The following is a 56,908-nucleotide window of genomic DNA, read 5'->3' on the forward strand; positions in this document are numbered from 1 at the left end:
CCACAGGGCTACGGCATGACCGCGATCATCGGTCTGGAGTTGTCCACAGTGGAAAGTTTGTTGGCGCAGGTCCACAGCCTCGATGCGCCGGTTTACCTGGCCAACATCAACGCCGATAACCAGGTGGTGATTGCCGGCAGCGACGAGGCCATGAAAGCGGTGGCGGCGATGGCGAAAGGTCACGGTGCAGGCTTGGCCAAACGGCTGGCGGTCAGCGTGCCTTCGCACTGCCCGTTGCTGGAGGGTCCGGCAAAAATTCTGGCGGAAGCATTCGCCAAGGTGTCACTGAAAACGCCGACTTTGGGTTACCTGAGCGGCAGCCGCGCCCGCCTCATCATCAATGCCGACGCCTTGCGCGATGACCTCGCGTTCAACATGTGCCGCATCGTTGACTGGCGCGGCACGGTGCAAAGCGCTTATGAGCGCGGCGTAAGACTTCAGATTGAACTGCCGCCCGGTGCGGTGTTGACCGGGCTGGCGCGCCGGGTATTCGAGCAGGGCACCGTGATTGCATTCGACGGTGCGCGGCTCGACACCTTGCAGGCGCTGTTGCGTGAGGAGGGAAGCCGCCAACTCTAGACCCGGACTCAGGCCTTCGAACAACAAAAACAACATTCGACGATGCACTTTGAGGACTACAACAATGATTATTTACGGTGTGGCGCTGTTGGCGATCTGTACGCTGGCAGGGGTGATCATGGGCGATGCGCTTGGCGTGTTGCTGGGCGTCAAATCCAACGTCGGCGGGGTCGGGATCGCGATGATCCTGCTGATTTGCGCGCGGTTGTGGATGCAAAAACGCGGCGGCATGACCAAGGATTGCGAGATGGGCGTCGGCTTCTGGGGCGCCATGTACATTCCGGTGGTGGTCGCAATGGCCGCGCAACAGAACGTCGTCACCGCACTGCACGGCGGCCCGGTGGCGGTGCTCGCGGCGATTGGTTCAGTGGTGATCTGCGGCTGCACGATTGCCTTGATCAGCCGGACCCACAAAGGCGAACCCTTGCCCGATGAACCGGTGGAAGTCACCCCGGTCGGCACACCGGTAGGAGGTCGCTGATATGTGGGAACTCATTGATAAAGGCTTGACCGCTAATGGCCTGGTCACCGCGTTCGCGTTCGTTGGCGTGATCATGTGGGTGTCGGTGGTGTTGTCCAAGCGCCTGACCTACGGGCGGATTCACGGCTCGGCGATTGCCATCGTCATTGGCCTGGTATTGGCCTGGGTCGGCGGCACCATGACTGGCGGGCAGAAAGGCCTGGCGGACCTGACATTATTCTCGGGCATCGGTTTGATGGGCGGCGCGATGCTGCGGGACTTTGCCATCGTTGCCACGGCATTCGAAGTGCAAGCCACGGAAGCGAAAAAGGCCGGGCTGATTGGCGTGATCGCGTTGCTGCTGGGCACGATCCTGCCGTTCATTGTCGGCGCGAGCATGGCCTGGGCGTTTGGTTACCGCGATGCGATCAGCATGACCACGATTGGCGCGGGCGCGGTGACGTACATCGTCGGGCCGGTGACCGGGGCGGCGATTGGTGCCAGTTCCGATGTGGTGGCGCTGTCGATTGCCACCGGGTTGATCAAGGCGATTCTGGTGATGGTCGGCACGCCAATGGCGGCGCGCTGGATGGGCCTGGATAACCCGCGTTCGGCGATGGTGTTCGGCGGGTTGGCCGGGACGGTCAGCGGCGTGACTGCCGGGCTGGCGGCGACGGATCGGCGATTGGTGCCTTATGGCGCGTTGACGGCGACGTTTCACACCGGGCTTGGGTGCTTGCTGGGGCCTTCGCTGCTGTACTTCATTGTTCGCGGGATTGTGGGCTAGACCGCGGGATCCTGGCTGACTGTACCGACGTCATCGCGGGCAAGCCACGCTCCCACAGGGACAGCGCAGTTCCTGTGGGAGCGTGGCTTGCCCGCGATGCAGGCGACGCGGTCTTAAGCCTGGCGATTGGCGTACATCCGGCACTCAGCCAGCAGCGCCAGCAAATTCGGATCACGCTCTTTGGCCTTCAGGAACACCACGCCAATGTGCTGCTGCAACCGATAGCGCTCCTGCAACGGAATCAGCTTCACCCGGTTCTCATACACCGCCGCAATCCTTCCTGGCAGTAAGGCATAACCCACCCCTGAGCTGACCATGCTCAGCAGGGTGAAGATGTCGTTGACTTGCATCGCCACCTTCGGCTCGAACCCCGCCTGCTTGAACACCCGATTACCGTCCTGGTGCGTGGCAAAGCCTTGGGTCAGGGTAATGAACGTCTCGTCGCGCACTTCAGCCAGGTCGACCTCCGTGCGTTGGGCAAACTTCGAATCCGCTGGCGTCGCAAGAAAGATGTCGTCGGAAAACAGCGGGATCTGCTCGCAGTCCGGGTCGTTGACGCTCTCGTCCAGCGACACCAGGATCGCGTCGACTTCCATGTTCTTCAGCTTGTACAGCAAGTCGAAATTGGAACCGAGGATCAAATCGATATTGAGTTCGCTGCGGCGGATCTTCAGGCCCATGATCAACTGCGGCACGGTCTTCACCGTCAGTGAATACAGTGAGCCCAGCTTGAAGCGTTCCGCAGAAAAACCGGCGGCTTCGCGGGTCAGACGCACGGTTTCGACCACGTCCTGAATCAGCTTCTGCGCCCGTTCTTCAAGTACGTAAGCGCTCTCCAGCGGTGTGAGGTTGCGGCCCTCATGTTTGAACAACGGGCAACGCAAGGCGCTTTCCAGGGAGTGGATGGCGCGGTGCACGCTGACGTTGCTGGTCTGCAACTCGGCGGCGGCGCGGGCCAGGTTGCCGGTGCGCATGAAGGCCAGGAACACCTCGAGTTTTTTCAGGGTCAATTCTTCGTCGATCAGCATGGCCCGGACTCTTATTCGAATGGCTCGATTGTGCACGCATGCGACCTTTTGTAGCAGCCGCCGAGTGAAACGAGGCTGCGTTTTTTTTTAGATCAAAAGGTCACTGAGGTAGTCTTGCGCGATGTTGCAACGAATGTTGAGGTGAGCGACGCATGTATCACGGGGAACGATTGAACGCCTGGACGCATTTGGTCGGGGCGGTGGCGGCAATGGTCGGGGTGGTGTGGATGCTGGTGATCGCCAGCATGGACGGCAGCCCATGGAAGATCGTCAGCGTAGCGATTTACGGTTTCACCTTGATGGTGTTGTACAGCGCCTCGACCGTTTACCACAGCGTGCGCGGGCGCAAGAAAGCGATCATGCAGAAGGTGGATCACTTTTCGATCTATCTGCTGATTGCCGGCAGCTACACGCCGTTCTGCCTGGTGACCCTGCGCGGGCCGTGGGGCTGGACGCTGTTCGGGATTGTCTGGGGACTGGCACTGATCGGCATCCTGCAAGAGATCAAGCCGCGTTCGGAAGCGCGGATTCTGTCGATTGTGATTTACGCGGTGATGGGCTGGATCGTGCTGGTCGCGGTCAAACCGCTACTGGCGGCGTTGGGCACTGCGGGGTTTGCGTGGCTGGCGGCGGGCGGGATTTTGTACACCGTGGGGATTATCTTTTTCGCCCTCGATCATCGGCTGCGCCATGCCCACGGAATCTGGCATTTGTTCGTGATTGCCGGGAGCTTGCTGCACTTCGTCGCAATTTTCTTCTACGTCCTTTAAACCACCCCAATCCCCTGTAGGAGTGAGCGGGCTCACTCCTACATTTAAGGTTGCGCAGGGATCAAGCGATCCAGTTGTTCCTGGGCCCTGCGACTGAACACCTGCAACAAGTCATTCAACGTGTGGGGCGGCGGTTCGGTGGCGCGGGTTACCGCGTACAGCGTGATGGGCAGGGGCGGGGTCAACGGGCGAATCGCCGTCGCGGCGGGGGAGGCACCGAGGGCCGTGAACGGGTCGATCACCGCCAGCCCAGCGCCGGATTCCACCATCGCCCGGGCCAGTGAATAGGTCTGCACCGCGATGCGCACCCGAGGCGGAGGCTCCACCGCTTCGAGGTAACTGTCGAGTCGGGCGGCCAACGGGTCGGCGCTGGACAAACCAATCAGCGGGGCATCTGCCAGCGCCATCAACGGCAACGGTGTGCCGACCTCTGCCGCCGACCAGTAACCGGTGGGCGCCAGCGCCACCAGCACGCCGGACGCCAGCGCCTGGGCCTTGAGCCCAGGATGATCCGGGCGTTGCAGGGTCAGGGCGACATCCACTTCACGCATCAGCAGGTTCTGCACCAGTTCGCGGCTATGGGCGCTGGACAGTTCGCAAGCGATGTCCGGGTAGCGCTCGGTCCACTCGTGAATGGCCGGCGGCAGCAATGACAGGGCTAGCGCCGGAGTGGCGCCAATGCGCAGGCTATGGCCGGGCTCGCGGCGCAAGCTCTGGGCCAGGCGCCGCACCCCTTGCAGGCTTTCGGTGACCTTGTCGACTTCACGCTCCAGTTCCAGCGCTTCCGGCGTTGCCTGCAATTTGCCGCGCACTCGCAGGAACAATGGAAAACCCAATTGCTGTTCGGCGTGCTGTAACACCTTGGTCACCGCCGGCTGGGAGACGTGGAGCAATTGCGCGGCCGCACTGATCGAACCGGTCTGGCGAATGGCCTGGAATATCTCGATATGACGAAGACGCATGGCAAGTCCATAACCTTTGTTTATGGGTTCGGCATCTTTATTCATTGTTCGCCGCCTGTCACCTGGCTCTAACCTCGGCCTCGCCTTCACAACGGTTTTAGGGACGGACATGGTTCAGCGTGTGTGCATCATCGGCGGTGGCGTGATTGGCCTGGCAACGGCGTATGCGCTGGTGCGCGACGGCATTGAGGTGACGGTGGTCGAGGCCCGGAATTCGCTGGGCAGCGAAACCAGTTTCGCCAACGGCGGCCAGTTGTCCTATCGCTACGTGGCGCCACTGGCGGACGCCGGTGTGCCGTTGCAGGCCATTGGCTGGATGTTGCGCGGCGACTCGCCGTTGAAGCTGCGTCCGCGTCTCGATCCGGTGCAATGGCGCTGGATGGCGTCGTTCCTCGCCGCGTGCCGCCGCTCGGTCAACCGTGAAAACGCCGCGCACCTGCTGCGCCTGGCGCTGTTCAGCCAGAGCACACTGAAAGCCTGGCGCGAAGTCGATGGGCTGAACGATTTCCAATGGCGGCGCAACGGCAAACTGGTGACCTTCCGCAACCCGGCCAGCTTCGGGAAAGCGCGCCAAGGCCTGGCCGATCCGCAGCAACAGCAGGTGTTGTCTGCCGCCGAGTGCATGCGGCTGGAACCAGCGCTGGCGGGTGCGCCTTTTGTCGGCGCGATCTATACGCCGGACGAAGAGGTCGGCGATTGTCATGGTTTTTGCCAGCAACTGGTGGCGCGACTGAAGGCGTCCGGCCGTTGTGAATTTCGCCTCGGCCACGCGGTAACCGCGATTCAACACAGCAATGGCACGGTCACCGGCATTGAGTTGGGCGCAGAGGCATTGCCCGTCGAGCAACTGGTGATCGCCGCCGGCCATCGCAGTCCGTTGCTGGCGCTGCCCCGTCTGCGGCTGCCGCTCTATCCCCTGAAGGGTTACAGCCTGACGCTGCCGATTGGTGTCGAACACCGGGCGCCTGAGCTGAGCATCACCGACTACGACCGCAAGATCGTGTACGCGCGCATCGGCGAGCAATTGCGCGTGGCGGCGATGGTCGACATTGTCGGCTTTGACCCGGCCGTCGATCCAGAACGCTTGAACCTGATCAAGCGCCAGGCCCGCGACACGTTTCCGAATGCCGGCGATTACGACGCCGCCGTGGAGTGGGCCGGCATGCGTCCGGCGACCCCCAGCGGTGTGCCGCTGCTGGGCGCTACGGCCTACCGCAATCTGTGGCTGAACCTCGGTCATGGTGCGCTGGGTTTTACCCTGGCCTGTGGCAGTGGCCAGTTGCTCAGTGAGTTGATCAGTCAGCGCCAGACGTCCATTGACCTGCTGGGTTTCAGCCACCCTGACGCTTGAATTTCCCTCTTGGAAAAGGACCCCGTCATGACCATTAAACGTTTTCACAGCAACCCACGCCTGTCAGGCGCCGTGACCTTCGGCGATCTGGTGTTTCTCTCCGGTCAGGTGCCGGGCGATGCCCTGGATGCGGGTGGTCAGACCCGGGAAGTGCTGGCGAAAATCGACGCTCTGCTGGCCGAGGCCGGCAGCGACAAAGATCATGTGCTCAGCGCGACGATTTATCTGAAAGACATCAATGCCGATTTCGCGGCAATGAATGAAGTCTGGTCAGCCTGGCTGTCACCGGGGCAAGCGCCGAGCCGCACCACGGTGCAGGCCGATCTGGCGCGGCCGCAGGTGCTGGTGGAAATCACCGTCACCGCCGCCCGCATCTGAACCCATCAGGACCCAATACCCACAACGGAGAATAACAATGCAAAAAATCACGTTGCTCGGCTGCACCCTCGGGCTGTTACTGGGCGGTCAGGTTCACGCCAACGAAGCGCCGCTGACCGGCACACTGGACAAGGTTGCCAATGCCAAGAGCATCACGCTGGGCTACCGCGATGCGTCGGTGCCGTTTTCCTACGTGGGTGATCACACGGGTCAGCCGATGGGTTATTCCGTGGATCTGGCGAGCAAGATAGTCGAGCGCATCCGTCAGCAATTGAAGCTGCCTGAGCTGAAAGTGAAATACACCCTGGTGACCTCGCAGACGCGGATTCCACTGGTGCAGAACGGCACCGTCGACCTCGAATGCGGCTCCACTGGAGTAACCGCCGAACGACAGAAGCAAGTGGCGTTTTCCTACGGCTTCATCTACGTCAAAGGCCAGTTGCTGACCGCCAGGGACAGCGGGATCAAGAGCTTCGCCGATCTGCGTGGCAAGAACGTGGTGACCACCGCCGGCACCACCAACGAACGCTTTCTGAAGAGCTACAACGTCGACAACAAGATCGACATGTTCGTGATCAGCGCCAAGGACCACGGCGAAGCGTTCCAGATGCTGCAGTCAGGTCGGGCGGCGGCGTTCTACATGGATGACGCACTGCTCTATGGCGAACGCGCCAAGGCGCATGACCCGCATAAATGGGTGGTGGTCGGGGAGGAGCAATCGCGGGAAATCTACAGCTGCATGGTGCGCAAGGATGATCCGCAATTCCTTGCCCTGGTGAATGGCGCGTTGGCCGATCTGTACAGCTCGGGCGAGATCAACGGCATCTACCAGCGCTGGTTTGAACAGCCGATCCCGCCGAAAGGGTTGAACCTTGAGTTCCCGATGACCAGCGAACTCAAGGCCATCATCGCCCACCCGGTGAGCGATCCGGTTCAGTAGCCGCCAGATCGGTCGCTAGACTGTGTCGCGGCCATTCGCGAGCAGGCTCGCTCCCACCTTGGAATGCATTTCCTGTGGGAGCGAGCCTGCTCGCGAAAGGGCCCTAGAAGTCACCCCATAATTGCTGGGCAACCGCCAACGCCACCACCGGCGCAGTCTCTGTGCGCAGCACGCGCGGGCCGAGGCGGGCGGCGTGGAAACCGGCGGCTTTGGCCTGCTCGACTTCAGCGTCGCAGAGCCCGCCTTCCGGGCCGATCAGGAATGCCAGGCTTGAAGGTTTGGCGTGACTGACCAACGGCTCGGCCACCGGGTGCAGCACCAACTTCAGCTCGGCTTCAGTCTGCTTCAACCAATCCGCCAATAGCAGCGGCGGATGAATCACCGGTACCCGCGAACGCCCGCATTGTTCACAGGCGCTGATCGCCACTTGGCGCCAATGCATCAGGCGTTTGTCGGCGCGCTCGTCCTTGAGGCGAACTTCGCAGCGGTCGCTGAAGATCGGGGTGATTTCGGTGACGCCCAGTTCGGTGGCTTTCTGAATCGCCCAATCCATGCGCTCGCCACGGGACAGGCCCTGACCGAGATGGATCGCCAGCGGCGACTCGACTTGCCCGGCAAAGCTTTCATCGATCTGCACCACGACGCGCTTCTTCCCAACCTCCACCAGCGTGGCGCGAAACTCGTGGCCCGAGCCGTCGAACAGCTGCAACGCATCGCCCTCGGCCATGCGCAGCACGCGGCTGATGTAATGGGCCTGGGCTTCGGGCAACTCGTGTTCGCCGGTGCTCAGGGGGGCGTCGATAAAGAAGCGGGACAGTCTCATGCGGGTTCTCTTTAATTTGATCGTTCCCACGCTCTGCGTGGGAATGCCTCATCGGACGCTCCGCGTCCGCTTTTGGGACGCGGAGCGTCCCCGGCTGCATTCCCACGCAGAGCGTGGGGACGAGCAGTGCTAGCCCGGATCACGGAAACCGGGGTGGAAGTCCTTCGGCACCGCCACGCTGACGCTGTTACGCGTCGCGATGTCGATCCCTTCGCTGGCCACTTCGGCCAGAAAGTCGATCTGCTCCGGCGTGATCACGTACGGCGGCAGGAAATACACCACGCTGCCCAACGGACGAAGTAAAGCACCCCGGTCCAGTGCGTGCTGGAACACCTTCAAGCCGCGACGTTCCTGCCACGGATAGGCTTCCTTGCTGGCCTTGTCCTTGACCATCTCGATGGCCAGCACCATGCCGGTCTGGCGTACTTCCGAGACGTTCGGATGGTCAGCCAGGTGCGCAGTAGAGGACGCCATGCGCTCGGCCAGGGCCTTGTTGTTCTCGATGACGTTGTCTTCTTCGAAGATATCCAGTGTTGCCAATGCCGCCGCGCACGCCAGCGGGTTGCCGGTGTAGCTGTGCGAATGCAGGAAGGCGCGCAGGGTCGGGTAGTCGTCGTAGAAGGCGCTGTAGACGTCTTCGGTCGTCACACAAGCCGCCAGCGGCAGGTAACCGCCGGTCAGGGCCTTGGACAGGCAGAGGAAGTCCGGGCGGATGCCGGCCTGTTCGCAGGCGAACATCGTGCCGGTGCGGCCGAAGCCGACGGCGATTTCGTCGTGGATAAGGTGCACGCCATAACGGTCGCAGGCATCGCGCAGCAGTTTGAGGTACACCGGGTGGTACATGCGCATGCCGCCAGCACCCTGGATCAGCGGCTCGACGATGACTGCCGCGACAGTGTCATGATGCTCTGCCAGGGTCTGTTCCATGGCCGCGAACATGTTGCGCGAATGTTCTTCCCAGCTCATGCCATCCGGGCGCAGGTAGCAATCCGGGCTCGGCACCTTGATGGTGTCCAGCAGCAGGGCCTTGTAGGTTTCGGTGAACAGCGGCACGTCGCCGACCGACATCGCCGCCATGGTTTCGCCGTGGTAGCTGTTGGTCAGGGTGACAAAGCGCTTCTTGTTCGGCTGGCCGCGGTTGAGCCAGTAGTGAAAGCTCATTTTCAGCGCGACTTCGATGCAGGATGAACCGTTATCGGCGTAGAAGCACCGGGTCAAGCCTTCCGGGGTCATCTTCACCAGGCGCTCGGACAGCTCGATCACCGGCTGGTGGCTGAAACCGGCGAGGATCACGTGCTCCAGCTGATCGACCTGGTCCTTGATGCGCTGGTTGATGCGCGGGTTGGCATGGCCAAACACGTTGACCCACCAGGAGCTGACAGCGTCGAGGTAGCGCTTGCCTTCGAAGTCTTCCAGCCACACGCCTTCACCACGCTTGATCGGGATCAGCGGCAGTTGTTCGTGATCTTTCATCTGGGTGCAGGGATGCCATAACACCGCGAGATCGCGTTCCATCCACTGTTTATTCAGGCCCATTTTATGTCTCCTCGAGGCTACCCGTGACGTAGGCGGGTAAACAATCGCGCAAGCCTATGCAATGCGTCGCGCCGGGACAACCCATTGTGACGATTGAGCTACTTTGTATGGGGCGATAGACGTTGCTGGCGGGCGTCTGAAGCCTGACGTATCCTTCGCGGTTCCTGGAGTCGCCTGACTCGTAAAAACTGCTATTTCCTCATGTATTTCCGGAGTTCGCTGAATGTCTGTCGGTTGGCTGCGCGCCTGTGCGCTGGTGATGTTGGGGCTGTTCAGCGTGTCTGCGCTGGCCAAGGATAAAACCGCGATCGTGATCGGCGGCGGGCTGTCTGGCCTGACGGCGGCTTACGAGCTGCAGAACAAAGGCTGGCAGGTCACCCTGCTGGAAGCCAAACCGAGCCTGGGCGGTCGCTCCGGCATGGCCACCAGTGAGTGGATCGGCAACGACAAGACCCAGCCGGTGCTGAACAAATACGTATCGACCTTCAAGCTGAGCACTGCGCCGGCCCCGGAATTCGTGCGTACCCCAAGTTATCTGATCGACGGTGAGTACTTCTCCGCGGCAGATCTGGCGACCAAGCAACCGGCCACCGCCGACGCGCTCAAGCGCTTCGAAAAAACCCAGGATGATCTGGCGCGCTCGATTGACGATCCGCAGAACCCGCTCGCCACCAGCACTTTGCAAACGCTGGATCAGATCAACGTATCCAACTGGCTCGACAAGCAGAACCTGCCTGCCACTGCGCGTCAGCTGATCAACCAGCAGATTCGTACCCGCTACGACGAACCTTCGCGCCTGTCGCTGCTGTATTACGCGCAGCAAAGCCGTGTTTACCGTGGCACATCCGATCGTGACCTGCGTGCTTCGCGACTGGTGGGCGGCAGTACAGTGCTGGCCCAGGCGTTTGTTAAACAGCTGAAAACCATCAAGACCAACTCCCCGGTCTCGTCGATTACCCAGGACAAGGACGGCGTGACCGTCAAAGTCGGCTCGGTCGGTTATCAGGCAGACTACGTAGTGTTGGCGGTGCCGCTGCGCGCACTGAACAAGATCCAGATGATCCCGTCGCTGGATGCCCAGCACATGGGCGCTATCAAAGGCACCAACTACGGTTGGCGCGACCAGATCATGCTGAAGTTCAAGACGCCGGTATGGGAACCCAAGGCGCGCATGTCCGGCGAGATTTTCAGCAACACCGGCCTCGGCATGTTGTGGATCGAGCCGGCGTTGAAGGGTGGCGCCAATGTGGTGATCAACCTGTCCGGCGACAATGCTCGTGTGATGCAGGCGTTCGGCGACAAGCAGATGGTCGATCAGGTGCTGATTCGCCTGCACGCCTTTTATCCACAGGCGCGCGGTTCGTTCACCGGTTATGAAATCCGCCGCTATAGCACCGATCCTTCGATGGGCGGCGCCTACCTGGCCTTCGGCCCGGGCCAGATCAGCAAGTACTGGCGCCTGTGGGAACGCCCGATCCAGCGCGTAGCCTTTGCTGGCGAACACACCGATACCTTGTACCCAGGCACTCTGGAAGGCGCATTGCGCACCGGCCAGCGTGCGGCCAGTCAGGTAGAAGACCTGTCGGCGGGCAAGTCGTTTGAACCGGCGAAAGTGGTGCCGGCAGCAGCGGCCGGTGCAGTGGCGGCGAAGAAAGGTAACTTCTTCAGCAACCTGTTCGGTGGTTCGGATGACGACAAGAAGGCAGAGCCGGTCAAGGCTCCTGCGCCTTACACGCCACCGGCGCCGGATCCAGCCCCGGTTGTTGCACCAGCGCCGGTCGAAGCACCGAAGCCTGCAACACCAGTGAAAGCCGAGCCTGCCAAAAAGGCACCGGCTAAAAAGCCTGCCGCCAAAACCGATACCAAAAAGGCTCCAGCCAAGGCCCCGGTGAAGAAAACCGAACCGGCGAAAAAACCAGCCGCCAAACCGGCTGCAACCCCGGCAACGGAGACCAAGGCGCAGTAAGCGTCTGGACTAAAAAACGCGGCAGAGATGCCGCGTTTTTTTATGCCTGAAGAAAAGCCGGTACTAAGAATCGAATAAAACCAGGGGCGAGGGTGTTCTTTAGTTGGGCTTCATCTTTTCTTACGCATGGGTCTTTAATCTTTCCTTAACACGCCTATTTCAAGCTCTTGATCGTATTTCTCGATATTTCAAAGCGAAATTTTCCGCTTTAATTCGATAGATAACTCGATAGTCTTGGGCCAGCACTTACAGGGACTCGGCAATGCAACTACGAAACTCTACCTCTCGCTACGGCTGGGTCAGCATCTTCATGCACTGGGGCGTAGCGCTGGCAGTGTTCGGTTTGTTCGGTCTGGGTCTGTGGATGGTCGGTCTCGGCTACTACGACCCTTGGCGCAAGGCAGGACCTGACCTGCACAAGAGCATCGGTCTGATCCTGCTGGCTGTCATGGTGTTACGCGTGGTGTGGCGCTTCATCAGCCCACCGCCGCCAACGCTGACCAGCTACAGCCGCATGACGCGTCTTGGCGCCAAGTTCGGGCATGCTTTTCTGTATCTCTGTTTGTTCGCTGTGATGATTGCCGGTTACCTGATTTCCACCGCAGAGGGTGTCGGGATTCCGGTGTTTGACTGGTTTGAAGTGCCTGCACTGGTTTCCGGGCTACCGGACCAGGCAGATAACGCAGGTGCGATTCATCTCTACCTGGCATGGGCATTGGTAATTTTTTCCGGTCTCCATGCGTTGGCAGCATTGAAGCACCACTTTATCGACCGTGATGTGACCCTGAAACGAATGCTGGGTCGCAAAGCCTGACGTTCAACTTAGCCCTCAAGGAATACAAGACATGTTGAAAAAGACTCTCGCCGCTCTGGCAATCGGTTCTGCCCTGTTGTCCGCCAACGTAATGGCTGCTGACTACGTCGTCGACAAAACTGGCCAGCACGCCTTCGTCGACTTCAAGATCAGCCACCTGGGTTACAGCTACATCACCGGCACTTTCAAGGACATCGACGGCAAGTTCAGCTTTGATGCTGCCAAGCCAGAAGACAGCAAGATCGAGTTCAACGTGAACACGGCGAGCGTTTTCACCAACAACGCTGAGCGTGACAAGCACATCTCCAGCAAAGACTTCCTGAAAGTGGCTGATTTCCCTAAAGCCACCTTCGTGTCCACCAGCGTTAAAACCACCGGCAAAAACGCCGACGGTAAAGTCACTGCCGACGTGGCCGGCGACCTGACCATTGCGGGTGTCACCAAACCAGTTGTGGTCAAGGCCACTTTCCTGGGTGAAGGCAAGGATCCATGGGGCGGCTACCGTGCCGGCTTCGAAGGCACCACCAGCATCAAGCGTTCTGATTTCGGCAAGATGATGGACCTGGGTCCACAGTCCGACGCGGTTGATCTGTACGTCACCTTTGAAGGTGTGAAAGCGAAGTAATTTTCGCCGCAGACACAAGAACGCCCCCGGCCTCACGGTCGGGGGCGTTTTTTATTGCCCACCAAAACCTGTTCAGACAATGCGAAACATTGTGGGAGCGGGCTTGCCCGCGATTACGGTGGATCAGGCAACATAGGTGTTGGCTGGACTGACGCCATCGCGGGCAAGCCCGCTCTCACAGGGTTTTTCATCAGGCTAAAAAAATGCCCCGGATCGTGAGATCAGGGGCATTTTTCATTGCGGCGATAACTTAGCGATTGCGGGTCAGCAACGCTGGTTTTTCGCCACGCGGACGGCCTGGCAGTTGATCAAGTTGCTCGGGAGTCGGGAAACGATCGGTTTTCGACTCCTTGTGAATGATCTTCGGCGCCGGACCGCGCGGGTTTTGCACGGCCGGTTCCGAACGCGGCTGATCGTCACGGGCCGGGCGACGGTTGCGGCCTTCTTCGCGACGGGCCTGACCGTCACGTGGAGCGCCACTGCGTGGACCGCTGCGCTTGGCCGGCGGCGTGCCGGTGGTGGCGCCGTCGCTGCTGCGCGGACCGCTTTGGCGACCCTGAGGCTTGCCGCCGGTGCGCGGAGCACCTGCACCAGCCGTCGTGCCTTGTGCCGGAGCACCCGGACGGCGACCACGGCCCTGAGCCGGTTTGGCTTGAGGGACGTAATCAACGCGGTTACCGAAGTTATCGATATCGTCGTCCAGGAACTCGTCTGGAGCACGGTCAGCCGCGGCAGCGCGTGGCGCCGGACGCTGTTGCTCGCGCGCCGGAGTGCCTTCGCGTGGCTTGTGTTCACGGGCCGGGCGATCGCCACGGCCAGTGGCGGCAGGTTTTTCCTTGCCGCCCTTGTCCTTGCCTTTGTCCTTGCGACCGCCACCACCACCGGTGCCGTTCGGGCCGTCGCCACGCGGGCCACGTGGGTTGCGCGGGTTACGCACATCCGGACGCTCGCGAACTTCAGGTTTCTCGGCTTCTACGGCGCTGGAGTCGAAGCCCATCAGGTTGCCGTCGGCAATCTTCTGCTTGGTCATGCGTTCGATGCTTTTCAGCAGCTTCTCTTCGTCCGGAGCGACCAGCGAGATCGCCTCGCCCGAACGACCGGCACGGCCAGTACGGCCGATACGGTGCACGTAGTCTTCGTCGACGTTCGGCAGTTCGAAGTTGACCACGTGTGGCAACTGGTCGATGTCCAGGCCGCGAGCGGCGATGTCGGTGGCGACCAGGATGCGCACTTCACCGGCCTTGAAGTCGGCCAGGGCTTTGGTGCGGGCGTTCTGGCTCTTGTTGCCGTGGATCGCAACGGCGCTGAGGCCATGTTTGTCCAGGTACTCGGCCAGGCGGTTGGCGCCGTGCTTGGTGCGGGTGAACACCAGCACCTGTTCCCAGGCGCCTGCGGTGATCAGGTGGGCCAGCAGCGAACGCTTGTGGTTGGCTGGCAGGCGGAATACGCGCTGTTCGATACGCTCGACCGTGGTGTTCGGCGGCGTGACTTCGATGCGTTCCGGGTTGTGCAGCAGCTTGCCGGCGAGGTCGGTGATGTCCTTGGAGAACGTCGCCGAGAACAGCAGGTTCTGCCGTTTGGCCGGCAGTCGGGCCAGGACCTTCTTCACGTCATGGACAAAGCCCATGTCGAGCATGCGGTCGGCTTCGTCCAGCACGAGGATTTCCACGTGGGACAAATCGACGCTGCCTTGGCCGGCGAGGTCGAGCAGGCGGCCAGGGCAGGCCACCAGCACGTCAACACCACGGGACATGGCCTGAACCTGCGGGTTCATGCCGACGCCGCCGAAGATGCAGGCGCTGACGAACTTCAGGTCACGGGCATAGACCTTGAAGCTCTCGTGGACTTGAGCCGCGAGTTCGCGAGTAGGGGTCAGGACCAGGACGCGCGGTTGGCGCGGGCCGTGACGCTGGGATTTGTCCGGGTGACCGTTAGGGAACAGCCGTTCCAGGATCGGAAGGGCGAAGCCACCGGTTTTACCAGTACCTGTCTGAGCCGCAACCATCAGGTCGCGACCTTGCAACACGGCGGGAATGGCCCGCTGTTGCACCGGAGTAGGCTCGGTATAGCCCGCTGCCTCGATGGCGCGGACTAAAGCCTCGGAGAGACCGAGGGAAGCAAAGGACATGAGTAATCCTGTTTTAGTTAGGGCTTGGCCCAATGGGAGTCTTGCCTGGCGCGAATGGCGTTTAAGAGGAACGCAATCCCGTCCGGTCCTGCTGGGCCTTGAAAGCTCGTCTGGAGCGCTCGCGCGGGCTGAAAAGCTGCGCTGTAGCGGGATCGAGATGCCTTGAACAAGTCCGAGCGTCCGGGCGTGAGCCTGGCGGGAAGGCCGGAGTATAACAGAGCAATCACTGCGCGCCGCTTTCCTGCTGCTCAACGGTTTTTATGGTGGCCGAAGTGGCGGTGGCGGCTTTCACATCGGGGCCCGGGTCGGTGCCATAACGGGCGCTCAACTCCGCGTAGGCGGGTTCGCGCTTGAAACGCTTGAGTTCGGCACCGAAACGCTGCACCAGCAGGTCCATGCCGGCATTTTTGCGTACTGCCAGAAACTGGCTCTGGTGGCTGATAACGGTCGGGTTTTCAGTGATGCTGCCGCGGATACCCAATTCATCGAGCAAATGCTGGCCAACCCGGCGATCAGTGATTAACAGGTCGATCCGTCCACGTACCAGCTTGCCGAAGTTGGCTTCATGGGTCGGCGCCGGCTCGCGGATGAACAGTGTTGAGTCGCTGAAATCCTTGCTATAGAGATAGCCCGGCGAGGTGCCGATGGTCAGGCCTTTCAGGTCGTCGAGGGTACGAAACGGATGGGGCCGGTCATTGGCGTAGAACATCACGAATTCGACTTCCGAGAGCGGTTCCCCGGGGTAGAGCAGCGTCGCGTCACGCTCATCGCTGTGGAAAATGTCCAGCGCGCCGTCTGCCTGACCGGTTTCGAGCATCGACAGGCAGCGTTTCCACGGCAGGAACTGCCAGTCCACTTCGATCCCCAGGCGTTTAAAGACGATGGCGGTGGTTTCGTAATCCAGTCCCAGGGCTTTGCCGTCTTCCTCGTAGACGTAAGGCGCCCACGGTTCGGTGACAATGCGCAGCTTCTCGCCCCGGGCGGCGAAGCTCAGGCAAGTAAAAAGCAGCACGGTCAGACATCGCGAAATCAGGGGCATGGCTTGAGATTACGACGAGAAATCATAAAGAGCCAGAAACTGGATCCAGAAGCTCTGGCGCAAGGCATCTTCCATAAAAAAGGCCCTGGATTTCGCCAGAGCCTTTTCGGGGTTTTGCACTGTTTCAGCGCGGCAACTTCAGGTTGTTCCACACCGCCAGACTCGCTTCAGCCTGATTCAGTGTGTAGAAGTGCAGGCCCGGTGCACCACCTTGCAGCAGGCGTTCGCACATTTCGGTGATGACTTGCTCACCAAAGCCTTGAATGCTTTGGGTGTCGTCGCCGTAGGCTTCCAGCTGTTTACGGATCCAGCGCGGGATTTCTGCGCCACAGGCGTCAGAGAAGCGCGCCAGTTTGCTGTAGTTGGTGATCGGCATGATCCCCGGGACGATCGGGATGTTCACGCCCGCTGCCCGTACACGCTCGACGAAGTAGAAGTAGCTGTCGGCGTTGAAGAAGTACTGGGTGATCGCGCTGTTCGCGCCAGCGTTGGCCTTGCGCACGAAGTTGGCGATATCGTCTTCGAAATTGCGCGCTTGCGGGTGCATTTCCGGGTAAGCGGCGACTTCGATGTGGAAATGATCGCCGGTCTCTTCACGAATGAATTCGACCAGGTCATTGGCGTGGCGCATTTCGCCGCTGGCCATGCCCATGCCCGAAGGCAGGTCACCGCGCAGGGCAACGATACGCTTGATGCCGGCTGCTTTGTATTGAGCCAGCAGGCCGCGCAAGTCGTCCTTGCTGTCGCCGACGCAAGACAGGTGCGGTGCGGCAGGGACTTTGACTTCGCTTTCGAGCTGCAACACGGTGTTGAGGGTGCGATCACGGGTCGAACCGCCAGCGCCATAGGTGCAGGAGAAGAAATCGGGGTTATACGTGGCCAGCTGACGAGCAGTGGCAAGCAGCTTTTCATGCCCAGCGTCGGTCTTCGTAGGGAAGAACTCGAAGCTGTAGCGACGGTCTTGGGACATGGAGGGCACCTCCAGCTACAAGCTGCAAGCTGTGAGCTGCAAGAGAAGCGGAGGTGCGCTGATCTCTTGTGCCTGGAGCCTGCTGCCTGAAACTGTTTTGGAATAGGGGCAGAGCTCTCGAGCTTCGCGCGGCAAGTTCGGCTTTTGACCTTGCTTGCCGCTTGAAGCTTAAAGCTCGCAGCTGCTGTGTCTTAGTAGCGGTAAGCGTGCGGCTTGAACGGACCTTCGACGGTCACGCCGATGTAGTCGGCCTGGGTCTTGGTCAGTTGAGTCACAACGCCGCCGAAACCGCGGACCATTTCCAGGGCCACTTCTTCGTCGAGTTTCTTCGGCAGTACTTCAACCGTCAGGCGCTCGGCTTTCTGGGCTGGCGACAGGTCGGCGTACTTCTGGCCGAACAGGAAGATCTGCGCCAGCACCTGGTTGGCGAACGAACCGTCCATGATGCGGCTTGGGTGACCGGTAGCGTTACCCAGGTTAACCAGACGGCCTTCGGCCAGCAGGATCAGGTAGTCATCGTTCTGAGCGTCGAAAGCGCCCGGGCCGGTGCGGTGGATTTTGTGAACCTGTGGCTTCACTTCTTCCCACGCCCAGTTTTTGCGCATGAAAGCGGTGTCGATTTCGTTGTCGAAGTGACCGATGTTGCAGACAACAGCACGCTTCTTCAGGGCTTTGAGCATGTTCGAGTCGCAAACATTGACGTTACCGGTGGTGGTCACGATCAGGTCGATCTTGCCCAGCAGCGCTTTGTCGATGCTTGCTTCGGTGCTGTCGTTGATGCCGTCGATGAACGGCGAAACCAGCTCGTAGCCATCCATGCAGGCTTGCATGGCGCAGATCGGGTCAACTTCGGAGACTTTAACGATCATGCCTTCCTGACGCAGGGACTGAGCGGAGCCCTTGCCCACGTCACCGTAACCGATGACCAGCGCTTGCTTGCCGGACAGCAGGTGGTCTGTACCGCGCTTGATCGCGTCGTTCAGGCTGTGACGGCAGCCGTACTTGTTGTCGTTCTTGGACTTGGTTACCGAGTCGTTGACGTTGATGGCCGGGATTTTCAGCTCGCCCTTGGCCAGCATGTCCAGCAGGCGGTGAACGCCGGTGGTGGTTTCTTCGGTCACGCCGTGGACGCGGTCCAGAACCTGTGGGTACTTGTCGTGCAGCAGTTGAGTCAGGTCGCCGCCGTCGTCGAGGATCATGTTGGCATCCCAAGGCGCGCCATCTTTGAGGATGGTTTGCTCCAGGCACCACTCGTACTCTTCTTCAGTCTCGCCTTTCCAGGCGAAAACCGGGATACCGGCAGCAGCGATAGCGGCAGCGGCCTGGTCTTGAGTCGAGAAAATGTTGCAGGACGACCAACGTACTTCGGCACCCAGGGCAACCAGGGTTTCGATCAGCACGGCAGTCTGAATGGTCATGTGGATGCAGCCGAGGATTTTCGCGCCTTTGAGTGGCTGCTCACCGACGTATTTACGGCGCAGACCCATCAGGGCAGGCATTTCGGATTCGGCGATGATGGTTTCGCGACGGCCCCAGGCAGCCAGGGACATGTCGGCCACTTTGTAATCGTTAAAATCTGCAGGCGTGATAACAGCGCTCATGATGAGCCTCCATTCGTAATGTATGCGAATGGGCGCCGTTGTGCGTTTAGTGTCTGGTCGATAACGACCAAGCAACGCCCCATCCGAGCCTGACAGGTCGAACCTGCTGCAGCGCCCCTCGGACAGGTGGCGGGAAAACGGCAGTAGCCGTTCTAAATCGGTGGCGATTATAGCTTTCTTTGTCCGGCTAGTGGCAAGTGACAAGCTACAAGCGGCAAGTAACAGCGAATCTGCTTTTACTTGCAGCTTGTCGCTTAAAACTTGAAGCTGGGGGCAGAACCCTAGCGCTCAAACGCCTCAAACCCGGAGCCCCCTATGAATTTCCACACCCGCAAATGGGTTAAACCTGAAGACCTCAACCCCAACGGCACGCTGTTTGGCGGCAGCCTGTTGCGCTGGATCGACGAAGAAGCGGCGATCTATGCCATCGTTCAGCTGGGCAACCAGCGCGTCGTCACCAAGTACATTTCCGAAATCAATTTTGTCAGCGCCTCTCGCCAGGGCGACATCATCGAGCTGGGCATTACCGCCACCGAGTTCGGTCGCACCTCCATCACGCTGACCTGCGAAGTGCGCAACAAAATCACTCGCAAAAGCATCCTGACAGTAGAGAGGATGGTGTTCGTCAACCTGGGGGAAGACGGCTTGCCTGCACCGCACGGGCGTACCGAGATCAAGTACGTCAAAGATCAGTTTCAGGATGATGTGGCGAGCGAGTAATGCGAGCCCTGTAGGAGCCGAGCTTGCTCGCGATCGATTCACGTCGGTTTCGGCGGTGATGCGAATGACGCCATCGCGAGCAAGCTCGGCTCCTGCGGAAATGGCTTCGTTTATTCGAACACTGAACAGCGCCGAATCGCGCGTGTCGTACCTACATGACACGCCACCGGTTCAGGAACGCTATGGACACCCCAAAAGACGGCAAGACCCCGAACCTCTCGGCTGAAGAACAGCACGACGTCGACAAAAACCAGCCGCCCCGTGCGGCGGTACTGCACGAAATCATTCGGACACAGGGCGACCAGGAGCTCGAGCGTAGCATCGCTGCGTTGTGGTGGTCGGCGCTGGCCGCCGGCCTGACCATGGGCCTGTCGCTGATGGCCATGGGGTTGCTCAACTCACGGCTGCCGGACGGCGAGCACTTCAAGGTGATCGCCAGTTTCGGCTACTGCGCCGGTTTTCTTGCGGTGATCCTCGCCCGCCAGCAGTTATTCACCGAAAACACCCTGACCGCCGTGTTGCCGGTCATGACCCAACCCACACTGAACAACTTCGGCCGATTACTGCGCCTGTGGACGGTAGTGCTGGGAGGCAACCTGTGCGGCACGTTGCTGGTGGCCTACGTGATGCTGAACCTGCCGATTTTCGACAGCAAAACCGACCTGGCCTTCCTCGAAATCGGCCGCAAAGTCATGGAAAACCACGCCAGCCAGATGTTCGCCAAGGGCATCGTTTCGGGCTGGATGATCGCCACCATGGTCTGGATGATTCCGTCCATGGAGAGCGCGAAGATGTGGATCATCATCCTCATCACCTACCTCATGGCGCTGGGTGACTTCACCCACATCGTGGTCGGTTCGGCCGAGGTGTCGTACCTGGTGTTTGCCGGCGAGTTGCCGTGGAAGGATTTCTGGCTGGTGTTCGCCGGGCCGACGCTGGCGGGGAATATCATCGGCGGCAGCTGCATCTTTGCGCTGATCAGTCATGCGCAGATTCGCAGCGAGAGTGGGCCGCCAAAGAAGGGTGCCGATCAGGCGCCGGATTCACGCGGACGCGAAGAGAAGTAAAGACAGGTGTACCGCGTCAACTTCATCGCGAGCAGGCTCACTTCTAAAGGGAAGGACGCGGTCCCTGTAGGCGTGAGCCTGCTCGCGATAGCCGTGTGCGAAGCGATGCAGCTATTCAGCCGGACACATTCACCGCAGCCGCACTCCGACGCTGCAGGTAAATAAAGAACAACGCCGTCAGCACCGTCAAACCGCTGACCAGCGCGCCGGTCCACGGCAAGTCCGCCAGGTCGGCGCCACTGGCAACTACCAGCCCACCAATCCACGCGCCCGCTGCGTTACCGAGGTTGAACGCGCTCTGATTCAGCGTCGAGCCGAGGTTGGGCGCTTCGTGTGCCTGATCGATGATCAGCAGCTGCAGAATCGGGCACAGGGCGAACGCAAAAATGCCCCACAGCACCAGCGTGATTGCCGCAGGAATCACCGAATGGCTGGTCTGCGTGAATGCCGCCAGCACCACCAGCACAGCGAGCGCCATGCCCACCAGCGAAGGCAGTAAGCGACTGTCCGCCAGTCGACCGCCGAGCATGCTGCCAGCGGTCAGGCCGACGCCAAACAACAGCAACATGATGGTCACGCCATGCGGGCTGACGCCCGTGATGTCTTGCAGGATTGGCGCGATGTAAGTGAACACGCTGAACAGACTGGTCGACGCCAGCACGCTCATGCCCAGCGCCAGCAACACATTGACCTTGCCCAGCACCTTGAACTCGCTGGCCAGATTGGCCTTGTCCATGGCGATGTGTTTCGGCAGCCAGAGCCATTGTGCGATGGCGGCAATCACACCAATCACCGAGACCGCCCAGAAGGTCGAGCGCCAGCCGGCGTACTGCCCAAGCGCGGTGCCCAAGGGCACGCCCAGCACATTGGCCAGCGTCAGGCCGGTGAACATCATCGCAATGGCTTGCGCCCGTTTGTTCGGTGCGACCAGACCGGCCGCGACCACCGAACCGATGCCGAAGAACGCACCGTGGCACAACGCAGTGACCACGCGAGCCGCCATCAAGGTGGCGTAGTTCGGCGCCAGGGCACACAGGACGTTGCCGAGGATGAACATCAGCGTCATCCCCAGCAATGTTGCCTTGCGCGGCATGTTGGCCGTGCCGACCGCAAGGATCGGCGCGCCGAACACCACGCCCAGGGCGTAGCCGGTGATCAGCAGGCCGGCGTGTGGAATGCTGACGGCGAGGTCGCGAGCGACGTCGGGCAGCAGGCCCATGATGACGAATTCAGTGGTGCCGATGCCGAACGCGGCAACAGCGAGGGCAAGCAAGGCGAGTGGCATGCGCAAGGTCTCTGTCGGTAGTCTTGACGCTTTGATCAGGCATACGCATGCCGATGACCGTTCTCGGTGAGAGCGGGCATGGGCAGAAATTTTTGGAATTAGTCTGTGCGCAACTGAGTGCGGCGTGGTCGCTTGCAGTATAAACAGCTGCTGACATATCGCGAATCAATTATCCGGGCGCGTCCCGCCGGAAATAAAAACAAATGAAGGAGTAGGCCGTGCTTGCAACAGCACTGGTGTTAGTCGCGGCACTGTTGCATGCGGCGTGGAATACCCTGATCAAATTCAGTGCCGAACGTTTGTTGGTGGTGGCCTGCATGGACAGCGTGGCGATGTTGTTTGTCGCCGTGATGCTGCCGTTTGTGAACGTGCCGCCCATCGACATCTGGCCGTGGATTCTAGCCTCGGCGGCGTTCGAATTGCTGTATCGCTATCTGCTGATTCAGGCCTATCGGGTCGGTGATCTGGGGCTGGTCTATCCTTTGATGCGCGGGCTGTCGCCGTTGGTGGTGCTGGCCTTGACACTGATCTTTGCCGGGGAAGTGCTGACGAATCAGCAGATCTTCGGAATCCTGCTGATCCCGTTCGGCATGCTGTGCCTGCTGTGGCAGGGCGGTGGCGGCGCACGTTTGCCGTGGTCGATGCTGCCGGTGGTGGCGCTGATCGGTCTGTGCATCGGCTGCTACACGTTCATTGACGGCCAGGCGTTGCGGCGCTGGTCACACCCGCTGGATTACCTGGTCTGGGTCACGTTGCTGAGTGCCTGGCCATTTCCGTTGCTGGCGCTGGTGCGCAAGCGGCCGGCGTTCATGCTGTTCTGGCGGGAGCAATGGCGGCTGGGGCTGGCGGTCGGGTTTTGCGTGTTGTTCAGTTACGCTTTGGTGCTGTGGGCCATGCAGCTGGGCTCGATTGCCGAAGCGGCGGCGTTGCGTGAGATCAGCGTAATACTGGTGGTGCTGTTCGGCATGCGCTACCTGAAAGAACCTTTCGGCCGGCCACGGCTCTTAGCCTGTGGGCTGGTGCTGATCGGCATCCTGGTGATGAAGTTTTAACCGAAACCCGAATTTCCAAACTGAAGAAAGGACTGCTTTATGACGGTTGCGCTGTGGTGCATTTTGATCGCGATTTTCCTGCCTTATGTCTGCACGGCGATTGCCAAGGCCGGTGGTCGGTATGGGCTGAGAGACAACCATGATCCCCGGGACTTTCTCGAGTCACTCAATGGTTTGGCTCGACGCGCGCATGCTGCGCAACTGAACAGTTTTGAAGTGACCCCGGCGTTCGCGGCAGCGGTGATCGTGGCGCACCTGGCTGGCAATGCCGAGCTGGTGACGATCAATGTGCTGTCGGTGTTGTTCATCACCAGCCGGTTGCTGTACATCATTTGCTACCTGGCGGACTGGGCGGTATTGCGGTCGTTGGTGTGGTTTGTGGGGATGGGGTTGATTGTGAGTTTCTTTGTGGTGTCTGTTTAAAAGTCGGTGATTTTGCTGGCCTCATCGCGAGCAGGCTCACGCCTACAAGGTTTGTGATCACTGAAGATCAATTGTAGGAGTGAGCCTGCTCGCGATAGCTATCTAATTGCCCATGCACATCTCAGGGTTTGGTGTTCGCCGCATCAGCTACCTGAGGCACCTGTGGCAACGCCGCACCTTTAGGCCACAACATCCAGATCTGCCCCTGCTGCTTCATGTCCCCGGCCAATTGCCCGGCCGCCTCGCCTGTGCCCCAGAACAGATCCGCACGTACTTCGCCGGCAATCGCGCCGCCGGTATCCTGAGCCGCCACCGGGCGAACCAGTGCAGTGCCATCCGGTTTGGTGGTGGATAACCACAACAGACTGCCCAGCGGAATGACCTTGCGGTCCACCGCCGCGCTAAAGCCGGCAGTGAGCGGCACATTCAACGAGCCGCGCGGTCCTTCGTTACTGTCCGGGTTGCGGGTGAAAAACACATAGCTGGGGTTGCTGCCGAGCAGTTCGGGAATGCGCGTCGGGTTGGCCTTGGCCCAATGGCTGATCGCGCCCATGGTCACGTCTTCTTTCTTCAGCTCGCCTTGCTCCACCAGCCAGCGGCCGATGGGACGGTACGGATGGCCGTTCTGGTCGGCGTAAGCGATGCGCAGCTGGCGACCGTCATCGAGCTGAATACGCCCCGAGCCCTGGATTTGCAGGAATTGCAGGTTCATCGGATCGGTCAGCCAGGCCACCACCGGGGCCTTGACCCCTTTGGTCTCAATAGTTGCCGCATCGTCATAAGGCTTGAGCACTCGCCCTTCCAGTCGACCGCGCAGGCGCTTGCCCTTGAGTTCCGGGTAGAGGCTGTCCAACGAGACAATGATCATGTCTTCGGGTACGCCATACACCGGGATATTTGCTGCTGCGGTTTGGGTCAAGCTGCCGGGGTAGACCGGTTCGTAGTAGCCGGTGATCAAGCCGTTGGGGTTGTCATTGGCGGCACGCAGGCCATAGACGTCCAGATTCTGTTTGAGGAAATCGCGAATATCGGTGGCGGTTTGCGGCACGTTGGCGGAGGCGGAGCAGGTTGCACCCCAGACCGGGTCGGCCTTGAGCCGGGTGCACGCGCTGCGCCACGAACCGAAGCCGGCGACCAGATCGCTGTCGGACACCGCCGGCAGCGCTTCCCAGGTGGCACTGGAATAGGTAGCGAGTGCATGGGTTTTTGGCTTGTTGTTATCGCCGCCGGTGCAGCCGGCGAGGACGGCCACCATTGGAAGAGTCCACGCGAGGTGGTGACGCCATGCCTTGAAACGGCTGTTCATGGAGTAATTCCTTTGCCGGTCGCCTGAGTGCTCCATGCGCTCAAACAACCCGTATTGATAATAGGGCTATTGGTCTTTGTCGATGACGCGAGGATACTGGCGGCCGTTCCCGTGACCTGAAGCCACCATGACTCTTAAAAGACTTTCTGTTGTATTGCTGGCCTGCCTGACGTTGTCCGCTTGCGGCGGTGTCGATCCGAATTCGCCGCTGGGTCAGCGCAAGGCGATTTTCAAGCAGATGCTCAAGACCGGCGAAGACCTGGGCGGCATGTTGCGTGGCCGCATTCCGTTTGATGGTCAGAAATTCGCCGACGGCGCCGTGAAACTCGATGCGCTGTCCCATGAGCCGTGGAAACATTTTCCACAGGTGCGCGAAGAAGATCACACCAGCGCCAAGGACAACGTCTGGCAACAGCAGGCTCGTTTTCAGGAAATGTCCCGCAACCTTGAAGCCGCCACCGGTGAATTGGTGATCGCCAGCCAGGTTCAACCTTACAAGGCCAGCAACCTGGGGCCGGCGGTGCAGAAAGTCGAAGATGCCTGCAGTGCTTGCCATAAACAGTTTCGGGATCATTGATTCTCGCTGGCTAGTTGATCGTTCCCCACGCTCTGCGTGGGAACGATCACTACCGAGCTACTTATCCAGTTCGTCGAGTGCGTCCTGCAATTCCTTGCGGGACTCGGCGAGTTTGTCTTTGCGTTTGTTGATCTTGTCGGGGTCGCCTTTTTTCATGGCGCTGTCGAGGTCGGCCTGACGTTTGCTGACTTCATGCTTGGCGTCGAGGACTTTGTTTTCCCGTTCTTTCTTCAGCGAGGCGTCGGTGCAATGCGCCGTGACTTCGCTCAAGGCGGTTTCCAGGCCAGCTTGCTGATCGGCGTTGCCGTGTGACTTGGCCAGTTCGATCTGGTTGATGATGCCCTGTTTCTTGGCTGCGCAGCCGGTCAGTTCCGGCGCTTCTTCGGCCGCCATCAGTGGAGCGGCCAGCACGCTGCAGAGGGTCAACAGGGCTAGCGGTGAAAGAAATTTCATAAAAGCTCCATGCGCAAAGGCAAGCGGGTCGGTGTGGCAATGGGCGTTGGAGCGCATCGGCCCCTGGGGGTTCCCGGCTGCCGTGGATTGTAGGTCTCTAGAAACCGTCAATCCCGGCAACCCTTAATGTTTCACTCAAGGCCAGGACCTGCGGGTCGCGGAAAAACGCGCTCAATTGCGCCGCACGTCCCGGGCCGATACCGGCTTCAGCCTGCCATCGTTCGGTGTTTCGGTTCGCCATTGCCTGCCATGAATCGGCAAGCTGCGCCTGCCCCATCGGTGGTAAACCCAAGGCTTTCAGCCAACGACTGAAGGGACGCTGTCGAGCACTGTTGAAACTGTTCAAAAGACGAGCGCTGCTGCGTTCGCCGAAGCCGTTAATGGTAGCAAGCTCTTGAGCATCGAAGGTCAACCAATCCAGAAGGCTATTCAGACGGCCTGTTTCTAAAAGTTTCTCCCAGGTGCCGGGGCCGACATGGGGCAAAGCCAGCCCCTGCTTGCCGCTGAGCCAGGTTAGTCGTGCGAGGAATTGGCTTTCACACCCCGGCGTCGGCTGCCAGCAACTCAAATGATGGAAGTCGGCTGCCAGCGGGACGCTCACCTCAGCCCGTTCGGTACTGCGCAGTACAACGCTGTCGAGTCTGGGAATGGTCAGTCCGGCCAGGCTGATGGACACCTGATCGCCGGGGCGGATGTCCAGTTTCTCCCAGCGCTGCAAGGAGCTGACGCTCACGCGTTTGATCTGTCGGTCATCGAGCGTCACCGGTTTCAGGTTCAGTACCGGTGTGATTCGTCCGGTGCGCCCAACCTTGAAGTCGACTGTTCGCACCTCGGCCAGTACCTGCGCGAAAGGGTATTTCCAGGCGACGGCCCAAAAGGGTGATTTCGCCTGCCAGCGTTCGGCCGAGGGGCGCAGGCTTTGGCGCAGGACGACACCGTCGCTGGCAAACGGCAGCGGCGAGCGATACCAGTGATCGCGCCAGCGTTGCGCATCAGCCATTGTCCTGACCGGTTGGCTATAGGGCAAAGTGCCTGGGAACCCCAGCCCATCCAGAGCCGCTATTCGTTCAGGCAAATGGGTCGGACCTTGTGGCCAGTCCCAGACAAACAATCCGATACCGGCGGCTTGTTCAGGCGCGAGTACCTTGCGTGCCATCAGACCGGCTACGGTGGAGCGGGCATTTTGGCTGCCGGCCTTGACTTGTATGTGGTCGGTCAGCTGCCAATAGAGTTCGCCTTGCACCAGTATGTCCACGGGTTGTGCGAGTTGCCGGGGGATACCGGGGATCAGGCGAGCCGAGGCCGTCCAGTCCTGGCCATTGATGCCATCGCCACGGCTGATTGCCTGATGCAGCAAGCCGTTGCGATAGGTCAGTGTCACGGCCACGCCATCGACTTTGGGTTGTACCCAGATGTCTTCGCGACCGCGCAGCCAGTTTTCCACAGTCTGTCCATCGCGGAGTTTGTCGAGGCCGGTGTGGGCGATGGGGTGGGCGATCTTGCCAGCGGCAGTGCGCAAGGGTTCGGGTGCGAGACCCAAGTCAAAGCACTCACGCCATTCAATCAATTGTGCGCGGGACTGATCGTAGATTTCATCGGCGACCAGCGAGCGTCCTCCCCGGTGGTAGTGGTCGTCCCAGAAATCGATTTGTTTTTGCAGGGCGGTGATTTCGTCCAAGGCGCGTGCGGGTGGCCAGTCGGGGCAGTCGGCAGCGTTTGAGCTCAGGCAAAACACGGTCAGGAAGACAGCGGGCATCAGGCGTAGAAGCATCGTGAGCATCCTTGCTCAAGTGGGATGCTGGAAGGCTAGTCAATATTTTCGGGCGGGAAGGGTGGGTGTTTTGCCTGGTGTTTCAGGGGTGACCGGGCGGGCCTGCTCGCGATGGCAGCGACTCGGTGCAAAGCGAAAGACAATAAAAAGCCCCGCACGGCGAACCGTGCAGGGCTTTGGGTACCGCCGGGGAAGTCTTACAGACCGGCAGCCGAACGCAGGTCGTCGGCGCGGTCGGTCTTTTCCCAGGTGAACGTGGTGAAGGTGTCTTCGCCCACGGTCTTGGTCGCCGGGGTGCGACCGAAGTGGCCGTACGCAGCGGTTTCCTGGTACATCGGGTGCAGCAGGTCGAGCATGGTGGTGATTGCGTATGGACGCAGGTCGAATACTTCGCGAACCAGTTTGACGATTTTGTCGTCGCTGATTTTGCCGGTGCCGAAGGTGTTCAACGAGATCGACGTAGGCTGGGCAACACCAATCGCGTAGGAAACCTGAATCTCGCAGCGCTCGGCCAGGCCGGCAGCCACGATGTTCTTGGCCACATAACGACCGGCGTAGGCGGCCGAACGGTCAACCTTCGATGGGTCTTTACCGGAGAACGCGCCGCCACCATGGCGAGCCATGCCGCCGTAGCTGTCGACGATGATCTTGCGACCGGTCAGGCCGCAGTCGCCAACCGGGCCACCGATGATGAACTGGCCAGTCGGGTTGATGTGGAACTGGGTGTCTTTGGTCAGCAGCTCGGCAGGCAGTACGTGCTTGACGATCAGCTCCATCACGCCTTCGCGCAGGTCTTTGTACGACACTTCAGGGTTGTGCTGGGTCGACAGAACAACGGCGTCGATACCGACAACCTTGCCGCCTTCGTAACGGCAAGTCACTTGCGACTTGGCGTCCGGGCGCAGCCAAGGCAGCAGGCCGGATTTACGGGCTTCGGCTTGGCGTTGAACGAGCTGGTGCGAGAAGGTGATCGGTGCTGGCATCAGCACGTCGGTTTCGTTGCTCGCGTAGCCGAACATCAGGCCTTGGTCGCCGGCACCCTGATCTTCAGGCTTGGCACGGTCAACACCCTGGTTGATGTCTGGGGACTGCTTGCCGATGATGTTCATCACACCGCAAGTGGCGCCGTCGAAGCCGACATCGGAGCTGTTGTAGCCGATGTCCAGAATGACGTTACGCACGATTTCTTCCAGATCGACCCAGGCCGACGTGGTCACTTCACCGGCGATGATTGCAACGCCGGTCTTTACCAGAGTCTCGCACGCCACACGGGCGAACTTGTCTTCAGCAATGATGGCGTCCAGCACCGCATCGGAAATCTGGTCGGCGATTTTGTCCGGATGTCCTTCAGACACGGACTCGGAGGTGAAGAGGGAGTATTCGCTCATCTCGATGTTTTCCTGAATTTACCGATGGTGAGTGTCGCCAGCCGGTCGCTGAAAATGGCGGACCTGGATCTGGAAACCATTACGTAAGCCTACATAGAGGCTTTCCCCGGGAACGAGTCCCGCAGCGGTGGCCCAACGGGCCAAATCGTCCTGTTCAAACCCCAACCAGAGATCACCGCAGGCCTCCCTGGCCCAACTCTGGTTGTGGCTACATAACTCTGTCACGAGCAGGCTACCGCCCGGTTGCAGCAAGTCGGCCATGTGCTTGAGCGCTTCGGCCGGCGCGGCGAAATGGTGCAATACCATGTTCAGTACAACGCAATCGGCCTGAAGACTGACACCGTTCAATGCATCGGCCAATTGCAGGCTGACGTTAGCCAGCTTTTCACGTTCGCAGACCTGGCGCGCCAGTTCGAGCATCGCCGGGCTGTTGTCCAGCGCAGTGACTTCAGCGAAACGGCGCGCCAGTTCCGGCAGAAATTCGCCGTCACCGGGGCCGACTTCAATGGCCGTGGCGCCTTTGCCGAAACCCAGCTTGTCGAGCAAGGCCACCACGCTTTCGCGGTATTGCGGCAGGCCGGCGATCAAGTCTTGCTGGGCGCGAAATTTCTCCGCAACCCGTGAGAAAAAGTCCTGGCTGGCCGCCGCTCGTTGCCCGTGCACCTGACCAATCCGCGACTGCACATCAGTCGGCAGGGTCAGGTTGTCCACTTCTTCCAGCAGGGCGGCGTGCAGCTTGCCGCCCAGCAGGTCGGTGTGGGGCAGCGCACGACGGTAGAAAATCGCGTTGCCTTCACGGCGGGTCGCCACCAGGTCGGCCTGGGCCAAGACCTTGAGGTGATGACTCATGCCGGATTGGCCGATGCCGAAGATCTGCGCCAGTTCCAGCACACCGAACGAATCGTTGGCCAGGGCGCGCAATACATTCAGACGCAGAGGGTCGCCGCCGGCCTTGCAGAGGGCCGCCAGCTCGTCGCAATCGTCATGTTGAATGGAAGGCACGCGTAAATTCATAAGGCCAGCAGTCTAGTGACGGGTCGAAATCACTGCAAGAGCAATATCAAAAAGTTTTGATATTGCTCGATAGATGGCACTTCTCGACGTTAGGTTCTGTCAACAAACGGACAGCGGAAAGGTTTCACCCGTCGAAACCGCCGTTATCACATGGAAAAACGCCTCCAGATGACTATCTGTCATTGCCCCGAGGCGGCCCGGTGAGGGAAAATGCTCGCCTTTTTTCCGATTCGTTTTATTCACTCTCGATTCAATATCCGCAGGAGAACAGCGATGCCCAGCCGTCGTGAGCGTGCCAACGCCATTCGTGCCCTCAGCATGGATGCCGTGCAAAAAGCCAACAGCGGCCATCCCGGTGCCCCTATGGGTATGGCGGATATCGCCGAAGTACTTTGGCGTGACTACCTGAAGCACAACCCGAGCAATCCATCGTTCGCCGACCGTGACCGCTTCGTGCTGTCCAACGGCCACGGTTCGATGTTGATCTACTCGCTGCTGCACCTGACCGGCTACGACCTGTCGATCGATGACCTGAAAAACTTCCGCCAGCTGCACAGCCGCACCCCGGGTCACCCGGAATTCGGCTACACGCCAGGCGTTGAAACCACCACCGGTCCACTGGGCCAAGGCCTGGCGAACGCCGTCGGTTTTGCCCTGGCAGAAAAAGTCCTGGCGGCGCAGTTCAACCGTCCGGGCCACAACGTTGTCGACCATCACACCTACGTGTTCCTGGGTGATGGTTGCATGATGGAAGGCATTTCCCACGAAGTCGGCTCCCTGGCCGGTACTTTGGGCCTGGGCAAGCTGATCGCTTTCTACGATGACAACGGCATCTCCATCGACGGCGAAGTCGAAGGCTGGTTCACCGACGACACGCCGAAGCGTTTCGAAGCCTACAACTGGCAAGTGATCCGCAACGTCGACGGTCATGACCCGGAAGAGATCAAGACCGCGATTGAAACCGCGCGCAAAAGCGATCAACCAACCCTGATCTGCTGCAAGACCACCATCGGTTTCGGTTCGCCGAACAAGCAAGGCAAAGAAGACTGCCACGGCGCCCCGTTGGGTGACGCGGAAATCGCCCTGACCCGCAAGGCACTGAACTGGAACTACGCACCTTTCGAAATTCCAGCTGACATCTACGCCGAGTGGGACGCCAAGGAAGCCGGTCGCGCGACTGAAGCCGAGTGGGATCAGCGTTTCGCTGCTTACTCCGCTGAATTCCCTGAACTGGCCAACGAACTGGTGCGTCGCCTGAGCGGCGAGCTGCCGGCTGACTTCGCTGAAAACGCCTCGGCTTATATCGCTGAAGTCGCGGCCAAGGGCGAAACCATCGCCAGCCGTAAAGCCAGCCAGAACGCACTGAATGCCTACGGCCCGCTGTTGCCTGAACTGCTGGGCGGCTCCGCTGACCTGGCCGGTTCCAACCTGACCCTGTGGAAAGGTTGCAAAGGTGTTACGGCTGAAGACGCCAGCGGCAACTACATGTACTACGGCGTTCGCGAATTCGGCATGAGCGCGATCATGAACGGCGTGGCGCTGCACGGCGGTCTGGTGCCTTACGGCGCGACCTTCCTGATGTTCATGGAATACGCGCGCAACGCAGTACGCATGGCTTCGCTGATGAAGAAGCGCGTGGTGTTCGTCTACACCCACGACTCCATCGGTCTGGGCGAAGACGGCCCGACTCACCAGCCAATCGAGCAACTGACCAGCCTGCGCAGCACGCCGAACCTCGACACCTGGCGCCCGGCCGACGCCGTTGAATCGGCCGTGTGCTGGAAGCTGGCACTGGAACGCAAGGACGGCCCTTCGGCGCTGATCTTCTCGCGTCAGAACCTGCAGCACCAGGATCGCAACGCCCTGCAAATCGCCGACATCGCCCGTGGCGGTTACGTGTTGAAGGACTGCGACGGCGAGCCTGAGCTGATCCTGATCTCCACCGGTTCCGAAGTCGGCCTGGCGGTTCAGGCTTACGACAAGCTGACCGAACAGGGTCGCAAAGTGCGCGTTGTCTCGATGCCTTGCACCAGCGTGTTCGATGCTCAGGACGCCGACTACAAGCAAGCGGTTCTGCCGTTGCAAGTCAGCGCCCGTATCGCCATCGAAGCCGCTCACGCGGACTACTGGTACAAGTACGTGGGCCTGGAAGGTCGCGTGATCGGCATGACCACCTACGGCGAGTCGGCGCCTGCGCCTGCCTTGTTCGAAGAGTTCGGTTTCACCCTGGAAAACATCCTGGGTCAGGCTGAAGAGCTGCTGGAAGACTGATCCGGATCAGGTGTCGCCTGAGCGACGCCTTCGCGGGCAAGCCCGCTCCCACAGTGTTTTCGGTTGCTCACACATGTTGTGTACACCAACGAACCTGTGGGAGCGGGCTTGCCCGCGAAAGCGGTGGTTCAGGCAACACCACGCTAACGGTTTCACCACGGTAATCGAGAACCCCATGCCTCAACCCCGTCCTTACAAAGTTGCACTCAACGGCTACGGCCGGATTGGTCGTTGCGTCTTGCGTGCGTTGTTTGAGCGAGGCGAAAAGGCCGGGTTTGAAATTGTCGCGATCAACGATCTGGCTGACATGGCCAGCATCGAATACCTGACACGCTTCGACTCCACTCACGGGCGTTTTCCCGGCGAAGTGCGGGTTGAGGGCGATTGTCTGCATATTAATGGCGACTGCGTGAAGGTCCTGCGCAGTGCTACCCCCGAAGGCATCGATTGGGCGTCGTTGGACGTCGATCTGGTGCTGGAGTGCTCCGGCGCTTATCACACCCGTGAAGACGGCCAGCGGTTCCTCGACGCCGGCGCGCCGCGCGTGCTGTTTTCCCAGCCGATGGCCAGCGAGGCGGATGTCGACGCCACCATTGTCTACGGCGTGAACCAGGATTGCCTGACCGGCGACGAACTGCTGGTGTCCAACGCGTCCTGCACCACCAACTGCGGCGTGCCGCTGTTGCGTCTGCTGGATCAGGCCATCGGCCTGGAATACGTGTCGATCACCACTATTCACTCGGCGATGAACGATCAGCCGGTGATTGACGCCTACCATCACGAAGACCTGCGCCGTACCCGTTCGGCGTTCCAGTCGGTGATCCCGGTGTCCACCGGTCTGGCGCGCGGCATCGAACGCCTGCTGCCGGAACTTGCCGGGCGAATTCAGGCCAAAGCCGTACGAGTGCCGACGGTTAACGTGTCTTGCCTCGACATTACGATGCAGACCGTCAGCGACACCGACGCCACCGAGGTCAACCGGATTCTGCGCGAGGCCGCCACCAGTGGCCCGCTCAAAGGCTTGCTGGCCTATACCGAGTTGCCTCACGCCAGTTGTGATTTTAACCATGACCCACATTCGGCGATCGTCGATGCCAGTCAGACTCGAGTTTCCGGCCCGCGGCTGGTGAACATCCTGGCCTGGTTCGACAACGAATGGGGGTTTGCCAACCGAATGCTGGACGTTGCAGAACACTATCTGCAAACAGCTACTCCAGCAGCTTCTCCAAAACAGTAACTCAGGAATTGCGACCCATGACCGTGTTGAAGATGTCCGACCTCGATCTGCAAGGTAAGCGCGTACTGATCCGCGAAGACCTCAACGTCCCAGTCAAGGACGGTGTTGTCACCAGCGATGCGCGAATCCTGGCCTCGCTGCCGACCATCAAGCTGGCCCTGGAGAAAGGCGCGGCCGTGATGGTCTGCTCGCACCTTGGCCGTCCGACCGAAGGCGAATTCTCGGCCGAGAACAGTCTCAAGCCAGTCGCTGACTACCTGAGCAAGGCCCTGGGCCGCGAAGTGCCGCTGGTCGCTGATTATCTGGGCGGCGTCGACGTGAAAGCCGGCGACATCGTGCTGTTCGAAAACGTGCGCTTCAACAAAGGCGAGAAAAAGAACGCTGACGAACTGGCCCAGCAATACGCCGCCCTGTGCGACGTATTCGTGATGGACGCCTTCGGTACCGCGCACCGTGCCGAGGGTTCGACCCACGGCGTGGCCAAGTTCGCCAAAGTCGCTGCCGCTGGCCCGTTGCTGGCCGCCGAGCTGGACGCACTGGGCAAAGCCCTCGGCGCCCCGGCCCAGCCAATGGCTGCCATCGTTGCCGGATCCAAGGTCTCGACCAAACTCGACGTGTTGAACAGCCTGAGCCAGATCTGCAACCAGTTGATCGTTGGCGGCGGCATTGCCAACACCTTCCTGGCCGCTGCCGGTCACCCGGTCGGCAAGTCTCTGTATGAACCGGACCTGCTGGACACCGCTCGCGAAATCGCTGCCAAAGTCAGCGTGCCATTGCCGGTGGACGTTGTGGTTGCCAAGGAATTCGCTGAAAGCGCGACCGCTACCGTCAAGCTGATCGCTGATGTGGCTGCCGACGACATGATCCTGGACATCGGCCCGCAGACCGCAGCGAATTTCGCCGAGCTGCTGAAGTCGTCCAAGACCATTCTGTGGAACGGCCCGGTTGGCGTGTTTGAATTCGACCAGTTCGGCAACGGCACCAAAGTGCTGGCCCAGGCTATCGCCGAAAGCTCGGCGTTCTCCATCGCTGGCGGTGGCGACACCCTGGCGGCCATTGATAAATATGGCGTTGCGGATCAGATCTCCTACATTTCTACCGGCGGCGGCGCTTTCCTCGAGTTCGTCGAAGGCAAAGTGCTGCCAGCCGTTGAAGTCCTGGAAAGCCGGGCGAAGGCCTGAGGCCGCCCATTTGACCAGGCAAAGGAGTGTTTACATGGTCAAGACGTTAACGCTGTTGATCGCAGCGGGCATGCTGGCGGCTTGCGGGAGTAACCCGAAAGCCACGCCGGAGCCTGCGCCGCAGTCGCAGGAAAAAGGCTGCTACCAGGCCGACTGGCAAGCGGAAACCAATCCTGTGCTAAACAAGCGTTCCGGTCCCGATGGCCTGGATAAATACGAGACACAGACACCCGCCAAGGAACATGGTTGTCCTTGACGGGTCTGACTCATTACTCAGGGCTGGCGGCGTGCGCCGTCAGTCGAGGAACATGGATGAAAGGTTTTATCGCCGTTACGGCGTTGGCGTTGCTGGCCGGTTGCGCTCAGTTGAACCTGTTCCAGTCGTCCGCCCCCGTGGATAACTGGACCACCTGGACCTGTGACAGCCAGGCCAAAGTGCTGTGGCGCTACACCGACGACAGCCGCAAGGAAGTCGACGTGCGCCTCGGCGGGGCCGATCAGGTGTACCGCTTGAAGCAGGAGCCGGGCGCCGAAGGTTCGCTGTACAGCAATGACATGCTGGCGTTTCACATAAAAGGTGAGGAAGGCCTGGTTTACTGGGTCGCCACCAATGATTTGATTGGCCGCGGTTGTAAAGCGCAGTAATTGACAGATTCAGGCAACACCCGAATTCGCAGCCCGGGCTTTACCCCCGATCTGCAATAACTTGAATAGCCGCCGCCGCTACGGCAGGCTGGCACGATTAACGACCCAAACCGGGAGAGACACACACAATGGCACTTATCAGCATGCGCCAGATGCTGGACCACGCAGCCGAGTTCGGCTACGGCGTTCCAGCCTTCAACGTCAACAACCTTGAGCAGATGCGCGCCATCATGGAAGCCGCTGACAAGACTGACTCTCCGGTGATCGTCCAGGCCTCGGCCGGTGCTCGCAAATACGCCGGCGCCCCGTTCCTGCGCCACCTGATCCTGGCGGCGATCGAAGAATTCCCGCACATCCCGGTGTGCATGCACCAGGACCACGGCACCAGCCCTGACGTCTGCCAGCGCTCCATCCAACTGGGCTTCAGCTCGGTGATGATGGACGGTTCTCTGGGCGAAGACGGCAAGACTCCGACCGACTACGACTACAACGTCCGTGTTACCCAACAAACCGTGGCCATGGCTCACGCCTGCGGCGTTTCGGTAGAAGGCGAGCTGGGCTGCCTGGGTTCGCTGGAAACCGGCATGGCCGGTGAAGAAGACGGCATCGGCGCCGAAGGCGTTCTGGATCACAGCCAAATGCTGACCGACCCGGAAGAAGCCGCTGACTTCGTCAAACGCACTCAGGTTGATGCCCTGGCCATCGCCATCGGCACCAGCCACGGCGCGTACAAATTCACCAAGCCACCTACCGGCGACGTGCTGGCCATCGACCGCATCAAAGAAATCCACAAGCGCATCCCGAACACCCACCTGGTGATGCACGGTTCCTCTTCGGTTCCGCAAGAGTGGCTGGCGATCATCAACCAGTACGGCGGCGACATCAAAGAAACCTACGGTGTGCCGGTTGAAGAGATCGTCGAAGGCATCAAGCACGGCGTGCGTAAGGTCAACATTGATACTGACCTGCGTTTGGCGTCGACCGGTGCGATGCGTCGCCTGATGGCCACCAACCCGAGCGAGTTCGACCCTCGCAAGTTCTTCGGCGCGACCGTCACTGCGATGCGTGATGTGTGTATCGCTCGTTACGAAGCCTTTGGTACTGCGGGTAATGCTTCGAAGATCAAGCCGATCTCGCTGGAAGGCATGTATCAGCGTTACTTGAAGGGTGAGTTGAACGCCAAGGTTAACTAAGGCCTTTAGTGTTTTAGTTGCATAAAAAACCCGCCGAGAGGCGGGTTTTTTTATTATTTTCCGTGTTAGCTCGCGGCCTCAGACCTGCTTCCAGTTTTCAATAAGGTTTAACGGGTTGTGAGTTGGCGGGCAAGTATTCATTAGTGCGGGGGGTGTCTGTTGGTTGTCTGTTTATAAGTTATCACTATTATCGCAAATTGATATTAAAAGCTGTTATTTGTTACAGGTGATTTAACTCTGATTGCGACCTATTGTCTGCGTGTAACTCGACGGCGGAGTGAATTTAATGAGGAGATCAGCGCTCGTGGTCTACCCGCTTGGTTCTGAATTAATTTTCTGGGAGAAGATATGCAGATTTCAGTTCAGCAAGTGCAGGGCAGTGCAACAAACGTGATCCAGAAGTTTACCTTGGAGGTTGAACCATCTGACTCGATCGAAAACGTAAAAGCGAAGTGCCAGGGTAAAACAGGAGTTCCTCCAGATCAGTAGCGTTTGATTTTCTCCGGAAGACAACTGGAGGATGGCCTTACGTTGGCTGATTACAATATTGCTTCAAACTCGACGCTGCAGTTGGTCCTCCGTTGAGTAGGCGTTGTTTGAGTGTTGTTGGCGAGCTTCGAGTTTTAAGTATTAAGATTTGGTGTTTGTGCCTTTAATAAAAACCCGCTATGCGCGGGTTTTTATTGCGTGAATATTTGCTAGCGAACTTTAGGTAATTCGAACCCTCGCTGCTCGATTACCCCAAACACGTCAGCGATATCCTGGACCAGGATTCGCGCAATGTTGGTGACGGTGTTGATACCGTTTTCGGCGTAATCGGGGAGGCTGGTGCAGGCCATCAGGTTCAGGTACTTGAGGACGGCGTTGAGACGTTCGCTGACGCAGTTGTGGAGTTCGCGTAGCGGGGCGTCGCTGTCGATGAGAAGGACGGGATAGTCGGTGGACAGCTGGGACATTGGGGTAAAGCGGCGTGGCGGTTGCTGATTGCTCATGGAAAATCCTTAACTCAAAAAAAGAATTTGCCACCGTCTGCTGCGAAACAAATTGGGTGGCAACTGCGCGCGGGTTCGCAGACCGAGGAGTTAAGACCCGGCAGACCAGATGGTCTCCCACGCACAGCCGCCATAAAAAGAGCACAGGCAAAGTTGCCGCGCCGTATTTTGACGGTTGTGGATCTAACTCGCTAGGGCTGCGAAACCCTATCGCCAACAATGGTCAGCGACAGGCCAACTTTAGGCAGCAATTTCGGCATTCACAACCGGGCTGTAGGACGTGCATGCGGTCATTGTGGCGAGGGAGCTTGCTCCCGTTCGGCGGTGCAGCTTCCGTAAACCGGGCGGTGTGGCGTGTCTGTGGGAAAGGAGTGGCAGGGTTTGGGGCTGCTTCGCCGCCCAGCGGGAGCAAGCTCCCTCGCCACAGTCGGAGGTGTCCTACGCGTTTTTCGGGCGCCGTAGCAGCTGTCGAGCAGCGCGAGGCTGCGTTCGGCTCCGCAGCAGTCGTAAAGGGGATTGTGAGGACTTCGTCCTCGGACGCAGCCTCGCAGGCTCGACAGCTGCTACAGGGGATGCGGTGTTTTTACTTGTCGTGATCAATATCCAGCTTGCTGAACGTCACTTTCCCGCCTTCGCTGGTGTACCCGGTGTGGTCTTGCACATAGACCCCGGCCTTGAAATACAGCGGCTTGTCGCGCCACGTCGCGCTGATGTTGGTGTCCCACTGGTAGCCTGCCGCGCTGATGCCCAATGCACCGCCGGGGCTCAGGTGGATGAGGTAGGAAAACTCCTGATCAAGTTTCACCCCGGTGGCGATGGTGATCACCCGACCTTCATCGTCATCCGGATGCATGCGCACTTTGGCAACGATGTTGCCGGTGGCGGTGCTGGTCTTGTACTGATACTCGACCTTCACCATCGGTCTTTGGCTTTCATACGCATGGATCTGGCCAATAACGATCTTTCCTGAACTCGGTACTTGATTCACCGCCAGCGTCGCCCGCAGAGAGTTGTCGGCGTCCGGGTAGAGCCAGTTTTTCAGGGTGCCGTTGCTGTAGGTTTCTCGAAGTTCAGTGCGGGGATACTTTGCATTGGCTGTTTTAGAGCCGGTGACGGGTGCCCAGAAAAACAAGGTGCCGGTGTCTGAGTGGAAGTATTGGTCCTTGAAGCCGTCCACCAGTTTGGCGGTTTCAACGGTATACGGCGGATTGCCAACGGGAACGCTGAGGTTCCAGGTTGCGAGATCGATCATAGACAAAGCTTCCACAAATTTTTGCTGCACGCGCGTGCCAGAAGCTCTAGCCCGCGCATCGGGGGGCGGTCTTTATAAGCGTACGAGGCCACTTTGTTAATGCCCATCCGGCAGAGATTTGGCGTCAACGTCCTGTCGAAATGCCATCTTTCCCGGTTTTCGGGGCTTTCAGGACCGACCGTTAGTCGGCAAATGAACGCGTTAGTTAAATGATGGCGCTCTGATGGCTTCTGCTTTTGTGGATCCCGGTCTAGAGTGAAGGCCTAGTATTTGTCCGGTTTTCACGAGAAACCGGCCTGACGTCCCCGAACAAGAGAAGCAGCATGGAATGCGCGCAACCCACGCCAGCCGAAGGCAACTCGGTCCTTTTAATCGTCGATGATTACCCTGAAAACCTGATCAGCATGCGCGCGTTGCTCCAGCGCCAGGACTGGCAGGTGATGACCGCGGCCTCCGGCTTTGAAGCGCTAAACCTTTTGCTCGAACACGATGTCGACCTGGTGCTGCTCGATGTGCAAATGCCGGGCATGGACGGTTTTGAAGTCGCGCGCCTGATGCGCGGCAGCCAGCGAACCCGCCTTACACCAATCATCTTCCTCACCGCCAACGAACAATCCCCGGACGCGGTGATCAAGGGCTACGCCAGCGGCGCGGTGGATTACCTGTTCAAACCGTTCGATCCGCAAATCCTCAAGCCTAAAGTCCAGGCCCTGCTGGAACACCAGCGCAATCGCCGTGCCTTGCAGCGCTTGAGCCACGACCTGGAAGTCGCACGCGCGTTTAATGCCTCGGTGCTGGAGAACGCGGCCGAAGGCATTCTGGTGGTGAGTGAGGACGGGGTTATCCAATTTGCCAACCCGGCGATGTCGCGGCTGCTGAACGCAACGGTGGAGGAGCTGCAAGGCAGGGATTTTCTGGACTTCCTGCAAAAACCGCACATCCCGGTCTGGCTGGAATCCGAAATTTATACCGGTTACCGGCGCGGCGAGACTTTGCGCCTGCATGATGCGCTGTTGCGTACTGCGCCCGGCCAACAGGTGCCGGTGGCGCTGTCATGCGCGCCATTGCCTGCGGAGCAGCACGCGATGGTGGTGACGGTGCTGGACATGTCGGTGGTGCGCCACCTGCATCAGCAGCTGGAGTTCCAGGCCGTGACCGATCCATTGACCGGCCTGCTCAATCGTCGGGGTTTCTACCAGACCGTGGAAAACCTGTTGCTGCGCGGTGAACGCACCGACAGCGCCTGGGTGCTGCTGTACCTGGACCTCGACGGCTTCAAACGGGTCAATGACTCCCTCGGCCACGATGCCGGCGACCGCGTGCTGCGCTGGGTGTCCGAGCAGTTGAAGGCCTGCTTGCGGCCGTTCGACATTCTGGCGCGGATGGGCGGCGATGAATTTACGGCGCTGCTGGACCTGGAGTTTCCCGAGCAGGCGGCGAAGATTGCGGAAAAACTCATCGAGCGGGTATCGATCTGTCAGCAGATTGATGGACTGGAAATCACTTTGGGCGCCAGCATCGGGATTGCGACGTTTCCGGATTGCGGGGCGAACCTCGACGGTTTGTTGCGGGCCTCGGACATTGCCATGTACGAAGCCAAGCGCGCGGGCCGTCAGCAGTACCGTTTCTACGATCACGAGATGAACGGCCGGGCGCGTTCGCGGCTGATGCTCGAAGAGAGCGTGCGCACGGCCATCGAAAACCGTGATTTCAATTTGGTGTACCAACCTCAAGTGTCCATTGCCAATGGACAGGTTCGCGGGTTCGAGGCGTTGCTGCGCTGGCAGCACCCGAGTGTCGGCGATGTGCCGCCGGGGCTGTTTTTGCCGTTGCTGGAAGAGGCGCGACTGATCAGTCGGCTGGGCAGCTGGATTTACCAGCGTGGAGCCGGGCAGCGAAAGGCCTGGGAAACCCTGTTTGCCGAAGATCTGGTGCTCGGCGTCAGTCTGAGCAGCACTCAGTTCGGCATGCCCAATCTGGTCACCGAGTTGCGCCAGGTGCTGGAGCGCCATGGCTTGCAACCGCGTCATCTGGAAGTCGAAGTAACGGAAGAAGCGCTGATGCAAAACCCGGAAGAAACCCATAAGACCCTGCGTCTGCTGCGCAATCTTGGGGTGCGGGTGGCTCTCGATGACTTTGGTTCCGGGCCCTGCTCGCTGGCGCATCTGCGGGACCTGGAACTGGACACGCTCAAGCTCGACCGGCATTTGATCTCCCGGCTGCCCGAGTCCTCCAGGGATGCCGCCCTGGTGCGCACTGTGATCGACCTGTGCAAGCAATATGGAATGCTGGTGATCGCCGAAGGGGTGGAAACCGTTGCGCAGTACCAATGGCTGCAAGCGAATGGCTGTGAGTACGTGCAAGGTTTTCTGGTGGCGCGGCCGATGATGGCCGAGGACGTCGGCGACTTTGTGCAGCCGTTCGACTGGAGCGCACTGAACAGTTGAATTCGCTACACTGGCGACCTTTTCGTGATTCGTGTTGCCGCCCCAATGACCGCGTTGAAATACCTCCAGGCCTATCCTGCTGCATTGCAGGATCAAGTGCGCCAGTTGATCGCCGACGATCGGCTGGGCGATTACCTGACCAAGCGCTACCCGGAAAAGCACGGTGTGCAGAGCGACAAGGCGCTGTACACCTACGCGCTGGATCTCAAGCAGGAATACCTGCGCAATGCTCCAGCCATCGACAAAGTGTTGTTCGATAACCGTCTGGACCTCACGCATCGCGCCCTTGGCTTGCACACCACGATCTCGCGGGTGCAGGGCGGCAAGCTCAAGGCCAAGAAAGAAATCCGTGTGGCCTCGCTGTTCAAGGAAGCGCCTTCGGAGTTTCTGAAAATGATCGTGGTGCATGAGCTGGCGCACTTTAAAGAGTCGGATCACAACAAAGCGTTCTACAAACTCTGCGAACACATGCTGCCGGGCTATCACCAGGTGGAGTTTGACCTGCGGGTGTACCTGACCTGGCGGGACATGCAATAACGGATCAACGGCCGGGAGTGTTTGAATGGAAGTCAGCAAGACCAAGAGCAGTTTTTACCGCCGGTTGTACGTGGCGTACTTGATCGACAGCGGGCTGGCGAGCAGCGTCCCGGCCTTGACCGAAGTCACCGGCATGCCCCGGCGCACGGCGCAGGACACGATTGCGGCGTTGGCGGACCTGGACATCATTTGCGAGTTCGAACAGGAAGAAGGTGCGCGCAATCATGCGGGGCGTTATCGGATTCGTGAGTGGGGGGCGATTGATCGGGGGTGGATCGAGCGGAATTTGCGGCAGATCAAAGAGGTGCTTGAGTACCCCTAGCTTTTGCGGTGTTGCAGCTGATGCCATCGCGAGCAAGCTTGGCTCCTACAGGATTGAGGTGATCCCTGTGGGAGCGAGCTTGCTCGCGATGGGGCCCTTAAGGCCGACGCATCCCAATGTGCGGAATGCCATCCTCGACATACTCCTCACCCGCCACCACAAACCCGTACTTCCCGTAATACCCCTGCAAATGCGCCTGGGCCGACAGGTAAACCGGCATGTCCGGCCAATGTTTCTCAGCCTGCTTCAACGCCTGCGCCATCAGCTCATGCCCAATCCCGGTGCCACGGGCCGTCGGGGCAACGATCACCCGGCCAATCACCACATCTCCTCCTTGTAGCTGCGGATCGAGCAATCGCAGGTAACCCACCAGCCGATTCTCTTCCCATGCCATCAAATGGCAGGTGTCACCTTCCAGGTCCTGGCCATCGATGTCTTGATAGACGCATTTCTGCTCGACGACGAACACCTCTGAGCGCAGTTGCAGAATGGCGTACAGCTGTTCCTTGCCCAAATCGCTGTGGTGTTTGCAGATCCAGTCAATTGTCATATTCACTTTCCTTGAGCATCGTCGCTCGATACTAAGCGTCCTGAGGATCATTGTCTTTATGGCGGGGAAATCTGTGACAAAGGCCAAAATGCCATCATTCATTTCGCGCGGCGCCGTCTTCTTTGTGTAATCTTCGATGACGCGCTGTGCAATGGCTTCAATGAGCTAATGTTGAGTACCTGGCTGCCGGTACACGGGTCTTGGAGTTTGGGCTGAAAAACACGTCGGGCTACCCGCTCGCTAAGGATTTTCTAGCATGCCGCGATTGCATCGAGCTTCTGCTTTGATCGTATTGCTGTGGCTGACACAAGGCGCGGCAGCGGAAAAGCTGCGACTGGTCGCCGACGCCTGGCCGCCCTTTACCGACGCGACGCTGGTCAACGGCGGTTTGGCGACGGACATCGTCACGACCGCGCTGGCACGCGCAGGCTATGCCAGTGATTTCGAGCAGGTGCCCTGGGCCCGAGCGTTATTGGGTGTTGGCGAGGGGCGTTATGACGTGCTGGTCAACGCCTGGTACACCGCTGATCGCACCAAGCTGGGCCAGTTCTCCGGCGAATACCTGGTGAATCGTGTGCGCTTCCTGAAACGCAAAGATTCGCCGATCGAATACAACAACTTGCAGCAACTGCACACCTATCCGATTGCGATCGTGCGCGGCTACGCCTATTCGCCAGAGTTCGATGACGACGCATCACTGCAGAAAGTCCCGGTGCATAACTTTTCCATGGCCGTGCGCATGGTCGCGGCGGACCGGGTCAAGTTGACGCTGGAAGATGAGTACGTCGCCCGTTATTACCTGGCGCGTGAATCATCCAAAGTGCGTAATGCGGTGGAGTTTCTGCCCAAGCCGTTGAGTGAGAACAGCCTGCATATTTTGGTCAGTCTGAAGAACCCGCAGCATGAGCAGATCGTTGCCGGGTTTGACCGTGAGATTGCCGAGATGAAGGCGGATGGCAGTTATCAGCGGTTGATGAAACAGCATGGGATGTGAGGCTGATCCGATGCCTCCGCAAGTCTCAAGCCTCACTGGTGTCTTTGATCAAATGCGCCGCCAATGTTCGCAGCGGCCCCAGTTGCCGACAAATCAACGCCAACTGCGTCTGCACCAACCGTTGCCCTTCATCGATTTCATCGGGCATCTGCTCAAGCGAATTGGCCAGGGCCTCTTCTTCATCACTCTGAATCGCCACCGGCGTTTTGCTCGCCAGGCCTTGGGCGATCTCATCGATGCTCGCTGCCAGGCTCACGCCGGCACCCTCAATCAGCTGCTCGCGAACATCCGCCGGTAGCGCCGTTTCACGGTGCGCGCCCAGCCCGGACAAATAGCTGAGCAAGGTGTGCGACAGCACCAGGAAACGAAACCCGACATCCGCTTCTTTTCGGAAGTGCCCAGGCTCCATGAGCATGTTGGCCAGCGTCGTCGACAACGCCGCGTCGGCGTTGTGCGCGTTGCGTCGAGCCAGGCGATAGGCCAGGTCGTCACTTTTGCCGGCGGCGTATTGCTGCATGATCTGGCGCAGGTAAATGCTGTTGCAGGTCAGGGTGTTGGCCAGCACTTTGTTCAGGCGTCGGCCCTGCCAGTCCGGCAGGAACAAGAACACCGCCAGCCCGGCGATCAGGCTGCCGAGCAACGTATCGAGCAGTCGCGGCAGGAACAGTCCGTACCCGTCGCCGACCTGATTGAAGCAGAACAGCACCATCAAGGTAATCGCGGCCGTGGCCAAGGTGTAGCGGGTGGTGCGGTTGATAAAGAACACCACGCCAGCGGCGATGGCGAAGCACGACTGAATCAGCGGATTCGGGAACAGATCGAACAGTGCCCAGGCCAAGGTCAGGCCGATCGCCGTGCCGATGATCCGCTGGCCGAGTTTGCGTCGGGTAGCGCCGTAGTTCGGCTGGCACACGAACAGCGTGGTGAGGATGATCCAGTAGCCTTGCGAGGGGTGAATCAAATGCACCATGCCGTAGCCGATGCTCAGCGCCAGGGGCAAACGCAGTGCATGGCGGAACAGCAGCGACGTTGGCGTCAGTTGTGTGCGCAAGCGTATCCACACATCTTTGAGGCTGCGCGGCGAACGGTCGAGCAGGCTGCTGTCGGTGGCATCGGCCAGGGCGTCCGGGTTGCTCGCGTCGCTGAGCAAGCGGTCGAGTGTCGAGAGGTTGGCCGTGAGCGCCCGCAGCGAGCGCAACAGGCCGCGCCAGGCCGGGTTGCTCTGGATGCGCAGGTGTTCGATGGAGGCGTTCAGGTCGCCCAGGGCTTCGGCGAAGCTTGCGTCGTAGACGAACGGCTGACGCATCTGGATCGATTCGGCCAAGGCGCGGCACGCCTTGCCTTGTTGACGCAGCAGGCGCTGACAGCGGAACAGCACGTCGCTGTGGAAAAACGCCTCGGCGAGTGCGTTGTAGGGGTAGTGTGACGAACTGGCGCGCTCGTGGATGTCCTGGGCGAGGAAGTACAGCTTCAGGTAGCGGCTGACTTTCGAGCCCGGCCGTCCGTTGCCGACCCGGTGCAAAATGATTTCCTTGGCGGCGTTCAACGCTGCCACCACCCGACCGTTCTGCTGGGCCAGTTCCAGGCGCCGGGCTTCAACGTCCATCTGCCGGATCGGCTCGAACAGCGACGATTTCAGCTTCAGGTAGAAACCCAGCTCACGGAACAACCGCGCCAGGCTCTGCTGCACTGGCTGGTTGGAAAACATTGCCTGCCACAGCACTGACAGCAAACCGTACCAGGCCGCACCGGCCACTAGCAGCACCGGTTCATGCCAGAAGTCGGTGACGGCGCCACCGCGCTGGTCCACGCCGATCATCGTGTAGACCGACAGAATCAGCGTCGCCGAGGCAATGGCGCCATAGCGTTCGCCGAGGGCGCCAAGCATGGTCAGGCCGAAACTGGCGAGGGCCAGGGCGATGATGAAGAGGTAGGGGTAGGGGAACAGCAGTTCGACGGAGAACGCGGCGACGCTGAAGCACACCAGTGTCACGGCGAGCGCATTGAGGCGGCCCTGCCAACTGTCGTCGGTTTCGGCCAGGGCGCTGGCGATGATCCCCAGGAACAACGGGATCAGCAGGCCCATTTCATCCTGATACCAACAGACCGCCATGCTGCCGGTCAGGGCGATGAACACCCGCACGCTGTAGCTGAATTTATCCAGCGCCCAGAGGCGACGCAGAGACTGACTGAGAGGAGTCGATGACATGAAATGCGAAGGCCTTCCGAGGCAATGACGCTAAATTGAGCCAGTAATGACGCCGACGCAATGGCGTCGATCACATCTGACAGCAAAATCTGTTCCTTGATATCACACAGGGTCAATGTAGGAGTGAGCCTGCTCGCGATGAGGACGCTACATTCAACATCTCTGTCGACTGTTACACCGCTAGCGCGAGCAGGCTCACTCTTACATGGATTTTGTGTTGCTTCAGGCGTACTGCGCGGCAGCGTAGCCAGAGGCCCAGGCCCACTGGAAGTTGAAGCCGCCCAGATGCCCGGTCACGTCGAGCACTTCGCCGATGAAGTACAGGCCGGGGCTTTTCAGCGATTCCATGGTTTTGGACGACACTTCGTGAGTGTCGACGCCGCCCAGGGTCACTTCCGCCGTGCGATAGCCTTCGGTACCGGCCGGCACCACTTTCCAGCTCGCCAGTTTTTCGGCGATGTCGGCGATTTCCGCGTGGGTGTACTGCTTCATCGGTTTGGACACGAACCAGTTGTCCGCCAGCAGATTGGCCATCTTCTTGGTGAAGATTTCCCCCAGAAGGGTTTTCAGTTCGCTGTTCGGGCGTTCGGCTTGCTGCTGTTGCAGCCACTCATGCGCGTTGTGGTCCGGCATCAGGTTGATCTCGACCGTGTCGCCAGATTCCCAGAACGAAGAAATCTGCAAAATCGCCGGGCCGCTGAGGCCGCGGTGAGTGAACAGGATGTTCTCGCGGAAACTCTGCTCGTTGCAGCTCACCAGGCAATCCACCGACGTGCCTGACAGCTCGGTGCAAAGCTCTTTCAACTGATCGGTGATGGTGAACGGCACAAGGCCGGCACGGGTTGGCAGCAGTTGGTGGCCGAATTGTTTGGCAACCTGATAACCGAAACCGGTCGCGCCCAGCGTCGGGATCGACAGTCCGCCTGTGGCGATGACCAAAGACTCACAAGTGATCTGGCCCATCGTGGTGTCCAGCAGGTAACCGCTTTCGAGCTTTTCGATGGTCTGGATCGAGGTGTCCAGGTGCAGGCTGACGCCCACCTGATCGCACTCGTTGAGCAGCATCTCGAGGATGTCGCTGGATTTGTTATCGCAAAACAACTGCCCGAGCTTTTTCTCGTGATACGGCACGCCATGTTTGGCGACCATGCCGATAAAATCCCACTGGGTGTAGCGCGCCAGTGCGGATTTGCAGAAGTGTTCGTTCTGCGAGAGGAAATTGCCAGGTTCGGTGTACATGTTGGTGAAATTGCAGCGGCCACCGCCCGACATCAGGATTTTCTTGCCCGCCTTGTTCGCATGGTCGAGCAACATCACCTTGCGCCCGCGCCCGGCGGCAGTCAGCGCACACATCAACCCTGCGGCGCCAGCGCCAATGATCACGACTTCGGTAGAGCGCAAAACGGTGTCCTCTTGGTGTGTCACCACAAAACAAACTGTGGGAGCCGGCGTTGCGCCGGCTCCCACAGGGGAAGTGCGTTGTTCTTACAGGATACGAACGCGCAGCGAACGGCCTTTGATCTTGCCGTCATTCAGGCGTTGCAAGGCTTGCTTGGCGATCCCGCGCTCCACGGCCACATAGGCCTGGAAGTCGAAAATCGCGATCTTGCCAACCTGGGCGCCCGGAATGCCGGCATCGCCAGTCAGTGCGCCCAGGATGTCACCCGGACGAACCTTGTCTTTACGGCCAGCGCCGATGCACAGCGTGCTCATGACCGGCAGCAATGGACCGCCGCCCTGGGACGTGAGGTTGTCCACCAGATCCCAGTTCAACGGCGCCTTCTGCAGTTGCTCGATGGCTTGGGCGCGGTGCGCTTCAGACGGTGCAACCAGGCTGATCGCAATGCCTTTCTCGCCAGCGCGGCCGGTACGGCCGACACGGTGAATGTGAATTTCCGAGTCACGGGCCAGCTCGACGTTGATCACCATGTCCAGCGCATCGATGTCCAGACCGCGCGCGGCGACGTCGGTGGCGACCAGTACCGAGGTGCTGCGGTTGGAGAACATGGCCAGCACTTGATCGCGATCACGCTGTTCCAGATCGCCATGCAGGCCGACGGCCGAGATGCCTTTGGACGTCAGGTGATCAACGGTTTCCTGAACCTGCTGCTTGGTGAAGCAGAACGCCACGCAGGACGCCGGGCGGAAGTGGCCAAGGACTTTGGTCACCGCGCTCATGCGGTCATCCGGGGAGATCTCGTAGAAACGCTGCTCGATCTGCGTGTCGTCATGGAACGCCTCGGCCTTCACGATCTGAGGGTTGCGCATGAATTTCGCGGCGAGTTGCTTGATGCCCGACGGGTACGTGGCCGAGAACAACAGGGTCTGGCGACGTTCCGGGGTCTGGGCAATGATTTCTTCGATGGAATCGTAGAAACCCATGTCGAGCATGCGGTCAGCTTCGTCGAGGATCAGCGTGTTCAGGCCATGCAGAACCAGCGAACCTTTGCGCAAATGCTGCTGGATACGGCCCGGGGTGCCGACGATGATGTGCGCGCCGTGTTCCAGCGAGCCGATCTGCGGGCCGAAGGACACGCCGCCGCACAAGGTCAGGATCTTGATGTTGTCTTCGGCGCGGGCCAGACGACGGAGTTCCTTGGCGACCTGGTCCGCCAGCTCGCGCGTCGGGCAGATGACCAGTGCCTGGCAACCGAAGAAGCGCGGATTGATCGGGTTCAGCAGGCCGATACCGAAGGCGGCGGTCTTGCCGCTGCCGGTCTTGGCCTGGGCGATCAGGTCCATCCCCTTGAGGATCACCGGCAAGCTTTGCGCCTGGATCGGCGTCATCTGGGCATAACCGAGGGAGTCGAGGTTAGCCAGCATGGCGGCGGACAGCGGCAAAGTATTAAAAGCGGTGGCGATGGTGGTCACGGGACTGGCCTGCAAAACAAAATGTCGCGCAGTGTACCAGTCTCGCTCTATCTACCTGCAAATTCTGGACGAATAGCCGTAGCAGCTGTCGAGGCACGAGGCTGCGTTGGGCTGCGAAGCGGCCCCTCGAGGGCGGTCCTGCGGACGCGCAACGCAGCCTCGTGCCTCGTCAGCGGCTACAGGTCAGTGTTCTATATCGTGCTCGCGGGTGACCATCCGTCGGCCGTCCGTTGGTGAGAGCTGGGAAAAGATCGTGGCCGCCAGCATGGCCATGATTCCGACCGTGACAAACGTCAGCTGGAACGCGCCCAACACCGTTTCCACGCCATCGTTTCCGATCTCGGCGGTAAAGCCGCCGAGCAACGCACCGGCGCAGGCTACGCCCAGGCTCAGGGACAATTGCGCGACGACCGACAACAGGCTGTTGCCGCTACTGGCGCTGGCATCGTCGAGGTCGATCAGGGTGACGGTGTTCATCGCGGTGAATTGCAGCGAGTTGATCGCCCCGAGAATCGCCAGCAGGCACAGCAGCAGCCAGTACGGTGTCTGTTCGCTGACCAGGCCCATGCTCGCGAGCATGATGCCCAGCGCCAGGGTGTTGCCGGTCAGCACGATGCGATAGCCCAACCGCTCGATCAGCGGACGTGCGACCCACTTGGCAACCATCGCCGCCGCCGCCAGCGGCAGCATGCTCATCCCCGCCTGTGACGGCGAATACCCCAGCGCCACTTGCAGCAGCAAGGGCACGAGGAAGGGCAGGGCGCCGCTGCCGAGGCGGGCAAACAGATTGCCGAGGATGCCCACGGCGAAGGTCCGGGTCTTGAACAGTGACGGCGCGAACAGCGGGTTTTCAGTATGCCCGGCGCGTAACCAGTACGCCGCCAGACAGGCCATGCCAGCGAACAACAACAGCATCACGCGCAGGTGGGGCAGGTGCAGCTCGCCCAGACCTTCCATGGCGACGGTGATCAGAATCATCGCCGCGCCGAACAGCACGAACCCAAGGCTATCGAAACGGGTGCGCTCGGTGCCGCGTAGGTCCGGGATGAATTTCCATACGGCGTAGCAACCGACCAACCCGACGGGCAGGTTGATCAGGAAGATCCAGTGCCAGGTCAGGTACTCCACCATCCAGCCGCCCATGGTTGGGCCGATCAAGGGGCCGAGCAAGCCGGGAATGGTGATGAACCCCATGATCCGCACCAGTTCCGAACGCGGGTAAGCGCGCAGCACCACAAGGCGCCCGACCGGCAACATCAATGCACCGCCCAGGCCCTGAATGATCCGGGCACCGATCAGCAGGCTCAGGCTCGTCGAAAAGGCGCAAAGCAACGAACCGAGGCTGAACAGAAGGATCGCGCCGAAGAATATTTTCTTGGTGCCGAAACGGTCGGCGATCCAGCCGGAAGCGGGGATCAGCAAGGCGACGGTGAGCATGTAGGCGATGATCACGCCCTGCATCCGCAACGGATCTTCCGCCAGGTCGCGGGCCATGGCGGGCAGTGCGGTGTTGAGGATGGTGCCGTCGAGGGACTGCATGAAAAACGCGATGGCGACGACCCACGGCACCCAGCGGGCGGTGACAGCGTCGAGAGGCGGGCGGTTGGGCATGGGACCTCTTGCGGGTTGGAGTTGTTAATGCAAGGTCATTGCAAGCCACAATCTCTGTGGGAGCGGGCTTGCCCGCGAAGGCGGTGTGTCAGTCAACATTAATGCTGAGGCTGATGGCCTCTTCGCAGGCAAGCCCGCTCCCACAGGGGTTTTGTGTTTACAGGGTCAAGGTGAGTTTGCTGATGAGTGCGCCCGGCAATAACGCCGAAGCTGTGGCCCGCTGACTGTAGGTACTCGCCGACAGCAACAACTCGCGCTCCTCGGTCAACGCCTCCAACTGCGAACCCAGCAAGCTGTAGGCGCTGTCATCAAAACGCATGGTGCTCACCGGCGACTGAATCTCGCCGTTCTCGACCCAGAACGTCGCAAACCGGGTCATCCCGGTCATGCGTGCCCCCGGTTGGTCGGAGTAGTTCAGGTACCAGAGGTTGCTGATGTACAACCCCGTGCCCAGTTGCTTGAGGATTTCGGCTTCAGGCAACGTCCCGGCCGCCATGTTCAATGCACTGGGCATCTCCCCACCGCCCGCGCCGTTGGCAGTCAAGCCGTATTCCGCCGCGCTGCGGGAACTGACCATTTGCGCGCCGGCTTTGCCTTCGACGATCAACCCCAGATCACTGCGGGGATAACCTTCGCCGGAGAATGCCGGGCTCAACGAGCCACTGACTTTTTCATCAATGGACACCTGCGGGCTGAACGCACTGTCCCCCGCATACAGCTTTTGCAGTGGGCTGGTTTTGCTGGCAATCGACTGCGCTGAAAAACCACCCCAGCCGAGCATGCCCATGATTTCTTCAAGGGCTGCCGGTGCGAGGTAGGCGCGGTACTGACCCGGTGCCAGCGTGCGCAACGGCCGACCGAGAAACGCCAGTTGCTCGCGCGCCAGAGCGAAGCGCTTGGCAAACCCTTCGCTGCTCCAGTCATGTCCGGCATAGCTGGCTTTCACGGCCTGACCATTTTCATGAAACAGGCTGAAGTCGAAGTTGAAACTGTTGGCCTGATGCCAGCCAAACGCACCCGAAGAGCTGGCGAAACCGCGACTGATCGGGCCCGCCGCATAGAAGCCCATCAGGTCCAGCCCTTCCGCGGCCTGAGTGATTTCAGCGACCACCTGCCCGGTGTCCGGCAGTGGATGTTCCTGCACATTCTTGCTCTGCCAGCTGTTGTGGTTGATCAGCAGGTACGGATCCTGCGGCAGCAACGGCAGAATTTCGCGCAACTGTTGCAGACCTTCGGCCAGACGCTGCAGGTCCACTTCCGGGTCGCCAGCCAAGGTGATGTCGAGGTCGGCATGCCGGCCATCGTTGATCAGCTTGAGGCCGATGCTCGCTTGCTGCACCTGCCCGGCCTGGCGCACCTTGGCGTGGTTGAAACGCACGAAGGCCGATGACTCGGCGGCGTAGCTGAGGGTGAATTGTTCCGGCTCGCCAATGGCGTCGCGTAGCCAGTTGACCAAGGCCTTGAAGCCATCGGCCTGATTTTTCGACGTACTCATCAGGCGTCTCCCCCAAACACATCCACGTTGCTGAACACACAGGCTGGCGACGCGTGGCCGACGCGGATCACCTGGTTCGGTTCGCCCTTGCCACAGTTCGGCGTGCCCAGGACCTTGACGGTGTTGGCGTCGCCGACGGCGCTGAGGCTTTTCCAGAACTGCGCGGAAATCGCCCGGTAGTTCGGGTTTTTCACCACGCCCTTGAGTTCGCCGTTTTCGATCAACTGCGCCCATTCGCAGCCGAACTGGAACTTGTTGCGCGCATCGTCGATGGACCAGGAACGGTTGGTGGACATCATGATGCCGTGCTCGATGTTGCCGATCAGTTGCGCCAGCGGTTGATCGCCGGGCTCGATGTTGAGGTTGGCCATGCGGTCGATCGGTGGACGGTTCCAGCCACAGGCGCGGCTGTTGGCGACACCGTTCATGCCCGCGCGAAATTGCGAGAGCGCGCCGCCCAATGGGCGCAGCAACACACCTTCCTTGATCAGGAATTGCTTGCTCGCGGCCGTACCGTCGTCGTCATGACCGTAGCTGGCGAGCTGCTCGGGGATGTCCGGGTCGAACGTCACGTTGAGCAGTTTCGAGCCGTATTGCAGATGACCGAAGTCTTGTGCCTTGACGAAACTGGTGCCGGCGTAATTGCGCTCATCGCCGAGGATGCGGTCCAGCTCCAGCGGGTGGCCGATGGATTCGTGGATCTGCAGCATCATCTGATCGGGCATCAGCAGCAGGTCGCGCGGGCCTTGCGGGGTGTTCGGCGCGAGCAGCAATTGCAACGCCTGATCGGCGACTTGCGGGCCGGCGCCGATCAAGCCGCACCGGCTGATCACATCCGCGCCGCCCTGCTGGCCGAAGTTCTCGCGGCCAAGGCTGCGGGTCTGGCTGTCGCTGCCGTCATAGGCCGTGACGTCGAGGCCCGGGTAGACGAAACGTTGGGCCTGGCGCAGTTCGGCACCGGCGCTGTTGAGGTAGATCTGCTCGACGTGGGTGATGCCGATGCTGACCTGCCAGTTCACCAGCCGCTCGTCCTTGGGCACGGACGCAGATTCGGCGCCGAGCAATTGGTAGCAATCACTCAGGGACGGGAAAGGCTGGTCGAGGTTGGGCGAAAAATAGTCGGCGCGGTCGCTGGAGACGGTTTGGTCGCGCAGGTCGAGCAACGCATGGGGCTTGAGTCGGCGGGCTTGTTGTTCGGCGCGGTCGAGGGCCGATTGCAGGCCGTGTTGCGACAGGTCGTTGGTCGCGGCGTAGGCTTCGACGCCGTTGATGCGCACGGTCAGCATCGCGCCTTCATCACGGCTCAGGCTGGGAGGTTCGGCGACATTCTTGCGCACCGACAGGTATTGGCCGGACTCGCGCACATAACGCAGCGAAAAGAATTCAGCGCCCGTGCGCAAGGCAGCGAAGCGCTGCTTGAGCTGGGGGTGGAAATCGAACATTCGGGAACCTCCTTGGTATGGAGTGGCGGTGTTGCGGTGTTGCGAAGGGGGAGGTGAAACGTTTGCGTGGCGCTAGATTAGGCCTGTGCGGGGAGCGATATCAAGGGTGGAGCGGTGTAGGAAAGGATTACGTCGGTGTGTCAGCCAGGGATGTGTTGTCTGGTAGGACCCATCGCGGGCAAGCCCGCTCCCACAGGGTTCAGGTTTGATCACATATCTGCAATCCAACCGAAAACCTGTGGGAGCGGGCTTGCCCGCGATTGGCCGCGACGCAGTGTAACGGTCTTACTGCGCCGTAGGACTCACATCACGCATCGGCTTGCCACGCACCGGTGCATCACCGGCCACGAAGTAGGCAGCCTTGCTGCGCGGCAGCGGCTGGCGGCCACGGATCTTGTCGGCGATTTTCTCGGCGATCATGATCGTCGGCGCGTTCAGGTTGCCGGTGGTAATGATCGGCATGATCGAGGCATCGACCACACGCAGACCTTGCATGCCATGCACACGGCCTTCGCCATCAACCACGGCCATTTCGTCGGTACCCATCTTGCACGAGCAGGACGGGTGGAACGCGGTTTCGGCGTGTTCGCGGATGAACTTGTCGAGCTGCTCATCGGTTTGCACGTCGATGCCCGGGCTGATTTCGCGGCCACGGAAAGCATCCAGCGCAGGTTGCTGCATGATTTCACGGGTCAGGCGGATGCCGTCGCGGAATTCCTGCCAGTCCTGCTCGGTGGCCATGTAGTTGAAGAGGATGCTCGGGTATTCGCGCGGGTCTTTCGACTTCGCTTGAATACGGCCACGGCTCGGCGAACGCATGGAACCCATGTGCGCCTGGAAGCCGTGCTCTTTCACACCGTTGCTGCCGTTGTAGTTAATCGCGACCGGCAGGAAGTGGTACTGGATGTTCGGCCAATCGAATTCCGGACGGGTACGGATGAAACCGCCGGCTTCGAACTGGTTGCTGGCGCCGATGCCGGTGCCGTTGAACAGCCACTCTGCACCGATGGCCGGCTGGTTGTACCAGAGCAGTGACGGGTACAGCGAGACCGGTTGGGTGCAAGCGTATTGCAGGTACAGCTCTAGGTGATCCTGCAGGTTTTCGCCGACGCCTGGCAGGTCATGGACCACCGGGATGTCGAGCTTGTTCAGCAGTTCGGCCGGGCCGACACCGGAGCGTTGCAGGATCTGCGGCGACGCGATGGCGCCGGAGCACAGCAGTACTTCTTTGCGGGCACGGGCTTCAACGCGCTCTTCGGCGGCGCCGATCAGGTAACGCACGCCGACCGCACGCTTGCCTTCGAACAGGATCTTGTCGGTCAGGGCGTGGGTGACGATGGTCAGGGTCGAACGCTTCTTGGCGACGTCCAGGTAACCGCGAGCGGTGCTGGCGCGACGGCCGTTCGGCGTCACGGTACGGTCCATCGGGCCGAAGCCTTCCTGCTGGTAACCGTTGAGGTCTTCGGTGCGCGGGTAACCGGCTTGCACGCCGGCTTCAACCATGGCGTGGAACAGCGGATTGTTGCCGGCTTTCGGCGTGGTCACGCTGACCGGGCCGTCGCCACCGTGGTAGTCGTTCGGGCCGATGTCGCGGGTTTCGGCTTTGCGGAAATACGGCAGGCAGTTCAGGTAATCCCAGTCTTCCAGGCCTGGCAACTTGGCCCAGTTGTCGTAGTCCATCGCGTTGCCGCGGATGTAGCACATGCCGTTGATCAGCGAGGAACCACCGAGGCCCTTGCCGCGACCGCATTCCATCCGGCGACCGTCCATGTGTGGCTCTGGATCGGTTTCGTATGCCCAGTTGTAGCGACGGCCTTGCAGCGGGAACGCCAGGGCGGCCGGCATCTGCGTGCGGAAGTCGAAACGGTAGTCCGGGCCGCCGGCTTCGAGCAGCAGGACGGTGACGCCTTCGTCTTCAGTCAGACGGGTCGCCAGGGTGTTACCGGCCGAACCGGCACCGATGATGATGTAATCGAATTCTTGGGACATTGAATGCACCCTCTTTGAAGTTGGTCAGGTCAGCGAGTGCTTCGCACTCGATCGCGGGCAAGCCACGCTCCCATAGGGATCGGGGGGCACCGCAGATTTGGCGAACGACGCCAAACCTGTGGGAGCTGGTTTGCCTGCGATAGCGATCTCGCAGGCGAAGCAAATACCGCCTTAGAAAACCGAGGCGTAATCGCCCAGTTCGACCTGTACCGATTTGATGCGGGTGAAGTTGTTCAGCGAGCTGATGCCGTTCTCACGGCCAACACCCGACTGCTTGTAACCGCCAACTGGCATTTTCGCGTCGGACTCGCCCCAGGCGTTGATCCAGCAGATACCGGCTTCCAGTTGATGAATCACGCGGTGAGCGCGGTTCAGGTCCTTGGTGACGACGCCAGCGGCCAGGCCGAAGTCGGTGTCGTTGGCACGACGGATCACTTCTTCTTCGGTTTCGTAGGTCAGGATGCTCATCACCGGGCCGAAGATTTCTTCGCGCACGATGGTCATCTCGTCGGTGCAGTCGGTGAACACGGTCGGGGCCACGAATGCGCCTTTGGCGAATTCGCCGTCGGTCAGACGAGCGCCGCCGCACAGCACGCGAGCGCCTTCTTCCTTCCCTTTGGCGATGTAGCCCAGCACGCTTTCCATGTGGGCGAAACTGACCAGAGGACCGAAGTTGGTGTTCTCGTCTTCCGGGTTGCCGACGCGGATGCGCGCTACGCGTTCAACGATCTTGGCTTCGAAAGCGGCCTTCAGGTGGCTCGGTACGAACACGCGAGTGCCGTTGGTGCAGACCTGGCCGGAGCTGTAGAAGTTGGCCATCATCGCGGTGTCGGCGGCGCGATCAAGGTCGGCGTCGTCGAAAATGATCAGCGGGGATTTGCCGCCCAGTTCCATGGTCACGTCTTTCAGCGACGAGGCAGAAGCGCTGGCCATGACTTTCTTGCCGGTGTCGGTGCCGCCGGTGAAAGAGATTTTTTCGATGCGTGGGTGTTCGGTCAACCAGGTGCCGACTTCACGGCCGCTGCCGGTCAGTACGTTGAACACGCCGGCTGGCAAGCCTGCTTCGGTGTAGATCTCGGCCAGTTTCAGGGTCGTCAGGGACGTGACTTCGCTTGGCTTGAAGATCATCGCGTTACCGGCCGCCAGGGCCGGTGCGGATTTCCACAGGGCGATCTGGATCGGGTAGTTCCATGCGCCGATACCGGCCACGACGCCCAGCGGCTCGCGACGGGTGTAGACGAACGAGGTGGTGCGCAGCGGAATCTGCTCGCCTTCGATGGCCGGGACCAGACCTGCGTAGTACTCCAGCACGTCCGCGCCGGTGACGATGTCGACGTACTTGGTTTCGGAGAACGACTTGCCGGTGTCCAGGGTTTCCAGGGCGGCCAGTTCATCGTTGCGCTCGCGCAGGATGTCGACGGCGCGACGCAGGATGCGCGAACGCTCCATGGCGGTCATCGCGGCCCAGATTTTCTGGCCCTTTTCGGCGCTGACCACAGCACGCTCAACGTCTTCCTTGGTCGCGCGTTGTACTGTTGCGAGGACTTCACCGTTAGCCGGGTTGATGGCTTCGAAAGTGGCGTCGCTGCTGGCGTCGGAGTAACCGCCATCGATGTAGAGTTTTTGCAGTTCGAAACGGGCCATAAAGTCCTCGCAAGTGCATAAGTTAGTTGGCGTTAACCACTGGGCGTGCCGTGTTGCGCTGGCACGCGGGTCAGTGGCGGTTCGGGGGTTGAGCGTTTTGTGTGTGCTCTAACTCACCCGCTTGGCCAGTTGGAAATCCATGTATTCGTAAGCGATCCGGTGCGCCTGCTCGGTGTCGAAAGCATCTCCCGACAGCGCGCCGCGCAACCACAA

Annotated in this window: 51 protein-coding genes, 1 pseudogene and 1 riboswitch (2 of these 53 only partly in view); of the genes and pseudogenes, 26 read left to right on the forward strand and 26 right to left on the reverse strand. The window is 60.1% G+C overall.

The features are described from left to right. The 3 genes from mdcH to madM all read left to right on the forward strand — a co-directional run. On the forward strand, positions 1-579 hold the 3' portion of the coding sequence (gene mdcH, locus SB725_RS02700) for a malonate decarboxylase subunit epsilon (RefSeq protein ID WP_194940442.1). The gene continues 333 nt to the left of window position 1, outside the view; only the last 579 of its 912 coding nucleotides appear in the window; the start codon falls outside the window, past its left edge; the stop codon is at positions 577-579. Positions 580-643: 64 nt separating this feature from the next. Then, positions 644-1,060: a malonate transporter subunit MadL gene (gene madL, locus SB725_RS02705; protein WP_027926586.1), complete on the forward strand. Its 417-nt coding sequence runs from the start codon at positions 644-646 to the stop codon at positions 1,058-1,060. 1 nt (position 1,061) lies between these two features. Then, positions 1,062-1,826: a malonate transporter subunit MadM gene (gene madM / locus SB725_RS02710; RefSeq protein ID WP_027926587.1), complete on the forward strand. Its 765-nt coding sequence runs from the start codon at positions 1,062-1,064 to the stop codon at positions 1,824-1,826. 113 nt (positions 1,827-1,939) lie between these two features. Here the strand turns inward: madM and SB725_RS02715 are convergent, their stop codons facing one another. Next, positions 1,940-2,854, reverse strand: a complete 915-nt coding sequence (locus SB725_RS02715) for a LysR substrate-binding domain-containing protein (RefSeq protein WP_027926588.1) — start codon at positions 2,852-2,854, stop codon at positions 1,940-1,942. A 152-nt stretch (positions 2,855-3,006) separates the two neighbouring features. Here SB725_RS02715 and trhA point away from each other — a divergent pair, with 152 nt between their 5' ends. Next, positions 3,007-3,624 carry a PAQR family membrane homeostasis protein TrhA gene (gene trhA / locus SB725_RS02720; protein WP_027926589.1) on the forward strand — a complete coding sequence of 206 codons (618 nt, stop codon included), beginning with the start codon at positions 3,007-3,009 and terminating at the stop codon, positions 3,622-3,624. A gap of 44 nt (positions 3,625-3,668) precedes the next feature. On the opposite strand, the gene SB725_RS02725 is transcribed toward trhA, so the two are convergent. After that, a complete protein-coding gene (locus tag SB725_RS02725; protein WP_027926590.1) occupies positions 3,669-4,586 on the reverse strand; it encodes a LysR family transcriptional regulator in 918 nt (305 codons plus the stop codon). Positions 4,587-4,695: 109 nt separating this feature from the next. On the opposite strand from SB725_RS02725, the gene SB725_RS02730 reads away from it, so the two are divergent. The 3 genes from SB725_RS02730 to SB725_RS02740 are packed head-to-tail and all read left to right on the forward strand — an operon-like array spanning position 4,696 to position 7,255. Further along, on the forward strand, positions 4,696-5,937 hold the full coding sequence (locus SB725_RS02730; protein ID WP_410921234.1) for a D-amino acid dehydrogenase: 1,242 nt from the start codon (positions 4,696-4,698) through the stop codon (positions 5,935-5,937). Between the two features lie 27 nt (positions 5,938-5,964). Next, positions 5,965-6,315 carry a RidA family protein gene (locus tag SB725_RS02735; protein ID WP_059182026.1) on the forward strand — a complete coding sequence of 117 codons (351 nt, stop codon included), beginning with the start codon at positions 5,965-5,967 and terminating at the stop codon, positions 6,313-6,315. 37 nt (positions 6,316-6,352) lie between these two features. Further along, entirely contained in the window at positions 6,353-7,255 is a 903-nt protein-coding gene (locus SB725_RS02740) for a transporter substrate-binding domain-containing protein (RefSeq protein ID WP_059182027.1), read from the forward strand. Positions 7,256-7,358: 103 nt separating this feature from the next. On the opposite strand, the gene SB725_RS02745 is transcribed toward SB725_RS02740, so the two are convergent. Together SB725_RS02745 and SB725_RS02750 are read right to left on the reverse strand one after the other, a co-directional pair. After that, the gene (locus SB725_RS02745) at positions 7,359-8,078 is read right to left on the reverse strand and encodes a 16S rRNA (uracil(1498)-N(3))-methyltransferase (RefSeq protein WP_027926594.1); all 720 of its coding nucleotides are present in this window, start codon (positions 8,076-8,078) and stop codon (positions 7,359-7,361) included. A 129-nt stretch (positions 8,079-8,207) separates the two neighbouring features. Then, on the reverse strand, positions 8,208-9,614 hold the full coding sequence (locus SB725_RS02750; RefSeq protein ID WP_027926595.1) for an adenosylmethionine--8-amino-7-oxononanoate transaminase: 1,407 nt from the start codon (positions 9,612-9,614) through the stop codon (positions 8,208-8,210). A 223-nt stretch (positions 9,615-9,837) separates the two neighbouring features. Between SB725_RS02750 and SB725_RS02755 the strand changes: the two genes are divergently transcribed. The 3 genes from SB725_RS02755 (at position 9,838) to SB725_RS02765 (ending at position 13,019) form a co-directional block, all read left to right on the forward strand. Next, positions 9,838-11,580: a flavin monoamine oxidase family protein gene (locus SB725_RS02755; protein WP_410921235.1), complete on the forward strand. Its 1,743-nt coding sequence runs from the start codon at positions 9,838-9,840 to the stop codon at positions 11,578-11,580. A 262-nt stretch (positions 11,581-11,842) separates the two neighbouring features. Continuing rightward, complete coding sequence (locus SB725_RS02760; protein WP_027926597.1) at positions 11,843-12,394, forward strand: cytochrome b; 552 nt, start codon at positions 11,843-11,845, stop codon at positions 12,392-12,394. Positions 12,395-12,425: 31 nt separating this feature from the next. After that, on the forward strand, positions 12,426-13,019 hold the full coding sequence (locus SB725_RS02765) for a YceI family protein (RefSeq protein WP_027926598.1): 594 nt from the start codon (positions 12,426-12,428) through the stop codon (positions 13,017-13,019). Between the two features lie 250 nt (positions 13,020-13,269). Here SB725_RS02765 and SB725_RS02770 read toward each other — a convergent pair whose 3' ends face one another. The 4 genes from SB725_RS02770 to ahcY form a co-directional block, all read right to left on the reverse strand. Beyond that, complete coding sequence (locus SB725_RS02770; protein ID WP_027926599.1) at positions 13,270-15,147, reverse strand: DEAD/DEAH box helicase; 1,878 nt, start codon at positions 15,145-15,147, stop codon at positions 13,270-13,272. A 223-nt stretch (positions 15,148-15,370) separates the two neighbouring features. Continuing rightward, positions 15,371-16,186, reverse strand: a complete 816-nt coding sequence (locus SB725_RS02775; protein ID WP_410921237.1) for a substrate-binding periplasmic protein — start codon at positions 16,184-16,186, stop codon at positions 15,371-15,373. 124 nt (positions 16,187-16,310) lie between these two features. After that, the gene (gene metF / locus SB725_RS02780; protein WP_027926601.1) at positions 16,311-17,156 is read right to left on the reverse strand and encodes a methylenetetrahydrofolate reductase [NAD(P)H]; all 846 of its coding nucleotides are present in this window, start codon (positions 17,154-17,156) and stop codon (positions 16,311-16,313) included. A gap of 191 nt (positions 17,157-17,347) precedes the next feature. Beyond that, the gene (gene ahcY / locus SB725_RS02785; RefSeq protein ID WP_410921238.1) at positions 17,348-18,757 is read right to left on the reverse strand and encodes an adenosylhomocysteinase; all 1,410 of its coding nucleotides are present in this window, start codon (positions 18,755-18,757) and stop codon (positions 17,348-17,350) included. A gap of 23 nt (positions 18,758-18,780) precedes the next feature. After that, a riboswitch (S-adenosyl-L-homocysteine riboswitch) is annotated at positions 18,781-18,883 on the reverse strand. A 189-nt stretch (positions 18,884-19,072) separates the two neighbouring features. On the opposite strand from ahcY, the gene SB725_RS02790 reads away from it, so the two are divergent. After that, positions 19,073-19,477, forward strand: a complete 405-nt coding sequence (locus SB725_RS02790) for an acyl-CoA thioesterase (RefSeq protein WP_027926603.1) — start codon at positions 19,073-19,075, stop codon at positions 19,475-19,477. Positions 19,478-19,659: 182 nt separating this feature from the next. Further along, positions 19,660-20,544 (forward strand): formate/nitrite transporter family protein, encoded by an 885-nt coding sequence (locus tag SB725_RS02795; protein ID WP_027926604.1) that lies wholly within the window; start codon positions 19,660-19,662, stop codon positions 20,542-20,544. Between the two features lie 115 nt (positions 20,545-20,659). On the opposite strand, the gene SB725_RS02800 is transcribed toward SB725_RS02795, so the two are convergent. Then, entirely contained in the window at positions 20,660-21,829 is a 1,170-nt protein-coding gene (locus SB725_RS02800; protein WP_027926605.1) for an MFS transporter, read from the reverse strand. 218 nt (positions 21,830-22,047) lie between these two features. On the opposite strand from SB725_RS02800, the gene SB725_RS02805 reads away from it, so the two are divergent. Both SB725_RS02805 and SB725_RS02810 read left to right on the forward strand, forming a co-directional pair. Further along, the gene (locus SB725_RS02805; RefSeq protein WP_027926606.1) at positions 22,048-22,881 is read left to right on the forward strand and encodes an EamA family transporter; all 834 of its coding nucleotides are present in this window, start codon (positions 22,048-22,050) and stop codon (positions 22,879-22,881) included. 39 nt (positions 22,882-22,920) lie between these two features. Further along, entirely contained in the window at positions 22,921-23,304 is a 384-nt protein-coding gene (locus SB725_RS02810) for an MAPEG family protein (RefSeq protein WP_027926607.1), read from the forward strand. A gap of 121 nt (positions 23,305-23,425) precedes the next feature. Here SB725_RS02810 and SB725_RS02815 read toward each other — a convergent pair whose 3' ends face one another. Next, positions 23,426-24,610 (reverse strand): murein transglycosylase A, encoded by a 1,185-nt coding sequence (locus SB725_RS02815; RefSeq protein WP_059182030.1) that lies wholly within the window; start codon positions 24,608-24,610, stop codon positions 23,426-23,428. Positions 24,611-24,737: 127 nt separating this feature from the next. On the opposite strand from SB725_RS02815, the gene SB725_RS02820 reads away from it, so the two are divergent. After that, positions 24,738-25,187 carry a c-type cytochrome gene (locus SB725_RS02820; RefSeq protein WP_027926609.1) on the forward strand — a complete coding sequence of 150 codons (450 nt, stop codon included), beginning with the start codon at positions 24,738-24,740 and terminating at the stop codon, positions 25,185-25,187. Between the two features lie 57 nt (positions 25,188-25,244). Here SB725_RS02820 and SB725_RS02825 read toward each other — a convergent pair whose 3' ends face one another. The 4 genes from SB725_RS02825 to SB725_RS02840 form a co-directional block, all read right to left on the reverse strand. Then, positions 25,245-25,640 (reverse strand): DUF1090 domain-containing protein, encoded by a 396-nt coding sequence (locus SB725_RS02825; protein ID WP_027926610.1) that lies wholly within the window; start codon positions 25,638-25,640, stop codon positions 25,245-25,247. Positions 25,641-25,737: 97 nt separating this feature from the next. Beyond that, positions 25,738-27,411, reverse strand: coding sequence for an NAD-dependent DNA ligase LigB (gene ligB, locus SB725_RS02830; RefSeq protein WP_059182031.1), 1,674 nt, complete (start codon positions 27,409-27,411; stop codon positions 25,738-25,740). A gap of 197 nt (positions 27,412-27,608) precedes the next feature. Continuing rightward, positions 27,609-28,799, reverse strand: a complete 1,191-nt coding sequence (metK, locus tag SB725_RS02835) for a methionine adenosyltransferase (protein WP_008033298.1) — start codon at positions 28,797-28,799, stop codon at positions 27,609-27,611. 18 nt (positions 28,800-28,817) lie between these two features. Further along, complete coding sequence (locus tag SB725_RS02840) at positions 28,818-29,813, reverse strand: ArsR/SmtB family transcription factor (protein ID WP_027926613.1); 996 nt, start codon at positions 29,811-29,813, stop codon at positions 28,818-28,820. 273 nt (positions 29,814-30,086) lie between these two features. Here SB725_RS02840 and tkt point away from each other — a divergent pair, with 273 nt between their 5' ends. The 7 genes and pseudogenes from tkt to SB725_RS02875 all read left to right on the forward strand — a co-directional run bounded on the left by tkt (position 30,087) and on the right by SB725_RS02875 (position 36,925). Continuing rightward, the gene (gene tkt, locus SB725_RS02845) at positions 30,087-32,084 is read left to right on the forward strand and encodes a transketolase (protein WP_027926614.1); all 1,998 of its coding nucleotides are present in this window, start codon (positions 30,087-30,089) and stop codon (positions 32,082-32,084) included. A gap of 175 nt (positions 32,085-32,259) precedes the next feature. Beyond that, entirely contained in the window at positions 32,260-33,321 is a 1,062-nt protein-coding gene (gene epd, locus SB725_RS02850) for an erythrose-4-phosphate dehydrogenase (protein ID WP_410921239.1), read from the forward strand. Between the two features lie 17 nt (positions 33,322-33,338). Next, on the forward strand, positions 33,339-34,502 hold the full coding sequence (locus SB725_RS02855; protein WP_027926616.1) for a phosphoglycerate kinase: 1,164 nt from the start codon (positions 33,339-33,341) through the stop codon (positions 34,500-34,502). 34 nt (positions 34,503-34,536) lie between these two features. Then, positions 34,537-34,758 (forward strand): hypothetical protein, encoded by a 222-nt coding sequence (locus SB725_RS02860; protein ID WP_027926617.1) that lies wholly within the window; start codon positions 34,537-34,539, stop codon positions 34,756-34,758. A 56-nt stretch (positions 34,759-34,814) separates the two neighbouring features. Next, positions 34,815-35,147 (forward strand): MliC family protein, encoded by a 333-nt coding sequence (locus tag SB725_RS02865; RefSeq protein ID WP_059182035.1) that lies wholly within the window; start codon positions 34,815-34,817, stop codon positions 35,145-35,147. Positions 35,148-35,275: 128 nt separating this feature from the next. Continuing rightward, positions 35,276-36,340, forward strand: a complete 1,065-nt coding sequence (gene fba, locus SB725_RS02870) for a class II fructose-bisphosphate aldolase (RefSeq protein WP_007975467.1) — start codon at positions 35,276-35,278, stop codon at positions 36,338-36,340. A 348-nt stretch (positions 36,341-36,688) separates the two neighbouring features. Further along, positions 36,689-36,925: pseudogene (locus SB725_RS02875) on the forward strand (ubiquitin-like protein). 113 nt (positions 36,926-37,038) lie between these two features. On the opposite strand, the gene SB725_RS02880 reads toward SB725_RS02875, so the two are convergent. Continuing rightward, the gene (locus SB725_RS02880) at positions 37,039-37,332 is read right to left on the reverse strand and encodes a hypothetical protein (RefSeq protein WP_027926621.1); all 294 of its coding nucleotides are present in this window, start codon (positions 37,330-37,332) and stop codon (positions 37,039-37,041) included. A 583-nt stretch (positions 37,333-37,915) separates the two neighbouring features. Beyond that, on the reverse strand, positions 37,916-38,584 hold the full coding sequence (locus SB725_RS02885) for a polysaccharide lyase family 7 protein (RefSeq protein WP_027926622.1): 669 nt from the start codon (positions 38,582-38,584) through the stop codon (positions 37,916-37,918). Between the two features lie 323 nt (positions 38,585-38,907). Between SB725_RS02885 and SB725_RS02890 the strand changes: the two genes are divergently transcribed. From SB725_RS02890 to SB725_RS02900, 3 genes are read left to right on the forward strand one after another with little or no spacing between them, the layout of a single operon-like run. Continuing rightward, positions 38,908-41,031 (forward strand): putative bifunctional diguanylate cyclase/phosphodiesterase, encoded by a 2,124-nt coding sequence (locus SB725_RS02890; protein WP_410921240.1) that lies wholly within the window; start codon positions 38,908-38,910, stop codon positions 41,029-41,031. A gap of 45 nt (positions 41,032-41,076) precedes the next feature. Beyond that, the gene (locus tag SB725_RS02895) at positions 41,077-41,568 is read left to right on the forward strand and encodes a M48 family metallopeptidase (protein ID WP_027926624.1); all 492 of its coding nucleotides are present in this window, start codon (positions 41,077-41,079) and stop codon (positions 41,566-41,568) included. A gap of 25 nt (positions 41,569-41,593) precedes the next feature. Then, the gene (locus SB725_RS02900; RefSeq protein WP_027926625.1) at positions 41,594-41,890 is read left to right on the forward strand and encodes a helix-turn-helix domain-containing protein; all 297 of its coding nucleotides are present in this window, start codon (positions 41,594-41,596) and stop codon (positions 41,888-41,890) included. Positions 41,891-41,987: 97 nt separating this feature from the next. Here the strand turns inward: SB725_RS02900 and SB725_RS02905 are convergent, their stop codons facing one another. Continuing rightward, the gene (locus SB725_RS02905; RefSeq protein WP_027926626.1) at positions 41,988-42,440 is read right to left on the reverse strand and encodes a GNAT family N-acetyltransferase; all 453 of its coding nucleotides are present in this window, start codon (positions 42,438-42,440) and stop codon (positions 41,988-41,990) included. 256 nt (positions 42,441-42,696) lie between these two features. Here SB725_RS02905 and SB725_RS02910 point away from each other — a divergent pair, with 256 nt between their 5' ends. Further along, positions 42,697-43,434 (forward strand): substrate-binding periplasmic protein, encoded by a 738-nt coding sequence (locus SB725_RS02910; protein WP_027926627.1) that lies wholly within the window; start codon positions 42,697-42,699, stop codon positions 43,432-43,434. Between the two features lie 25 nt (positions 43,435-43,459). On the opposite strand, the gene yccS is transcribed toward SB725_RS02910, so the two are convergent. From yccS to betI, 9 genes are all read right to left on the reverse strand, one after another. Next, positions 43,460-45,643, reverse strand: a complete 2,184-nt coding sequence (yccS, locus tag SB725_RS02915) for a YccS family putative transporter (protein ID WP_027926628.1) — start codon at positions 45,641-45,643, stop codon at positions 43,460-43,462. Between the two features lie 222 nt (positions 45,644-45,865). Then, positions 45,866-47,044, reverse strand: a complete 1,179-nt coding sequence (locus tag SB725_RS02920) for an NAD(P)/FAD-dependent oxidoreductase (protein WP_027926629.1) — start codon at positions 47,042-47,044, stop codon at positions 45,866-45,868. Between the two features lie 84 nt (positions 47,045-47,128). Beyond that, complete coding sequence (gene dbpA / locus SB725_RS02925) at positions 47,129-48,514, reverse strand: ATP-dependent RNA helicase DbpA (RefSeq protein WP_027926630.1); 1,386 nt, start codon at positions 48,512-48,514, stop codon at positions 47,129-47,131. A 183-nt stretch (positions 48,515-48,697) separates the two neighbouring features. Next, positions 48,698-50,125: a multidrug transporter subunit MdtD gene (mdtD, locus tag SB725_RS02930; RefSeq protein ID WP_027926631.1), complete on the reverse strand. Its 1,428-nt coding sequence runs from the start codon at positions 50,123-50,125 to the stop codon at positions 48,698-48,700. Between the two features lie 157 nt (positions 50,126-50,282). Next, complete coding sequence (locus SB725_RS02935) at positions 50,283-51,620, reverse strand: TldD/PmbA family protein (RefSeq protein WP_410921242.1); 1,338 nt, start codon at positions 51,618-51,620, stop codon at positions 50,283-50,285. Continuing rightward, entirely contained in the window at positions 51,620-53,062 is a 1,443-nt protein-coding gene (locus SB725_RS02940) for a TldD/PmbA family protein (protein ID WP_027926633.1), read from the reverse strand. Before SB725_RS02940 ends, SB725_RS02935 begins: the two co-directional genes overlap by 1 nt. A 285-nt stretch (positions 53,063-53,347) precedes the next feature. Then, on the reverse strand, positions 53,348-55,051 hold the full coding sequence (betA, locus tag SB725_RS02945; protein ID WP_027926634.1) for a choline dehydrogenase: 1,704 nt from the start codon (positions 55,049-55,051) through the stop codon (positions 53,348-53,350). A gap of 171 nt (positions 55,052-55,222) precedes the next feature. Continuing rightward, complete coding sequence (gene betB, locus SB725_RS02950; protein ID WP_027926635.1) at positions 55,223-56,695, reverse strand: betaine-aldehyde dehydrogenase; 1,473 nt, start codon at positions 56,693-56,695, stop codon at positions 55,223-55,225. Between the two features lie 108 nt (positions 56,696-56,803). Beyond that, positions 56,804-56,908, reverse strand: the end of a protein-coding gene (betI, locus tag SB725_RS02955) for a transcriptional regulator BetI (protein WP_027926636.1). It continues 489 nt past the right edge of the window; only the last 105 of its 594 coding nucleotides appear in the window; its start codon lies off the right edge, out of view — the gene reads right to left on this strand; the stop codon is at positions 56,804-56,806.

Origin of the sequence: Pseudomonas sp. SIMBA_041, from assembly GCF_046535095.1 — a bacterium.
Lineage (GTDB): Bacteria > Pseudomonadota > Gammaproteobacteria > Pseudomonadales > Pseudomonadaceae > Aquipseudomonas > Aquipseudomonas mucoides.

Excerpts from the sequence above, each read along its gene's own strand:
- SB725_RS02910 (WP_027926627.1), top strand. The coding sequence starts at position 42,697 with ATGCCGCGATTGCATCGAGCTTCTGCTTTGATCGTATTGCTGTGGCTG.
- SB725_RS02935 (WP_410921242.1), bottom strand. The coding sequence starts at position 51,620 with ATGAGTACGTCGAAAAATCAGGCCGATGGCTTCAAGGCCTTGGTCAAC.
- ahcY (WP_410921238.1), bottom strand. The coding sequence starts at position 18,757 with ATGAGCGCTGTTATCACGCCTGCAGATTTTAACGATTACAAAGTGGCC.
- SB725_RS02715 (WP_027926588.1), bottom strand. The coding sequence starts at position 2,854 with ATGCTGATCGACGAAGAATTGACCCTGAAAAAACTCGAGGTGTTCCTG.
- SB725_RS02890 (WP_410921240.1), top strand. The coding sequence starts at position 38,908 with ATGGAATGCGCGCAACCCACGCCAGCCGAAGGCAACTCGGTCCTTTTA.
- SB725_RS02775 (WP_410921237.1), bottom strand. The coding sequence starts at position 16,186 with ATGCCCCTGATTTCGCGATGTCTGACCGTGCTGCTTTTTACTTGCCTG.
- SB725_RS02745 (WP_027926594.1), bottom strand. The coding sequence starts at position 8,078 with ATGAGACTGTCCCGCTTCTTTATCGACGCCCCCCTGAGCACCGGCGAA.
- yccS (WP_027926628.1), bottom strand. The coding sequence starts at position 45,643 with ATGTCATCGACTCCTCTCAGTCAGTCTCTGCGTCGCCTCTGGGCGCTG.
- SB725_RS02865 (WP_059182035.1), top strand. The coding sequence starts at position 34,815 with ATGAAAGGTTTTATCGCCGTTACGGCGTTGGCGTTGCTGGCCGGTTGC.
- SB725_RS02755 (WP_410921235.1), top strand. The coding sequence starts at position 9,838 with ATGTCTGTCGGTTGGCTGCGCGCCTGTGCGCTGGTGATGTTGGGGCTG.
- betB (WP_027926635.1), bottom strand. The coding sequence starts at position 56,695 with ATGGCCCGTTTCGAACTGCAAAAACTCTACATCGATGGCGGTTACTCC.
- SB725_RS02905 (WP_027926626.1), bottom strand. The coding sequence starts at position 42,440 with ATGACAATTGACTGGATCTGCAAACACCACAGCGATTTGGGCAAGGAA.
- mdtD (WP_027926631.1), bottom strand. The coding sequence starts at position 50,125 with ATGCCCAACCGCCCGCCTCTCGACGCTGTCACCGCCCGCTGGGTGCCG.
- betA (WP_027926634.1), bottom strand. The coding sequence starts at position 55,051 with ATGTCCCAAGAATTCGATTACATCATCATCGGTGCCGGTTCGGCCGGT.
- SB725_RS02895 (WP_027926624.1), top strand. The coding sequence starts at position 41,077 with ATGACCGCGTTGAAATACCTCCAGGCCTATCCTGCTGCATTGCAGGAT.
- SB725_RS02855 (WP_027926616.1), top strand. The coding sequence starts at position 33,339 with ATGACCGTGTTGAAGATGTCCGACCTCGATCTGCAAGGTAAGCGCGTA.
- SB725_RS02825 (WP_027926610.1), bottom strand. The coding sequence starts at position 25,640 with ATGAAATTTCTTTCACCGCTAGCCCTGTTGACCCTCTGCAGCGTGCTG.
- SB725_RS02770 (WP_027926599.1), bottom strand. The coding sequence starts at position 15,147 with ATGTCCTTTGCTTCCCTCGGTCTCTCCGAGGCTTTAGTCCGCGCCATC.
- SB725_RS02730 (WP_410921234.1), top strand. The coding sequence starts at position 4,696 with ATGGTTCAGCGTGTGTGCATCATCGGCGGTGGCGTGATTGGCCTGGCA.
- fba (WP_007975467.1), top strand. The coding sequence starts at position 35,276 with ATGGCACTTATCAGCATGCGCCAGATGCTGGACCACGCAGCCGAGTTC.
- trhA (WP_027926589.1), top strand. The coding sequence starts at position 3,007 with ATGTATCACGGGGAACGATTGAACGCCTGGACGCATTTGGTCGGGGCG.
- SB725_RS02885 (WP_027926622.1), bottom strand. The coding sequence starts at position 38,584 with ATGATCGATCTCGCAACCTGGAACCTCAGCGTTCCCGTTGGCAATCCG.
- SB725_RS02800 (WP_027926605.1), bottom strand. The coding sequence starts at position 21,829 with ATGCCACTCGCCTTGCTTGCCCTCGCTGTTGCCGCGTTCGGCATCGGC.
- tkt (WP_027926614.1), top strand. The coding sequence starts at position 30,087 with ATGCCCAGCCGTCGTGAGCGTGCCAACGCCATTCGTGCCCTCAGCATG.
- SB725_RS02940 (WP_027926633.1), bottom strand. The coding sequence starts at position 53,062 with ATGTTCGATTTCCACCCCCAGCTCAAGCAGCGCTTCGCTGCCTTGCGC.
- metK (WP_008033298.1), bottom strand. The coding sequence starts at position 28,799 with ATGAGCGAATACTCCCTCTTCACCTCCGAGTCCGTGTCTGAAGGACAT.
- SB725_RS02815 (WP_059182030.1), bottom strand. The coding sequence starts at position 24,610 with ATGAACAGCCGTTTCAAGGCATGGCGTCACCACCTCGCGTGGACTCTT.
- SB725_RS02790 (WP_027926603.1), top strand. The coding sequence starts at position 19,073 with ATGAATTTCCACACCCGCAAATGGGTTAAACCTGAAGACCTCAACCCC.
- SB725_RS02840 (WP_027926613.1), bottom strand. The coding sequence starts at position 29,813 with ATGAATTTACGCGTGCCTTCCATTCAACATGACGATTGCGACGAGCTG.
- madL (WP_027926586.1), top strand. The coding sequence starts at position 644 with ATGATTATTTACGGTGTGGCGCTGTTGGCGATCTGTACGCTGGCAGGG.
- epd (WP_410921239.1), top strand. The coding sequence starts at position 32,260 with ATGCCTCAACCCCGTCCTTACAAAGTTGCACTCAACGGCTACGGCCGG.
- metF (WP_027926601.1), bottom strand. The coding sequence starts at position 17,156 with ATGTCCCAAGACCGTCGCTACAGCTTCGAGTTCTTCCCTACGAAGACC.
- SB725_RS02795 (WP_027926604.1), top strand. The coding sequence starts at position 19,660 with ATGGACACCCCAAAAGACGGCAAGACCCCGAACCTCTCGGCTGAAGAA.
- SB725_RS02900 (WP_027926625.1), top strand. The coding sequence starts at position 41,594 with ATGGAAGTCAGCAAGACCAAGAGCAGTTTTTACCGCCGGTTGTACGTG.
- SB725_RS02820 (WP_027926609.1), top strand. The coding sequence starts at position 24,738 with ATGACTCTTAAAAGACTTTCTGTTGTATTGCTGGCCTGCCTGACGTTG.
- SB725_RS02810 (WP_027926607.1), top strand. The coding sequence starts at position 22,921 with ATGACGGTTGCGCTGTGGTGCATTTTGATCGCGATTTTCCTGCCTTAT.
- SB725_RS02725 (WP_027926590.1), bottom strand. The coding sequence starts at position 4,586 with ATGCGTCTTCGTCATATCGAGATATTCCAGGCCATTCGCCAGACCGGT.
- SB725_RS02860 (WP_027926617.1), top strand. The coding sequence starts at position 34,537 with ATGGTCAAGACGTTAACGCTGTTGATCGCAGCGGGCATGCTGGCGGCT.
- SB725_RS02765 (WP_027926598.1), top strand. The coding sequence starts at position 12,426 with ATGTTGAAAAAGACTCTCGCCGCTCTGGCAATCGGTTCTGCCCTGTTG.
- SB725_RS02750 (WP_027926595.1), bottom strand. The coding sequence starts at position 9,614 with ATGGGCCTGAATAAACAGTGGATGGAACGCGATCTCGCGGTGTTATGG.
- SB725_RS02880 (WP_027926621.1), bottom strand. The coding sequence starts at position 37,332 with ATGAGCAATCAGCAACCGCCACGCCGCTTTACCCCAATGTCCCAGCTG.
- SB725_RS02735 (WP_059182026.1), top strand. The coding sequence starts at position 5,965 with ATGACCATTAAACGTTTTCACAGCAACCCACGCCTGTCAGGCGCCGTG.
- SB725_RS02760 (WP_027926597.1), top strand. The coding sequence starts at position 11,843 with ATGCAACTACGAAACTCTACCTCTCGCTACGGCTGGGTCAGCATCTTC.
- madM (WP_027926587.1), top strand. The coding sequence starts at position 1,062 with ATGTGGGAACTCATTGATAAAGGCTTGACCGCTAATGGCCTGGTCACC.
- SB725_RS02740 (WP_059182027.1), top strand. The coding sequence starts at position 6,353 with ATGCAAAAAATCACGTTGCTCGGCTGCACCCTCGGGCTGTTACTGGGC.
- ligB (WP_059182031.1), bottom strand. The coding sequence starts at position 27,411 with ATGCTTCTACGCCTGATGCCCGCTGTCTTCCTGACCGTGTTTTGCCTG.